The organism is Xenorhabdus japonica, from assembly GCF_900115195.1.
Taxonomy (GTDB): Bacteria; Pseudomonadota; Gammaproteobacteria; order Enterobacterales; family Enterobacteriaceae; genus Xenorhabdus; species Xenorhabdus japonica.
This window is the reverse complement of the sequence record NZ_FOVO01000010.1, coordinates 1-57,671: the sequence shown is the minus strand read 5'-3', so window position 1 is coordinate 57,671 and position 57,671 is coordinate 1. Positions and strand designations below refer to the sequence as shown.

Annotated in this window: 49 protein-coding genes, 3 tRNA genes and 3 pseudogenes (1 of these 55 running past the window's edge); 41 read left to right on the top strand and 14 right to left on the bottom strand. The window is 42.3% G+C overall.

The genetic code is table 11. The annotated features are described in order from the left end of the window. Together cysI and cysJ are read right to left on the bottom strand one after the other, a co-directional pair. A protein-coding gene (gene cysI / locus BM135_RS05970) for an assimilatory sulfite reductase (NADPH) hemoprotein subunit (protein WP_422646131.1) crosses the window boundary here: on the bottom strand, positions 1-1,575 show its 5' portion. It extends 165 nt beyond the left edge of the window; 1,575 of the gene's 1,740 nt are visible here — the first part of the coding sequence; its start codon is at positions 1,573-1,575; its stop codon lies beyond the left edge, outside the window. 14 nt (positions 1,576-1,589) lie between these two features. Continuing rightward, on the bottom strand, positions 1,590-3,410 hold the full coding sequence (gene cysJ / locus BM135_RS05965) for an NADPH-dependent assimilatory sulfite reductase flavoprotein subunit (protein ID WP_092518837.1): 1,821 nt from the start codon (positions 3,408-3,410) through the stop codon (positions 1,590-1,592). A 284-nt stretch (positions 3,411-3,694) separates the two neighbouring features. On the opposite strand from cysJ, the gene queD reads away from it, so the two are divergent. Further along, complete coding sequence (gene queD / locus BM135_RS05960; protein WP_092518792.1) at positions 3,695-4,057, top strand: 6-carboxytetrahydropterin synthase QueD; 363 nt, start codon at positions 3,695-3,697, stop codon at positions 4,055-4,057. Positions 4,058-4,091: 34 nt separating this feature from the next. Here queD and queE read toward each other — a convergent pair whose 3' ends face one another. Further along, a complete protein-coding gene (gene queE / locus BM135_RS05955) occupies positions 4,092-4,763 on the bottom strand; it encodes a 7-carboxy-7-deazaguanine synthase QueE (RefSeq protein ID WP_092518781.1) in 672 nt (223 codons plus the stop codon). Between the two features lie 169 nt (positions 4,764-4,932). On the opposite strand from queE, the gene BM135_RS05950 reads away from it, so the two are divergent. Next, complete coding sequence (locus BM135_RS05950) at positions 4,933-6,318, top strand: amino acid permease (protein ID WP_092518780.1); 1,386 nt, start codon at positions 4,933-4,935, stop codon at positions 6,316-6,318. A gap of 88 nt (positions 6,319-6,406) precedes the next feature. Here the strand turns inward: BM135_RS05950 and BM135_RS05945 are convergent, their stop codons facing one another. Then, positions 6,407-7,201: an endonuclease/exonuclease/phosphatase family protein gene (locus BM135_RS05945; RefSeq protein ID WP_422646132.1), complete on the bottom strand. Its 795-nt coding sequence runs from the start codon at positions 7,199-7,201 to the stop codon at positions 6,407-6,409. A 513-nt stretch (positions 7,202-7,714) separates the two neighbouring features. Here BM135_RS05945 and BM135_RS16905 point away from each other — a divergent pair. The 11 genes from BM135_RS16905 (at position 7,715) to nqrM (ending at position 17,115) form a co-directional block, all read left to right on the top strand. Continuing rightward, positions 7,715-7,888, top strand: a complete 174-nt coding sequence (locus BM135_RS16905) for a hypothetical protein (RefSeq protein WP_175485982.1) — start codon at positions 7,715-7,717, stop codon at positions 7,886-7,888. A gap of 39 nt (positions 7,889-7,927) precedes the next feature. After that, positions 7,928-8,509, top strand: a complete 582-nt coding sequence (gene lpcA / locus BM135_RS05940; RefSeq protein WP_092518778.1) for a D-sedoheptulose 7-phosphate isomerase — start codon at positions 7,928-7,930, stop codon at positions 8,507-8,509. Positions 8,510-8,545: 36 nt separating this feature from the next. Next, entirely contained in the window at positions 8,546-9,313 is a 768-nt protein-coding gene (locus tag BM135_RS05935) for a class II glutamine amidotransferase (protein ID WP_092518777.1), read from the top strand. A 599-nt stretch (positions 9,314-9,912) separates the two neighbouring features. Further along, positions 9,913-11,256: a Na(+)-translocating NADH-quinone reductase subunit A gene (locus BM135_RS05930; RefSeq protein ID WP_092518776.1), complete on the top strand. Its 1,344-nt coding sequence runs from the start codon at positions 9,913-9,915 to the stop codon at positions 11,254-11,256. A gap of 3 nt (positions 11,257-11,259) precedes the next feature. Next, complete coding sequence (locus BM135_RS05925; protein WP_092518766.1) at positions 11,260-12,498, top strand: NADH:ubiquinone reductase (Na(+)-transporting) subunit B; 1,239 nt, start codon at positions 11,260-11,262, stop codon at positions 12,496-12,498. Then, positions 12,491-13,285, top strand: a complete 795-nt coding sequence (locus BM135_RS05920) for a Na(+)-translocating NADH-quinone reductase subunit C (RefSeq protein ID WP_092518764.1) — start codon at positions 12,491-12,493, stop codon at positions 13,283-13,285. The genes BM135_RS05925 and BM135_RS05920 overlap by 8 nt, the downstream gene beginning before the upstream one ends. Beyond that, positions 13,278-13,907 carry an NADH:ubiquinone reductase (Na(+)-transporting) subunit D gene (locus BM135_RS05915; RefSeq protein ID WP_092518762.1) on the top strand — a complete coding sequence of 210 codons (630 nt, stop codon included), beginning with the start codon at positions 13,278-13,280 and terminating at the stop codon, positions 13,905-13,907. The genes BM135_RS05920 and BM135_RS05915 overlap by 8 nt, the downstream gene beginning before the upstream one ends. 8 nt (positions 13,908-13,915) lie before the next feature. After that, complete coding sequence (nqrE, locus tag BM135_RS05910; RefSeq protein WP_086107962.1) at positions 13,916-14,512, top strand: NADH:ubiquinone reductase (Na(+)-transporting) subunit E; 597 nt, start codon at positions 13,916-13,918, stop codon at positions 14,510-14,512. 15 nt (positions 14,513-14,527) lie between these two features. After that, a complete protein-coding gene (gene nqrF / locus BM135_RS05905) occupies positions 14,528-15,754 on the top strand; it encodes an NADH:ubiquinone reductase (Na(+)-transporting) subunit F (RefSeq protein WP_092518760.1) in 1,227 nt (408 codons plus the stop codon). A gap of 91 nt (positions 15,755-15,845) precedes the next feature. After that, a complete protein-coding gene (locus tag BM135_RS05900) occupies positions 15,846-16,874 on the top strand; it encodes an FAD:protein FMN transferase (protein ID WP_092518758.1) in 1,029 nt (342 codons plus the stop codon). A gap of 16 nt (positions 16,875-16,890) precedes the next feature. Next, complete coding sequence (gene nqrM, locus BM135_RS05895; protein ID WP_092518756.1) at positions 16,891-17,115, top strand: (Na+)-NQR maturation NqrM; 225 nt, start codon at positions 16,891-16,893, stop codon at positions 17,113-17,115. A 152-nt stretch (positions 17,116-17,267) separates the two neighbouring features. Here nqrM and BM135_RS05890 read toward each other — a convergent pair whose 3' ends face one another. Together BM135_RS05890 and BM135_RS05885 are read right to left on the bottom strand one after the other, a co-directional pair. Then, on the bottom strand, positions 17,268-17,702 hold the full coding sequence (locus BM135_RS05890; RefSeq protein WP_092518754.1) for a sigma-70 family RNA polymerase sigma factor: 435 nt from the start codon (positions 17,700-17,702) through the stop codon (positions 17,268-17,270). 137 nt (positions 17,703-17,839) lie between these two features. Then, positions 17,840-20,149, bottom strand: a complete 2,310-nt coding sequence (locus BM135_RS05885; protein ID WP_139204076.1) for a TonB-dependent hemoglobin/transferrin/lactoferrin family receptor — start codon at positions 20,147-20,149, stop codon at positions 17,840-17,842. A gap of 260 nt (positions 20,150-20,409) precedes the next feature. Between BM135_RS05885 and BM135_RS05880 the strand changes: the two genes are divergently transcribed. After that, a complete protein-coding gene (locus BM135_RS05880) occupies positions 20,410-20,931 on the top strand; it encodes a hypothetical protein (RefSeq protein ID WP_092518751.1) in 522 nt (173 codons plus the stop codon). 82 nt (positions 20,932-21,013) lie between these two features. Here BM135_RS05880 and betA read toward each other — a convergent pair whose 3' ends face one another. Genes betA through betI form a run of 3 tightly spaced genes read right to left on the bottom strand, consistent with a single transcriptional unit; the run spans position 21,014 to position 24,848 of the window. Beyond that, complete coding sequence (gene betA / locus BM135_RS05875) at positions 21,014-22,666, bottom strand: choline dehydrogenase (RefSeq protein WP_092518749.1); 1,653 nt, start codon at positions 22,664-22,666, stop codon at positions 21,014-21,016. Between the two features lie 27 nt (positions 22,667-22,693). Then, entirely contained in the window at positions 22,694-24,202 is a 1,509-nt protein-coding gene (betB, locus tag BM135_RS05870) for a betaine-aldehyde dehydrogenase (RefSeq protein ID WP_092518746.1), read from the bottom strand. Positions 24,203-24,251: 49 nt separating this feature from the next. Beyond that, on the bottom strand, positions 24,252-24,848 hold the full coding sequence (betI, locus tag BM135_RS05865) for a transcriptional regulator BetI (RefSeq protein ID WP_092518745.1): 597 nt from the start codon (positions 24,846-24,848) through the stop codon (positions 24,252-24,254). Between the two features lie 208 nt (positions 24,849-25,056). Here betI and BM135_RS05860 point away from each other — a divergent pair, with 208 nt between their 5' ends. After that, a complete protein-coding gene (locus tag BM135_RS05860; protein WP_092518743.1) occupies positions 25,057-27,093 on the top strand; it encodes a choline transporter in 2,037 nt (678 codons plus the stop codon). A 156-nt stretch (positions 27,094-27,249) separates the two neighbouring features. Here BM135_RS05860 and BM135_RS05855 read toward each other — a convergent pair whose 3' ends face one another. Beyond that, on the bottom strand, positions 27,250-28,497 hold the full coding sequence (locus tag BM135_RS05855) for an MFS transporter (RefSeq protein ID WP_092518741.1): 1,248 nt from the start codon (positions 28,495-28,497) through the stop codon (positions 27,250-27,252). A 407-nt stretch (positions 28,498-28,904) separates the two neighbouring features. On the opposite strand from BM135_RS05855, the gene BM135_RS16900 reads away from it, so the two are divergent. From BM135_RS16900 to dinB, 4 genes and pseudogenes are all read left to right on the top strand, one after another. After that, positions 28,905-29,123, top strand: coding sequence for a hypothetical protein (locus tag BM135_RS16900; protein WP_175485980.1), 219 nt, complete (start codon positions 28,905-28,907; stop codon positions 29,121-29,123). Then, complete coding sequence (fliB, locus tag BM135_RS05850; RefSeq protein ID WP_217644289.1) at positions 29,084-30,139, top strand: flagellin lysine-N-methylase; 1,056 nt, start codon at positions 29,084-29,086, stop codon at positions 30,137-30,139. The genes BM135_RS16900 and fliB overlap by 40 nt, the downstream gene beginning before the upstream one ends. Before the next feature lie 92 nt (positions 30,140-30,231). Continuing rightward, positions 30,232-30,345: pseudogene (locus tag BM135_RS17295) on the top strand (IS6 family transposase); the annotation flags it as partial. Positions 30,346-30,658: 313 nt separating this feature from the next. Further along, the gene (gene dinB / locus BM135_RS05840; RefSeq protein ID WP_092518739.1) at positions 30,659-31,723 is read left to right on the top strand and encodes a DNA polymerase IV; all 1,065 of its coding nucleotides are present in this window, start codon (positions 30,659-30,661) and stop codon (positions 31,721-31,723) included. Between the two features lie 59 nt (positions 31,724-31,782). On the opposite strand, the gene pepD is transcribed toward dinB, so the two are convergent. Next, positions 31,783-33,243, bottom strand: a complete 1,461-nt coding sequence (gene pepD, locus BM135_RS05835; RefSeq protein WP_092518737.1) for a beta-Ala-His dipeptidase — start codon at positions 33,241-33,243, stop codon at positions 31,783-31,785. Between the two features lie 262 nt (positions 33,244-33,505). On the opposite strand from pepD, the gene gpt reads away from it, so the two are divergent. The 17 genes and pseudogenes from gpt to luxS all read left to right on the top strand — a co-directional run bounded on the left by gpt (position 33,506) and on the right by luxS (position 50,762). Continuing rightward, the gene (gpt, locus tag BM135_RS05830) at positions 33,506-33,967 is read left to right on the top strand and encodes a xanthine phosphoribosyltransferase (protein ID WP_092518735.1); all 462 of its coding nucleotides are present in this window, start codon (positions 33,506-33,508) and stop codon (positions 33,965-33,967) included. 15 nt (positions 33,968-33,982) lie between these two features. Beyond that, positions 33,983-35,230 carry an esterase FrsA gene (gene frsA / locus BM135_RS05825; RefSeq protein ID WP_092518733.1) on the top strand — a complete coding sequence of 416 codons (1,248 nt, stop codon included), beginning with the start codon at positions 33,983-33,985 and terminating at the stop codon, positions 35,228-35,230. Positions 35,231-35,300: 70 nt separating this feature from the next. Next, complete coding sequence (crl, locus tag BM135_RS05820; RefSeq protein ID WP_092518731.1) at positions 35,301-35,702, top strand: sigma factor-binding protein Crl; 402 nt, start codon at positions 35,301-35,303, stop codon at positions 35,700-35,702. Positions 35,703-35,828: 126 nt separating this feature from the next. Continuing rightward, positions 35,829-36,932, top strand: coding sequence for a glutamate 5-kinase (gene proB, locus BM135_RS05815; RefSeq protein WP_092518835.1), 1,104 nt, complete (start codon positions 35,829-35,831; stop codon positions 36,930-36,932). Positions 36,933-36,985: 53 nt separating this feature from the next. Beyond that, positions 36,986-38,239: a glutamate-5-semialdehyde dehydrogenase gene (proA, locus tag BM135_RS05810; RefSeq protein WP_092518729.1), complete on the top strand. Its 1,254-nt coding sequence runs from the start codon at positions 36,986-36,988 to the stop codon at positions 38,237-38,239. 165 nt (positions 38,240-38,404) lie between these two features. Beyond that, positions 38,405-38,935, top strand: coding sequence for a shikimate kinase AroL (gene aroL / locus BM135_RS05805; RefSeq protein WP_092518727.1), 531 nt, complete (start codon positions 38,405-38,407; stop codon positions 38,933-38,935). A gap of 129 nt (positions 38,936-39,064) precedes the next feature. Continuing rightward, positions 39,065-41,213: pseudogene (aas, locus tag BM135_RS05800) on the top strand (bifunctional acyl-ACP--phospholipid O-acyltransferase/long-chain-fatty-acid--ACP ligase). Between the two features lie 16 nt (positions 41,214-41,229). Beyond that, positions 41,230-42,414 carry a lysophospholipid transporter LplT gene (gene lplT / locus BM135_RS05795; RefSeq protein WP_092518725.1) on the top strand — a complete coding sequence of 395 codons (1,185 nt, stop codon included), beginning with the start codon at positions 41,230-41,232 and terminating at the stop codon, positions 42,412-42,414. Positions 42,415-42,439: 25 nt separating this feature from the next. Next, positions 42,440-42,943 (top strand): nicotinamide-nucleotide amidase, encoded by a 504-nt coding sequence (gene pncC, locus BM135_RS05790; protein ID WP_092518722.1) that lies wholly within the window; start codon positions 42,440-42,442, stop codon positions 42,941-42,943. A 103-nt stretch (positions 42,944-43,046) separates the two neighbouring features. After that, positions 43,047-44,123, top strand: coding sequence for a recombinase RecA (gene recA, locus BM135_RS05785; RefSeq protein ID WP_092518720.1), 1,077 nt, complete (start codon positions 43,047-43,049; stop codon positions 44,121-44,123). Between the two features lie 333 nt (positions 44,124-44,456). Further along, positions 44,457-47,084: an alanine--tRNA ligase gene (gene alaS / locus BM135_RS05780; protein ID WP_092518718.1), complete on the top strand. Its 2,628-nt coding sequence runs from the start codon at positions 44,457-44,459 to the stop codon at positions 47,082-47,084. Between the two features lie 244 nt (positions 47,085-47,328). Beyond that, the gene (csrA, locus tag BM135_RS05775) at positions 47,329-47,514 is read left to right on the top strand and encodes a carbon storage regulator CsrA (protein ID WP_010845367.1); all 186 of its coding nucleotides are present in this window, start codon (positions 47,329-47,331) and stop codon (positions 47,512-47,514) included. Between the two features lie 485 nt (positions 47,515-47,999). Further along, a tRNA-Ser gene (locus BM135_RS05770) sits at positions 48,000-48,092 on the top strand. Positions 48,093-48,102: 10 nt separating this feature from the next. Next, positions 48,103-48,179, top strand: a tRNA-Arg gene (locus BM135_RS05765). Between the two features lie 76 nt (positions 48,180-48,255). Next, a tRNA-Arg gene (locus BM135_RS05760) sits at positions 48,256-48,332 on the top strand. Positions 48,333-48,524: 192 nt separating this feature from the next. After that, positions 48,525-50,084, top strand: a complete 1,560-nt coding sequence (gene gshA / locus BM135_RS05755; protein ID WP_092518716.1) for a glutamate--cysteine ligase — start codon at positions 48,525-48,527, stop codon at positions 50,082-50,084. Positions 50,085-50,246: 162 nt separating this feature from the next. Then, positions 50,247-50,762 carry an S-ribosylhomocysteine lyase gene (gene luxS / locus BM135_RS05750; RefSeq protein WP_092518714.1) on the top strand — a complete coding sequence of 172 codons (516 nt, stop codon included), beginning with the start codon at positions 50,247-50,249 and terminating at the stop codon, positions 50,760-50,762. A 450-nt stretch (positions 50,763-51,212) separates the two neighbouring features. On the opposite strand, the gene BM135_RS05745 is transcribed toward luxS, so the two are convergent. Further along, a complete protein-coding gene (locus tag BM135_RS05745) occupies positions 51,213-52,508 on the bottom strand; it encodes an HlyC/CorC family transporter (RefSeq protein WP_139204075.1) in 1,296 nt (431 codons plus the stop codon). Between the two features lie 52 nt (positions 52,509-52,560). Further along, positions 52,561-53,355 carry a cytochrome C assembly family protein gene (locus BM135_RS05740; protein ID WP_092518832.1) on the bottom strand — a complete coding sequence of 265 codons (795 nt, stop codon included), beginning with the start codon at positions 53,353-53,355 and terminating at the stop codon, positions 52,561-52,563. Positions 53,356-53,704: 349 nt separating this feature from the next. Between BM135_RS05740 and ffh the strand changes: the two genes are divergently transcribed. From ffh to rplS, 5 genes are all read left to right on the top strand, one after another. Then, positions 53,705-55,066 (top strand): signal recognition particle protein, encoded by a 1,362-nt coding sequence (gene ffh / locus BM135_RS05735; protein WP_092518712.1) that lies wholly within the window; start codon positions 53,705-53,707, stop codon positions 55,064-55,066. Between the two features lie 137 nt (positions 55,067-55,203). Then, the gene (rpsP, locus tag BM135_RS05730) at positions 55,204-55,452 is read left to right on the top strand and encodes a 30S ribosomal protein S16 (RefSeq protein ID WP_092518710.1); all 249 of its coding nucleotides are present in this window, start codon (positions 55,204-55,206) and stop codon (positions 55,450-55,452) included. Between the two features lie 18 nt (positions 55,453-55,470). Then, positions 55,471-56,019, top strand: coding sequence for a ribosome maturation factor RimM (gene rimM / locus BM135_RS05725; RefSeq protein WP_092518708.1), 549 nt, complete (start codon positions 55,471-55,473; stop codon positions 56,017-56,019). A gap of 37 nt (positions 56,020-56,056) precedes the next feature. Beyond that, positions 56,057-56,809, top strand: a complete 753-nt coding sequence (trmD, locus tag BM135_RS05720; protein WP_092518706.1) for a tRNA (guanosine(37)-N1)-methyltransferase TrmD — start codon at positions 56,057-56,059, stop codon at positions 56,807-56,809. Between the two features lie 64 nt (positions 56,810-56,873). Continuing rightward, entirely contained in the window at positions 56,874-57,227 is a 354-nt protein-coding gene (gene rplS / locus BM135_RS05715) for a 50S ribosomal protein L19 (RefSeq protein WP_010845356.1), read from the top strand. Between the two features lie 64 nt (positions 57,228-57,291). Here rplS and BM135_RS16895 read toward each other — a convergent pair. Further along, positions 57,292-57,519 (bottom strand): annotated as a pseudogene (locus tag BM135_RS16895) (anaerobic C4-dicarboxylate transporter family protein); the annotation flags it as partial. Between the last annotated feature and the right edge of the window lie 152 nt (positions 57,520-57,671).

The following is a 57,671-nucleotide window of genomic DNA, read 5'->3' as shown; positions in this document are numbered from 1 at the left end:
ATTTTCCCTGTGCATACGAGGAATTCGGTCACCAATGCAGTTCCCACCAAGATGCAGGTTGTAACGATCAGGCGCTTTACCCACCAGCCCAATTTCTGCCAGCATCGCCCTGCCACATCCATTCGGGCAGCCTGTAACACGCAATATGATTTCTTCATCACCAACACCATACTTTTCCATCAACGCATCAACGTGATCGACAAAAGTTGGCAAGAAACGCTCTGCTTCGGCCATCGCTAATGGGCAAGTAGGAAATGAAACACAAGCCATAGAGTGGTGACGCAGAGTTGTCACGCTATCATCAATTAAACCATGACCACGGGCAATTTCTTCAATCCGCGATTTTTCACTCTCAGGTATCCCTGCCACAATCAGGTTTTGGTTAGCCGTCAGACGAAAATCTCCTTTGTGTATTTTCGCAATTTCTGCAATACCTGTTTTTGATGGTTTGTTGGGATAATCCAGCAAACGACCATTTTCAATAAATAAGGTCAGATGCCATTGATCATCAACTCCTTTTAACCAACCAATTTGATCCCCCCGACCTGTGAATTTATATGAGCGAATTGCTTCAAATTTCACGCCAGCACGTTTTTCAACCTCTTTTTTAAAGATTTTGATACCCACACGTTCAAGAGTATATTTGGTTTTCGCGTTTTTACGCTCGGTTCGATTGCCCCAATCACGTTGGGTTGTAACTATCGCCTCCGCAATTGCCAGTGTATGCTCCAGTGAGATAAAACCAAATTCACTCGCCAGTCGTGGGAAGGTTTTTTTATCGCCGTGGGTCATGGCTAATCCCCCTCCCACCAGCACGTTAAAACCGATCAATTGATCATTTTCTGCAATAGCGACAAAGTTCATATCGTTGGCATGCAAATCCACATCATTTTGTGGCGGAATAACTACTGATGTTTTGAACTTACGTGGCAGATAAGTAGTACCAAGAATAGGTTCTTCATCGGTTGTCGCAATTTTTTCTTTATCCAACCAGATTTCAGCATACGCATTGGTACGGGGCAGTAAATGTTCCGATATTTTTTTCGCCCACTCATAAGCCTGTTGGTGTAAAGCAGATTGCACCGGATTGGATGTACACAGCACGTTTCGGTTGACGTCATTGGCGGTAGCCAGTGAATCTAACCCTATCTGTGCCAATAATTGGTGTGCTGGCTTGAGGTTATCTTTTAAGATCCCATGAAACTGAAATGTTTGTCGGTTAGTCAATCTAATGCTGCCATACAATGTATTTTCCGTCGCAAACCGATCAATGCCCAACCACTGGTTTGGGGTAATAATTCCCCCCGGCAAGCGACAACGCAACATCATGGCATAGCGCGGTTCGAGCTTTTGTTCTGCGCGTTCTGCCCGGATATCACGATCATCCTGCTGATACATTCCATGAAAACGGATGAGGAGGAAATTATCGCCCTCAAATCCACCTGTCAGCCCATTTTTTAAGTCTTCACGTATTGTCCCTCGCAGATAATTGCTGTCCAACTTCATGCGTTCACTATCTGCAAGTTTGCCTTCAACAATCAAAGGTCCTTGTTTTTCTTTGCTCACATTGCTCATGTTAATTGCTCATGTTAGTAAACATCTCTCTGATAACGGCGCTCAAGGCGCAATTCACTCAAGAATTCATCAGCCTGTTCAGCATCCATGCCACTATGTTGTGAAATGATGTCCAATAGGGCTTGTTCTACATCTTTTGCCATGCGATTCGCATCGCCACATACATACAGATGAGCGCCTTCTTGAATCCAGCGCCAGATTTCTTCTCCCTGTTCATGTATTTTGTCTTGTACATACACTTTGTGTTGCTGATCCCTTGACCATGCCAGATCAATGCGGGTCAATAAGCCATCTTTCATGTAGCGCTGGAATTCAACCTGATAAAGAAAATCTTCGACAAAATGCGGGTTACCAAAAATCAACCAGTTTTTACCTTCAGCCCCCTGACTGTCACGGTGTTGCAAAAATGCCCTGAACGGAGCAACCCCCGTTCCCGGCCCAATCATGATGACTGGTGCATCCGAATCAGCCGGTAAACGAAAATTGTTGTTTTGTTCGATAAAAACCCGGATGTTGTCATCTTCCTGCAAGCGATCCGCCAAATAACCTGACGCTCCGCCTGTATGGGTACGCCCTTCTATGTCATAACGAACCACTCCCACGGTAATATGGACTTCGTTTTCCACTTCAGATTGTGCGGAGGAGATGGAATAGAGCCGAGGTGTCAATGGACGCAATAAGTCAATAAATTGCTGGGCTTCTGGATGTGCAGCAACAGCTCTGACCATATCTACAATCGGTGTTATCTGGGCGTATTGCTGCAATGCTTGTTTGTTCGCGATTAATGCCAACAGTTTTTCATCTTTCGCCAATGCGGCATATTTTTCAACAATCACGCCGGTATTCTGAGTCAGCTCTACATGGCTGATCAGAGCCTCACGCAGTGGAAGTGACTTTCCATGCACATTGATTTGTTCTGAACCCTTCAACCAAAGCAAGGTGATTAATTCATCCACTAAAGCCAGATCATTTTCAAACCAAACGCCAAGGGCATCCCCTGGCTGATAGCTCAATCCTGAATCCCCCAAATCAATTTCAATATGGCGAACATCTTTGTCAGATCCACGTCCCGTAATTTTCTGGTTAGCCGACAGAGTAGCTGTTAGAGGCGTTTCTTTGATGTGCGCTGAAATGACCTGTGAAAAAGCTATTGATGAAGAAGTTACCGATGAAGAAGCTATCGGTGAAATAGTCGGTTTTGCCTGCACTGGCAAACGCTGTTTCAAAATTCCCGTAATTTTCTGGCGCCATTGATCAGCTTGTTCTTGGTATTCCACATCAGCATCAACACGCTCCAGCAAACGCTGTGCCCCAAGCTCATACAGACGATTGTCAAAATCTTTCCCTGACTGACAGAAATTTTCATACGATGTATCCCCAAGACCAAATACGGCATACGCTGTCTCTTTCATTGACGCGGCTTTTTTGGAATGGAGATATTTATGGAGTGCCACAGCTTCCTCAGCAGGATCACCTTCACCTTGTGTCGAAGCAATAATAATCAATACACGTTCTTGGGAAATTTGTTTAAATTTATAGTCACCCGCATTAATCAGATTTACGTTGAGATTTTCAGCCAATAGTGAATCTCTTAGTTGTTCAGCTAAACGACGGGCATTGCCTGTTTGCGATGCAGAAAGCAAAGTCACTGTTTCTTGTTCGGAAACATCAGATGCTTCCATCTCAATTTGTGGTTGGTGATTCACCATTCCCCAAAAATAGCCAGATAACCAAGCTAATTGATGTGGTGAAAAATCATTAATTGCAGATTGCAAGCGTGATAATTGTTCTGGAGAAACAGGTAGTAATGCAATTGAAGGTGGTTTTGTTGTCATTTTCCCAGTGCCCTTTGCTATATAGCCGCGATCCATGTTGTAAAAAACATATGTAAAAAATGTAGGAATCATAAACATGGATTAATTATCAGGTTATCCCAGAATAGGGGAGGTATTTAAAGAAAGGATCGCAATATCTCATAACTAAAACGCCTAACTTTATTTACAGATTTAATATATCGATAAAGTCGTTAAGGATTGTGCTTTTTATCTCCAGAAAAATCACGTTAAGCTTGTAAAGTTCAGGTAGAATAGCCGACCTTTTGAAATCAGGGGAAAGCACAATGAGTACAACTATCTTTAAAGATTTTCAATTTGAAGCAGCACATCATCTTCCAAACGTGCCAGATGGACATAAATGTGGGCGTCTGCATGGGCATTCATTTATGGTACGTCTAGAAGTCACCGGAGAAATCGATCCTCACAGTGGCTGGCTAATGGATTTTGCCGATGTAAAAGTTGCTTTTAAACCGATCTGGGAACAGCTCGATCACCATTATCTCAATGAAATCCCCGGGCTTGAAAATCCGACCAGCGAAGTCTTGGCCAAGTGGATCTGGGAAAAGTTACAACCGACGCTGCCTCAACTCAGTGCTGTGATGGTCAAAGAAACCTGTAGCGCAGGTTGTATCTATCGAGGCGAATAAGGATTCAGCACCAGAATCTGGTGCTGAATGAAATTCAGGCGATATTCAAATACTTATGGGTTTGCATCGAAAAACGCCAATTACGGGCAATGCAGGTTTCGATGCACAGGCGGGTTGCATCTTCTTTCTGACTAATTGGTTGTAACGCAATAAACGGAATAGGATTTCCATCAAGCATAGTCAATAATTCATCCAATGCTTCAATATCTCGCTGTCGTCCGACAGGATGCTTGATTTCATCGGCACGCTTCATGGCCTCAGGCAAAACCTGATACCCCCCGCGCATTTTCACTTTAGGAGAAACCGTTACCCAAGTTTTGTCAGTGCACTGAATCGTATGTGTACCACTTGTCTCTACCTGACATTGATAGCCTTCACTTTCCAGTGTTTCCGTCAAAGGACGCAAGTCATATAAGCACGGTTCTCCCCCGGTAATGACAATATGTTTCGCACTGTAGCCTTGACGAGTGAATATACTCAGCAACTGTCTTGCGGTAGCAACACCCCACAGATCGCTGTCTTGCGATTTCAGTAAAATATTATCCATAGACTGTTGTTTATCAGTCTCTTTTTCCCACGTATGTTTGGTATCGCACCAACTGCACCCTACCGGACATCCCTGTAATCGAATGAAAACCGAAGGCACACCGGTAAACACTCCTTCTCCCTGTAATGTTTGGAAGATTTCATTTATTGGGTAAATCATAAAAAAACTCTGGTTTTAATAAACTGCCCGTTATTATTACAGATATCTATCCCGCGAACATCCATCTTTATGATATCGTACGAGGTTGCTTTTACTGGCATCTCAAGCCAGGCAGAGCATCGTATGCCTAAAATACTCTCAGGCATGAAAGGATAGATGGGAATAACGAATGCAAAATAATGAAAATCAGCTTAAACAGGGTCTGAGCGTGCGGCACATTCGCTTCATGGCTTTAGGCTCTGCAATAGGCACGGGGCTGTTTTATGGCTCAGCAACAGCAATACAGCAAGCTGGCCCCGCTGTATTGCTGGCCTATTTAATCGGCGGTGCTGCCGTATTTATCGTGATGAGAGCACTTGGCGAAATGGCCGTTCACCATCCCGTTTCTGGTTCTTTTTCGCAATATGCCAGCCATTATCTGGGACCTTTGGCCGGTTTTTTAACGGGCTGGATCTATGTTCTTGAAATGCTGTTTGTTTGCCTGGCTGATGTTACCGCATTCGGCGCATATATGAAGCTTTGGTTCCCACATGTCGATCAGTGGATTTGGGTTCTGGGGATTGTATGTTTTATTGGTGCCTTGAATCTGTGTCACGTAAAAATCTTTGGTGAAATGGAGTTCTGGCTTTCGATCGTTAAAGTTACCGCCATCATTGCCATGATTATCGGTGGTCTTGCCATTATGTTTTACGGGTTCGGGCAAGCAACAGAGCATGCAACTGGTCTATCCAATTTATGGGAACATGGCGGCTTTATGCCAAATGGCATCAGTGGAGTGATAGCTTCATTTGCTATTGTTATGTTTGCCTTTGGTGGCATAGAAGTCATTGGCATCACTGCTAGTGAAGCGAAAAATCCAGAAAAAACGATCCCTAAAGCAATCAATGCTGTTCCATTCCGTATCTTGATCTTCTATGTTTTGACCCTGTGTATCCTGATGAGCATCTATCCATGGGATCAAATTACTCCGAATACAAGCCCATTCGTACAGATTTTTTCCAATTTGGGAATTAATTCAGCCGCAAATATTCTGAATATGGTAGTAATTACTGCCGCTATTTCTGCTATTAATAGTGATATTTTTGGTGCAGGCAGGATGATGTATGGTATGGCTCAGGAAGGGCAAGCCCCCAAGTCATTCAAGAAACTAACGCGCAATGGTGTTCCATGGATGACTGTTCTTGTCATGATTGCAATTCTGTTACTTGGTGTGGTTCTGAATTATCTGATCCCAAAAGAAATCTTCATTCTTATCGCTTCTGTCGCCACATTTGCAACCGTCTGGGTATGGCTGATGATTTTAGTTTCACACGTTGCCATGCGCCGCCAAATGAGCCCGGAAGAAGTTAAGACACTGAAATTTCCAATCCCGATGTGGCCAATTGCCCCTGTAATTACGATCGTCTTTATGGTCAGCATCATTGTATTGCTGGGCTATTTTGAGCTAACAAGAAATGCGTTATATGTTGGTATAGGTTGGGTATTGATTCTGACTCTAGCCTATTTTATTGGTGTGAAAAAGAAGCTACCAATAACTCGCTCTGCTAATCGATAATAATCAATCTTTTTTCAAAAAGCGTCGGTGATTTCTGACGCTTTTTTATCTTTTTCCGCTAAAGCAACAAGTTTTTTGTCAGCTATCATCACAAAGAGAAATTCACCATCAAGGGGTTATGATCAGAAGCTCCTGTCATTACAACTTCTGCACTCAAAACTTTTAATTCACGATAAAAAATAAAATCCAACGGCTTACCAAAAACAATCGTTCTATGGTCATCATTAAAATGCACTTCTTTCAATTGCATACGGCGTGCGAAACGTTCCAGTATTTTTAATCTCTGCCGACTCCATGCATTAAAATCTCCAGCAAAAATTACGGGGCCATTATGTAAGCTTATGTGGATACCAATATTATTTAATTGCCGGCTATAAACATCTATACCAAGACTGAAGTTAATGGCATGCACGTTTATCACCATCAACTGACGTTTATCTGGCAACGGATAAACCGTGATTAATGATGATTTAGATAACCTGAGTATCGGTTCTTTCTCACGAAGTGGACAACAATATATCGGTGAAGACGATGCTAATGTCATCACACCTGATGGGTGCTGAGGGATAGCAAATGCAGGAACCTGATCCGCAACCAATCCGCTAGCTGCAATGAATTCCAAGAGAGCCGGGGTCGTTTGCGCCTCTTGCAGTAAGATAAGGTCACTCTTCTCGATTAACGAAGTCAGAACACTTTGCCATAATGGGCGTTGCTGCTTATAGATATTCCAAATAGCGATAGAAAGTTCGTTATTGCTGGCAAGAATCGGTTCCCCACGTGGCAACGCGGCTTCTTCTAATAGTTGTTTAGAAGTAGGAAAAACTTGTTCTACAGGCTGACCCGCGATATATCGCATAGCATAATTTTTTTTCGCATATCTCATCCTCATATTTACAAGCTTTCTTTCATACAGCCTTCTCGCGTAGCTTTTTCTTTCCAAGCTTACCTCCGCTATACGCTCCCCATTCGATAGTGAGAAAAATACACTTTATACAAATGAATTTGATATTTTTGTCATCAATCCGATAAATACGGAAATAATAGTCCCTTGCTATGAATTTTGTTCTGAACAAAATATATTCCAAAAACTAAAATCCATCAAAAGAGTTGAGGATTGTCATTTTAAACTAAATAAGGTTTATTACTTTGAAGCTTATAAATATATCTTAGATTTTGATTTTGGGTTTTCTCCCAATAATTTCGGATCATGTATTCAATCCGTTGAAATCCCTTAAACATAATATTCACACTCAATGAAAGTACCGATGATTTTGTCATGCATCTCAGAGGCTTTCTTGAAATAATGTGAACATCAAGGGAAATTGACGGCTCTATTTAATCTGTGATCCTCTGACTGTTTCAGTGTGCGTATTCAGGGGATCAGGGGACGTGAAGAATGATTATGATGGATGCTAAAGCCCCGCTCACCGTGGATGTGATTGTCAAGGTGGCACAAGGAAAAATCAGTATTATTAAATACTATTGTGGTAAGACACAGCGGGCAATAATTCTACTGCGATGTGATGATATCTTCTTTCAAGGGGGGGAATCCGTTACACTGATCGACTAGTATTATTAATTCCGAAGACCTTTCAGGAGTATAAGTTCCATGTACCAAGAACTGATCCGCAGTGAGTTATCCGAGGCCGCAGATACGTTGGCTAATTTCCTTAACGATGATGCAAATATTGATGCGATTCAAAAAGCTGCTGTTTTGTTAGCTGATTCATTCAAGGCTGGGGGAAAAGTGCTTTCCTGTGGTAATGGTGGCTCGCATTGTGACGCCATGCATTTTGCGGAAGAATTGACAGGCCGTTACCGTGAAAATCGTCCGGGATATCCGGCCATTGCGATTTCCGATCCTAGCCATTTATCCTGCGTGAGCAATGATTTTGGTTATGACTATGTATTTTCTCGCTATGTTGAAGCCGTCGGTCAAAAAGGTGATGTATTACTGGGCATTTCGACTTCGGGAAACTCTGGCAACATCATTAAAGCGGTTGATGCAGCCCGTGCCAAGGGTATGAAAGTTATTACGCTGACTGGCAAGGATGGTGGAAAAATGGCAGGTACGGCAGATGTTGAAATTCGGGCACCTCATTTTGGTTATGCAGACCGTATTCAGGAAATTCATATCAAAGTCATTCATATCTTGATTCAATTAATTGAAAAAGAAATGGTAAAAGCCTGATTGCTGTTTATTAGGAATAGGCGTTAGAGGTAGGCAATGTGTGAATTACTTGGCATGAATGCCAACGTGCCGACAGATATTATTTTCAGTCTGAGTGGCTTAATTCAGCGTGGTGGGCATACCGGCCCTCATAAGGATGGCTGGGGAGTTACCTTCTATGAGGGATTGGGATACAGAACGTTTAAAGATCATCAATCCAGTTGTCATTCACCTGTGGCTCAATTTGTACAAGGCTGTCCGATCAAATCAGAAGTGATTGTGGCGCATATTCGTCAGGCAAACAGAGGTAATGTTTCTCTGGTCAATACCCATCCATTTACCCGTGAGTTGTGGGGAAAATACTGGACTTATGCCCATAATGGTCAACTTAAGGGATACAATAAGTTGAAAACGGGTAGTTACCGATCGGTTGGGGAGACAGACAGTGAATGGGCATTTTGCTGGATATTGCATCAATTATCGTTGAAATATCCTAAGCGGCCTTCCAACTGGCCGGCAGTATTTAAGTTTATTGCCTCTCTGGCCCATCAGCTGAGAAAAAAAGGTGTTTTCAATATGTTGTTGTCGGATGGACAGTTTGTCATGGCTTACTGTTCGACCCAATTATATTGGATTACTCGTCGTGCTCCTTTCGGCAGGGCTAAATTACTTGATCAGGATGTTGAAATTGACTTTCAGCAGCACACCCAATCAGGGGATGTAGTATCAGTGATTGCGACTCAACCTTTAACTGGAAATGAATCTTGGCATCGTATCGAACCAGATAACTACGCACTATTCCATCTTGGAGAGAGGATAGTCTGATTCATTATTCTATTCTATAAGGGGAGCTGATTTTTTGGGTTTACATTAACAACATATTGCCCATGATGAAATGCACTTTCCGCGTACTGATATATTAACCCGGCGTGAAAATAGAGAATATTTACACGCTGGGTTAATAGTAATAGGCTTAATGAAAGCCAAAAAACTATTTTTTCATAACATAATCTGATAGTTAGGTGAAATATCAGGATTGAGATAGCAATTTTTTGATGAAATGATGAGTAAAAGATAGCGGTAATATCCTGTTCTTGTGAGGTTACTTTTCAGTTGAAAATTGCCTTTATGTAGAGAAAGGCGAGTCGATAATTCGTTTTTATCGAGTGGTTGACAGTTCAGCAGAGAAATTATTCTTATTTGCTTGAGCCAAGTCACTTGATTAATCAGACAGTCAGTGGGCGAGATGTTAGAATTGCCGCTGGCGAAAATTAAGAGAAAATTGTAACGATTATTGGAGTGAATAACCTGAGATATATATCGCTCAAGGTGTTTTTTATTATTGAAGTCGCTGCATTACCCTAAGGGAATACCGTAGGGCTATCTGTAGTATATGATTTAACTGATAAACTTGTGCAAATCTTATGATAAAAATTAAAAAAGGACTCAACCTCCCGATAGCAGGAGAGCCTGCCCAAGTTATAGAAGACGGTCCAACAATTCGTCATATCGCTTTACTGGGCGAAGAATATGTTGGAATGCGTCCTTCTATGCTGGTTAAGGAAGGTGAGCATGTTAAAAAAGGGCAAATTCTTTTTGAAGACAAGAAGAACCCAGGGGTTATTTTCACTAGTCCTGCAAGCGGTAAAATTGTAACCATTGGGCGTGGTGAGCGCCGTATTCTGCAATCTGTCGTTATTGAAGTGAATGGTGATGAGAAAGTTACGTTTGATCGCTACGAACGCGCTGAACTTGCTGGCCTGAGCCGTGAACAGGTAGAGAAAAATCTGCTTGCGTCAGGGCTGTGGACAGCATTGCGTACACGTCCTTTCAGTCATTCTCCTGTTCCCGGTTCCATACCAAAGGCAATCTTTGTTACGGCAATGGATACTCAGCCACTGGCTGCTGATCCTTTAGTCGTTATTGCAACTCAGGAAGAGGCTTTTGTTGATGGCCTGAATGTTCTGTCAAAATTGACAGATGGGAAAATCCACGTCTGCCACGGCGCTGGAAATATTCCAACAGCAGGAAATAACGCTCAAATTATATATAACCAGTTTGCTGGCCCGCATCCAGCAGGTTTGGTTGGTACTCATATTCATTTCATTGAACCTGTCAGTGCTCAGAAAATGGTATGGCATCTGGGGTATCAGGATGTCATTGCCATCGGTAAACTGTTTACCACAGGCGAACTTTACACTGATCGTGTAGTATCTCTGGCTGGGCCGCAGGTTAAATCACCACGCTTGGTATGCACCCAACTGGGCGCTGATTTGCTGGAATTGACGCAAAATCAGTTGAAAGAAGGTGACAACCGTATCATTTCTGGTTCCGTATTGTGTGGTACAAAATCAGATGATGCCCGCCATTATCTTGGCCGCTTCCATACATTAGTTTCCGTTCTTGCAGAAGGTCGGGAAAAAGAGCTCTTCGGTTGGATCGCTCCGGGCATTAATAAGTTTTCTATTACCAGCACCACAATTGGTCATTTCCTGAAAAAGAAACGTTTCGCTTTCTCAACCACAACAAATGGTGGGGAACGTTCCATGGTGCCAATTGGCAACTATGAGCGTGTAATGCCACTGGATATCATGGCAACGCACCTATTGCGTGATTTGCTTGCAGGCGATACTGATAGTGCTCAGGCGCTGGGTTGTCTGGAGTTGGATGAAGAAGATTTGGCATTGTGTACCTATGTTTGCCCGGGCAAATATGAGTACGGTCCAGTACTGCGTGACGTGCTGACTAAGATTGAGCTGGAAGGGTAACTCATGGGCCTGAAAAATTTATTTGAAAAAGTAGAGCATCACTTTGAGGCCGGCGGCAAACTGGAAAAATATTATCCTCTCTATGAGGCAGTAAGCACAGTTTTCTACACGCCGGGTACAGTAACAAAAGGGCGTGCCCATGTTCGTGATGCCATTGATCTCAAACGCATGATGATCTTGGTGTGGCTATCCGTTTTCCCTGCGATGTTTTGGGGAATGTATAACGTCGGGAATCAGGCAATACCAGCCCTGACTCATTTATATAATGGAGATGCCTTACAGCAGGTTCTGTCTTCTGATTGGCATTATGTACTTGCTCAGTATCTTGGTGCGTCATTGACACCAGATGCAGGGTGGGGCAGTAAAATGCTGTTGGGAGCGACCTACTTCCTGCCAATTTATGCGGTTGTTTTTGTCGTTGGTGGTTTCTGGGAAGTTTTGTTTGCCATTATCCGTAAACACGAAATCAACGAAGGCTTCTTTGTCAGTTCCATTCTGTTTGCACTGATTGTTCCTCCAACCCTGCCATTGTGGCAGGCTGCTTTGGGGATTACTTTCGGCGTAGTGATTGCGAAAGAAATCTTTGGTGGTACTGGTCGTAACTTCCTTAACCCAGCCTTGGCTGGTCGTGCGTTCCTGTTCTTTGCTTATCCAGCCCAGATTTCTGGCGATTTGGTCTGGACTGCAGCTGATGGTTTCTCTGGTGCAACGCCTTTGTCTCAATGGGCAACTGCGGGTAGCCATGGCTTGATGAATACCATTTCCGGGCAGCCAATCACTTGGATGGACGCTTTCATTGGTAACATTCCCGGTTCAATTGGTGAAGTATCCACTCTGATGATTTTCATCGGTGGTGCCATAATTTTGTTTGCTCGTATCGCTTCATGGCACATCGTTGCTGGTGTAATGATCGGTATGATTGCAATGTCTTACCTGTTTAATGTGATTGGCTCCAGCACTAACCCAATGTTCGCTATGCCTTGGTACTGGCATATGGTTCTGGGAGGCTTCGCTTTCGGTATGATCTTTATGGCTACTGACCCTGTATCCGCTGCGTTTACGGATAAAGGTAAATGGGCATACGGTATTCTGATCGGTGTTATGTGTATTTTGATCAGAGTCGTAAACCCAGCGTATCCAGAAGGAATGATGTTGGCGATTCTGTTCGCTAACCTGTTCGCGCCACTGTTCGATTATCTGGTCGTACAGGCCAATATTAAGCGGAGAAAAGCCCGTGGCTAATGATAAACCAAAAAATAATGACAGCATCGGCAGGACATTTCTCGTTGTTTTTGTGCTGTGCCTTGTATGTTCAATTGTGGTTGCTGGGTCAGCTGTAGGTTTGAAAGCACAGCAGCAGGAACAGAAACTGCTGGATAAACAGCGTAATATTCTGGAAGTGGCTGGTTTGTTAAAATCGGGCATGACGGCTGCAGAAATCAAAGAAATCTATAGCAGCCGTATTCAGCCTGAATTACTTGACTTGAAAACAGCGACATTGGAAAAAAGCAGCGGCGATTTCGACCTGAATAATGCTCTGCGCAGTGACGAAACCAGTATCGCTTTATTACCAGAGCAGGATCTGGCGAAAATTCGCCGCCGTGCCAATATGGCAGAAATTTATCTGGTTAAGGATGAGCAAGGCAAAACGACTGAACTGGTTTTGCCAGTGTACGGTTCTGGCCTGTGGTCAATGATGTATGCCTTCGTTGCCATTGATATAGATGGCATAACCTCTCATGGCATCACTTACTACTCTCAGGGTGAAACACCGGGTTTGGGTGGTGAAGTTGATAACCCACAATGGCGTAAGCAGTGGGTAGGTAAAAAGCTCTATAACCCACAAGGCGAGCCAGCAATTAAAGTTGTTCGTGGTGGTGCTGGTGATAACCCTTATGGTGTAGATGGTCTATCCGGCGCGACCCTGACTTCTAACGGTGTTCAGCATATGTTTGATTTCTGGCTGGGTGATAATGGTTTTGGCCCATTCCTGAAAAAAGTACGCGAGGGAGCCTTGAAAGATGGTTGATAGTAAAGAGATAAAACGCGTCCTTCTTGGGCCGCTGTTTGATAATAACCCAATTGCATTGCAGGTTCTGGGGGTGTGTTCGGCACTGGCTGTGACCACCAAACTGGAAACTGCGTTGGTTATGACTATTGCTGTGACATTAGTGACAGCATTTTCTAGCTTTTTCATTTCATTGATTCGTAACTACATTCCAGGCAGTGTGCGAATCATTGTGCAAATGGCGATCATTGCATCGCTCGTTATCGTGGTAGACCAGATTTTGCAGGCTTATGCCTATGAAATTTCCAAACAACTATCGGTGTTTGTTGGTCTTATCATCACGAACTGTATTGTAATGGGACGTGCTGAAGCCTACGCCATGAAAGCACCACCAGTTGAAAGTTTCATGGATGGTATTGGTAATGGTTTGGGTTATGGCGTCATTCTGCTGCTGGTTGGTTTCTTACGTGAACTGTTTGGTTCAGGGAAATTGTTCGGTATTACGGTGCTGGAATCTGTCAAAAATGGTGGTTGGTATCAACCAAATGGCTTGTTCCTTCTGGCACCGAGTGCATTCTTCATTATTGGTATGCTGATTTGGGGTCTGCGGACTCTGAAACCTGCGCAGGTTGAGAAGGAGTAACAAACAAAATGGAACACTATATTAGTTTGTTCGTCCGCGCAGTCTTTATCGAGAATATGGCGCTATCTTTCTTCCTCGGTATGTGTACGTTTTTGGCGGTATCAAAGAACGTTAAAACGGCTTTTGGCCTGGGTGTAGCTGTAACTGTTGTATTGGGAATTTCCGTTCCTGCCAATAACCTTGTCTACAATCTGGTACTCCGTGATGGGGCTTTGATGGATGGGGTGGATTTGAGCTTCCTGAACTTCATTACCTTTATCGGGGTAATTGCTGCACTGGTACAGATCCTGGAAATGATCTTAGACCGTTATGTTCCGGCACTTTACAACGCGTTGGGTATTTTCCTGCCGTTGATTACAGTGAACTGTGCAATTTTCGGTGGCGTTTCATTCATGGCACAGCGTGACTATAACTTCGGAGAGTCCATCGTATACGGTTTCGGCTCAGGCATGGGTTGGATGCTGGCGATTGTTCTGATGGCTGCGATCCGTGAAAAAATGAAATATGCGGATGTTCCGGCAGGTCTGAAAGGATTGGGAATCACCTTTGTCACCACCGGTTTGATGGCATTGGGCTTTATGTCCTTCTCCGGTGTGCAGCTCTAAAGGCGAGAAGAATTCATGGATATAATCATCTTAGGCGTAGTAATGTTTACCCTGATTGTGTTAGTACTGACGGCATTGATTTTGTTCGCAAAATCTAAGTTAGTGAACACCGGGGATATTAAAGTTGAAGTCAATGGCGATGAGGACAAGAGTTTCTCTGCTCCCGCTGGTGACAAATTGTTGAATATGCTTTCCAACCAAGGGATTTTCGTTTCCTCTGCGTGCGGCGGCGGCGGCTCTTGTGGTCAGTGCCGTGTGAAAATCAGTGAAGGCGGTGGTGATATCCTGCCAACGGAACTTTCCCACATCAATAAGCGTGAAGCAAAAGAAGGCTGCCGATTGGCATGTCAGGTTAATGTTAAACAAGACCTGAAAATCGAGCTGCCAGAGGAGATCTTCGGTGTTAAGAAATGGGAGTGTGAAGTTATCTCCAACGATAACAAAGCAACTTTCATTAAAGAATTGAAGCTGAAAATTCCTGATGGGGAAGTGGTGCCATTCCGGGCAGGTGGTTACATTCAGATTGAATGTCCTCCACACGTTGCCCGTTATGCGGATTATGAAGTACCACAGGAATACCGCGAAGATTGGGATAAATTCAATCTGTTTCGTTATGTCTCTGAAGTGAAAGAGCCGACGGTTCGTGCATATTCAATGGCGAACTATCCAGAAGAACATGGCATTATCATGCTGAATGTGCGTATTGCAACGCCACCACCAAGAAATCCAGATGTTATTCCGGGTATCATGTCTTCATACATTTGGTCACTGAAGGCGGGTGATAAGGTAACGATTTCTGGCCCATTTGGTGAGTTCTTTGCGAAAGATACTGATGCAGAAATGGTTTTCATCGGTGGTGGAGCAGGTATGGCACCAATGCGTTCTCATATCTTCGACCAGCTCAAGCGTTTGAGTTCCAAACGTAAGATCACTTTCTGGTATGGTGCACGTTCTAAGCGTGAAATGTTCTATACCGAAGATTTCGATCAGCTGGCGGCAGAAAATGAGAACTTCACATGGCATGTGGCATTGTCAGATGCTTTGCCGGAAGATAATTGGGATGGTTATACAGGCTTTATTCATAATGTCCTGTATGAAAACTACCTGAAAGATCATCCGGCACCAGAAGACTGTGAATTCTATATGTGTGGGCCTCCGGTCATGAACGCCGCAGTTATTAAGATGCTGAAAGACCTCGGTGTAGAAGATGAAAACATCATGCTGGATGACTTCGGCGGCTGATGTTTGTAACATTCTGATTTAATGATAAGCGCCCACTTTTGTGGGCGCTGACGATTCAGAAAGAACCAAAATGGGTCAGAAAGAGTGAATTATGCTGAGTAAAAAAATTATCCACTGGAGTGTGTTGTTATTTTCGGTTGTGCTGCTGGCAGCGTGTGGCGGCCCAGAGCAGCAAAACCTGAATGGGCAAACAATGGGAACGTATTACTCCGTTAAATATGTTGCTGACTCGTCTGCACCTGCCCCAGAAAACCTGCAAAAAGAGATTGATCGGTTGCTGGAAGAAGTGAACGATCAGATGTCCACTTATCGGCCAAATTCTGAATTAAGTCGTTTTAATCAAAGCAGTGAAGTGAATAAACCGTTTCCAGTATCTGCCGCCACAGCGAAAGTTGTCAAAGAAGCTATTCGAATCAATAAGCTGACAGAAGGTGCACTGGATGTCACTGTTGGCCCATTGGTGAATCTGTGGGGATTTGGGCCGGAAGGGCGAATTACTAAAGCACCGACGGATGAGGAGCTAGCGACTCGCCGAGCGTGGACAGGCATTAATCACTTGTCTGTTGAAGGTAATAATCTGATTAAATCCATCCCTGAACTGTATGTCGATCTCTCTTCCATTGCTAAAGGTTATGGTGTTGATGCGGTAGCTGAATATCTGGAATCTCAGAACATTAAAAACTACATGGTTGATATTGGCGGTGAAGTGCGCACATTGGGCAACAATGGCAAAGGCAATCCATGGCGGATAGCGATAGAAAAACCATCGGATGGTGGCATGGCACAGAGCGCTCAGGAGATCATTGAGCCGGGCAATATGTCTGTGGCAACATCGGGTGATTATCGAAACTATTTTGAACAGAATGGCGTGCGTTACTCTCACACCATTAACCCTAAAACCAGCAGGCCGATAACACATAATTTGGTTTCAATTACTGTGATAGCACCGACTTGCATGAGTGCAGATGGTTTTTCCACAGGCTTAGATGTCTTAGGGCCAGAGAAAGGAATGGAAGTGGCTGAAAAGCTGAATATCCCGGTCTTTATGATTGTCAAAACCAAAGAAGGTTTTGAAGAACATTATAGTACGGCTTTTAAGGCATACTTACAGAAGAAATAGAGAGGGGAAAAAGGTTATGGAAGTCTTTATTGCTGCTTTTATCTTTTTTCTGTTGGCATTTGCAGGAATGGCGCTGGGCTATATTTTTAAGCGTAAGAGTATTCAAGGAAGCTGTGGTGGCTTGGGAAGCATCGGCGTAGAAAAAGTTTGCGATTGTCCTGAACCCTGTGATGCGCGCAAAAAACGTATGGTAAGGGAAGCTACCCGTCAAGCACAGTTGGAAAAGAATCGTATTCTGTAATGTTGTTTTGCAGCCCAACATATTTGTCATCCAATACATGTGCAATTAGAAAAAGTAACCCGCTGCCAGAATAAATAGCGGGTTTTTGTTGCCTATTCAGAGATGCTTGTTCAAGGCATTTTGCTCAAGATATTCAGCTCTAAACATTTTATTCAAGGCATGTCGAAAGGATGGCATTTTCTGTGGACTTGATTTAAGTAATGTTTCACTGAACTTGTTGAGATGCCTAAATCTTCTGCAACTTCTTTGTAACGTAGGCCTTGTAGTTGAGTAAGTAGGAATGCCTGTCGAACTTTTGTCGGAAGTTCATCCAGAGTTTTATCTATCTTTTCTAACTGTTCTAACAGTACGAGTTGATTTTCAGAAGAATGTGATGAAATTGTAGGCATTACCCTAATATATTCCAGATAATTATCTTCTAGTTTTTTCCTGCGCCAGTAATTGGCAAGGGTTCTACGGGCTATCGTCATTAAAAATGCTCTTGGCTGGCGGATATTCTCAAGATCCGAAGATTGCATCAATTTAATAAAAATCTCATGGGAGAGATCTTCGGCATGATTTGGACAAGTACTTTTTTGCACCGCCATGATGATATTGCCTGATAGGATAGGATAAATATGATAATGATTATTATTTGTATTTGTTCGGGAGAAGTCAACGCAGCATTCTAAACCTAACTCCCTTAATTTTTAAGGGGGTTAGGTATTGTGTGGCTAAATGTCAGTTAGAACTGTTGTGAAATACTGAACTTGTAATTACGGCCAATTCCTGAAACCGCTTCTCCCAAGTACGGATAGTAATCACGGTTGAACAGGTTATCGATGGTGATCCGTGCTTCAAAGCCTTTGATAAAAGAAGGACGCCAGCTTGCAAACAGGCCATGTAGGGAATATCCCTTGCTTGCTGGTAATTGCCAAGAATCTGCTTCTAGAGCACCATCTACAGGTGAACGGTCTTGCTTACGGATAAAGTCGCCTTTCCAGCCCATAGCCAATTGCCACTGTGGAATTTTGAAACCTAACATGGCATGTGCAGAAGTTGGTGGTATTTCCGCAATCCAAGTTTTATGCCCTGTCCATGGATCATTCATAGGAGTATCACGCTGACCACGCAGAGTAGAGAAAGACAATTTTCCGAAGAGTGTGCGGCTGTCGTAGAAGGTTTCTATCTCCAGCCCCTTGATAGTATATCCCGGGAGGTTGCGATAGTTTGCCTGTGGTTTTTCACATTCATTGTATGGCACTAAACCATCGGCTTGGGCTTTACAATAAACTCCACGTTTTTTAAAGATCTCATCCTTACCACGGTTACGGAATAAAGTGGTACGAATTTGCAGACTATCATCTTCAAGCATCACATTATTGAAATCGAGAATTGCGCCGAGGCGTACTCCGGTCATTCTTTCAACATTAAGATTACGGCTGGAGCCTTTGAGGCTGCCTAGCCCTTGTACCTCATATTGTTCATCAACTATTGGTGCACGCCATGTACGGCTGATATCTGCAAACAATGAAAGGTTTTTATTTGCTTGCCACATAATGCCTAAATGAGGTGACCAACCAGTATAGGTTACACTGCTATAGTCATGATTTACTTCTGGTGATTTATCGTTATATGTGGATGCATCATTTTCTCTACCCATATTTTTGACATGGTCATAGCGAACACCCGGCGTTATGGTCACGCTGCCTATTTTCAGAGAGTCTTGAATATATAAGCTGTAAGTTAGTTGATCTCCAGCAGGCATATAGCCTGGTTGATAATAACCGTAGTTATAGTTTTTATTCTTTATTTTGCTTTTATCGAACATTAGTACATTGCGTTCGTTTTTATGCCAACGGGTTCCTACCAGTAATTCATGCTCGATTATACTTGTTGAAAATGCGCTTTTATTGTTGATATCAGCCAGATTATCGGTGTAATCAACCCAGCTTTTATTCCCCATTACCCCACTGAGATAGATTGACGCATTTTCCTGGCGGCGATCGCTTTGCTTGGTTTTTGAATAGGCATAAGTCATCGTCAGATTTAGCAGTGGGTTATCTTCCGGCGCGATATTCCATTTGGCAGTGTAGTTCTGATCGACTTGATCACGAAAAACCAGTTTTCTTTTCCAGGCACCATCCCAACCATATTCTTTTATGTCGTAGGCGGAAGGTAAATTCATTTTATCCCGTTTAGCCGCCCAAGGCTGCCAGCCATCTGATTCAGAGCGCATGGCAGATAAACTGATAGTATGTGTGTCACTGGGATAGATATTGGTTTTCAATAAATAGGATGTTTGGTTGTTTTGAGAGTACTCAAAACGGGTGCCATCAGGGCGTTTAATATTGTGCCCGTCGCGCTTACTGACATAGAGTAAGCCATCAACAAAACCGTTGGGATCTCTGCCGTATATTGCGCCACTATTAATCCACTGCCTGTCATTGGTGTGATAACTTTGTTTGACAAAGCCGCCCCAGTCCTCATCTGGGCGCAACAAATCGCCAGCATCTTTTGTCACAACTTTGACAGAACCGCCAAATCCACCGTTACCATTGAGCAAATTGTGTGGTCCTTTATCAACGTCTACACGTTTGATTAATTCAGGTTCAATAAAGACAGAACCCTGACGGTACTTCTCGAATCCTTTTGGTGCATCGTCCAACGTGATTTTGATATCTTCTTGGTCTCCCATTCCCCAAATATTCAGGGTTTGCCCACCGGAACGCGGAGAACCTGACATCGAAACACCGGGAAGTTGGTCGAGTAATTGAGCAATGTTATCTGCCTGAGTCCGATCAATATCCGCTTTTTTGAGTACTGAACTTCCCGCGCTGGTGCTATTGTGTAAACTCTCAACGACAGAAAGTGTAGGTAATTTCATCACCTCATTTTTCTTTTCCGTTTTTTGCTCTGTAGAATTTTCAGTAGCATAAACAGGGCTGGCGAAAGCCGCCCCTAATACGAATGTTCCTGAGAGTGCGCCGCTTAAAATTTTCTGAATCATGGTAGCGATTGGGCGTTTTTCTAATTTTTGACTATTATTTTTCATAAATTCCCTGAAATATGATCAAGTAAATATTATTTAATGTAATAAGTCACTTGAGAAATCAAAGTGGACAAATAAAAATGAGAATTATTTTTATTTTTTGATGGAGCCGCTATTTATACAGATGTTTTAATGGTAACTCATTGAAATTATTTTAATTTTGTTAAACCTGAACAATTGCTAACTATGTTGACGTTGAGATTTTCATTTCCATAGGTGCAAGCTCTTTAAGTTCAAATTCCATAAGTACAAGGGGTTAGTCAATGAAGAAAAAGATTCTTGGTTCTCTGATCTTGGCAGGTATCGTGGCACTGATTGCTGGTTGTGATGATGCATCCAAAAAAGCAGAAGATACGGTACAGCAAGTCAAAGAAAACGCAGCGCAAATGAAAACTGACGCTGAAAAAAAAGTCAAGGATATCACTGATAATACAAAAGAAAAATCACAGGAGATAAAGGAAAACGTTTTGCGTGAAGGCCATAGTGCGATTGATAAATCCAAGGAAATGCAAAATCAAATCACCCATGCAGCTAGTGATATTGCTGAGCAAATGAAATCCAAGGTAGCTGATGTGCAGAATCAGGCGACCAAAACAGCGAGTGATGTGATGGATACTATGAAATCAAAAGCGGATGATATACAGCATCAGGCTAGTGACAAGATCGATCAGTTTTCAGATGCCATGAAGTCAAAGACGGAAGATATAAAAGCTGAAGCTGATAAAAAGACGGATGATTTAATCGATAGTTTTAAAGGTGACAAGGATAAAAAAGAGGAAAAATAATTTATCGTTTTAATCCAGTATGTTGCTGATGTGGAATGGATTGCATCAGAAGGGTGATCTGAAAATGATCACCCTTATTATTTTACTCATCATTGGCGACATAATATTTTGCCTGACTGCGTGGCAGAGGTGAAATTCCTCTGATTTTATCAGCAATTTTTTCGGCTATCATGATCGTAGTGGCATTCAAATTACCGGTAATGATTGTTGGCATAATGGAAGCATCAATAACACGTAAATTCTTAATGCCATGCACACGCCCTTGACCATCTACAACTGCCATTTCGTCTGACCCCATTTTGCAGCTGCAAGATGGGTGAAATGCTGTTTCGGCATGTTCACGAATAAAGGCATCCAGTTGTTCATCAGTCTGGATTTCAACACCCGGGCTGATTTCACGTCCACAATATGGAGCCAGCGCTGGCTGCGCCATAATCTCCCGCGTGATGCGAATAGCAGCGCGGAATTCCTGCCAATCTTGTTCTGTTGACATATAGTTGAATAAAATACTTGGATGCTGACGCGGGTTCCGTGACTTAATTTTCACCCGACCACGGCTTGGGGAACGCATAGAACCTACATGAGCCTGGAAACCATGTTGATTGACGGCGTTGCTGCCGTTGTAATTAATAGCAACAGGCAGGAAGTGAAATTGAATATTTGGCCAAGCAAATTTTTCATGGGTACGAATAAAACCACCAGCTTCAAATTGATTGCTGGAACCAATGCCTGTTCCTTTGAATAACCATTCAGCGCCAATTTGAGGCTGGTTATACCATTTCAATGCTGGGTAGAGGGAAATGGGCTTGAGGCATTCATACTGCAAATACATTTCAAGATGATCTTGTAAGTTTTGCCCAACGCCTGACAATACATGTACCGCAGGAATCCCAAATTCATTCAATACTTCTTCAGGGCCAATGCCTGAACGTTGCAAAATCTGTGGTGATGCGATTGCTCCAGCACAGAGCAAAACTTCCTTACTTGCTTTTGCTTGTACCAAAGCTGAGCTATTGCCTTGATAAAAATTGGCACCGATGGCTGTCTTCCCTGCAAATTCGAGGATATCAGTCAAAGCATGGGTAATGATAGTGAGATTGGCACGTGATCGCGCTTGATCCAGATAGCCACGGGCTGTACTGGCACGGCGTCCTTTGGAGGTAACGGTGCGATCCATTGGCCCGAAGCCTTCTTGCTGATAGCCATTTAGATCATCAGTGCGTGGATAACCAGCTTGGATGCCTGCTTCTACCATCGCGTGAAAAAGTTCATTATTACCTGCTTTGGGGGTTGTGACACTGACCGGCCCATCACTGCCGTGGTAATCATTGTCACCAATATCCCGTGATTCAGCTTTGCGAAAATAGGGAAGGCAATCAAGATAAGTCCAGTCTTCCAACCCCGGTTGTGCTGCCCAATGATCAAAATCCATTGCATTGCCACGGATATAGCACATGCCATTAATCAATGAAGATCCACCAAGCCCTTTGCCGCGTCCGCATTCCATGCGTCGATTATTCATATGGGGTTCAGGATCGGTTTCATATGCCCAGTTATAACGGGTTCCTTGCAAAGGAAATGCCAGCGCCGCTGGCATTTGAGTACGGAAGTCGAACCGGTAATCTGGCCCACCAGCTTCCAGTAGCAGAACAGTCACATTCGGATCTTCCGTCAGACGGGTTGCAAGCACGTTACCCGCTGAACCAGCACCGATAATAATGTAATCAAAAACCATTGTTATCTCCTCTGTTTCAGACATGGATTAAAATAGGGATTCAAAATTGCCCAGTTCCACCTGTATTGATTTGGTTTGAGTGTAATGTTGTAGTGTGATCAGTCCATTTTCCCGACCAACACCAGAATGTTTATACCCGCCGACAGGCATGGCGGCTGGAGATTCCCCCCAGGTGTTGATCCAGCAGATCCCAGCTTCCAGTTGGTGGATAACGCGATGTGCGCGGGAGAGATCTTTCGTTACTAATCCTGCCCCCAGGCCATAATGAGTGTTATTGGCGCGGGCAATCACTTCATCTTCCGTTTCATAAGTCAGGATAGACATCACTGGCCCAAAGATTTCTTCCCGTGCAATCAACATATCATCGGTACAGTCACTGAATACTGTTGGTGCAACAAATGCGCCTTTCGCCAATTCACCTTCCAGCAGGCGCTCACCACCACAAAGCAGGCGGGCATGGCTGTTTTTGCCGCTGTTGATATAGCGTAATACAGACTCCATGTGCGGGAAGCTCACCAGAGGGCCAAAATTAGTATTGGGGTCGAGAGGTGAGCCAATTCGAATGCGTTTCACACGCTCAAGAATTTTTGCTTCAAATTGTGAGAGCAGTGCCTTAGGTACAAAGACGCGTGTTCCATTCGTGCAAACCTGACCTGAACTGAAAAAGTTTGCCATCATGGCAATATCAGCAGCGCGATCCAGATCTGCATCATCAAAAATGATCAGCGGAGATTTGCCACCCAATTCCATCGTGACTTCTTTTAGGGTTGAGCCTGAAGCATTTGCCATGACCTTTTTACCTGTCACAATACCGCCGGTAAAAGACATCTTGGCAATTTTGGGGTGAACGGCCAGATAATGTCCCACTTCATGCCCCGCTCCTGTCAAAACATTGAAAACACCATCAGGCAAACCTGCCTCAGTATAGATTTCAGCCAACTTTAAAGCAGTGAGAGAAGTGACTTCACTTGGTTTGAAAATCATTGCATTACCGGCTGCCAGAGCGGGGGCTGATTTCCAGAGGGCAATTTGAATAGGGTAGTTCCATGCACCAATGCCAGCTACGACACCCAATGGTTCACGGCGTGTATACACGAAAGAAGACTCGCGTAGTGGAATTTGTTGGCCTTCAAGGGCTGGAATTAAACCAGCATAATATTCCAGCACATCAGCGCCAGTAACGATATCAACTTGCTGAGTTTCAGAAAGTGGCTTGCCGGTATCCAGTGTTTCCAATTCAGCAAGCTCATCATTGCGTTCACGCAATATATTGACTGCTTTGTGTAAGATCCGGGAACGTTCCACCGTAGTCATGGCTGCCCAGATTTTTTGCCCCTTGTGGGCACTTTCGACAGCCAAGTCAACATCTTGTTCTGTTGCGGACTGAAATTGAGCAATAACCTTTCCAGTAGCCGGATTAATTGCATCAAAAATTGTGCTATCAGGTCTGGTATTATCGAGCTTGGTGTTATTAAAACTGGTGCTATCAATATAAGCACCGTGGATATAAAGTTTTTGTAATCCAAAATGGGTCATAGATTCTCCTCAAGAGCCTGTCCACAGGTTATAAGCCTTAAGCCAGAACTCAAGCTATATCGGATGTCCCGAGTTTCTGTTCGATGTAATCAATGGTAATTCTGAACGTCCCTTCAATGTCAAACGGCTTGTTACTTAACGCACTTCTCAGCCAAATGCCGTCGATTAATGCCGCAAGGCCTTGTGCAGCCAGCCGTGCTTCTGCTTTTGGCATGGCACGTTTAAATTCAACACAGATATTGGAATACAAACGGCGTTCATTAACCTGTTGTAACCGATACAAGTTTGGTTGGTGCATACTGCTGGCCCAGAATGCCAGCCAGGTTTTCATTGCCGCGCCGCTGATCTGACTGGGATCAAAATTCCCTTCGACAATGGCTTTTAACCTTTGAGTGGGCGTTGCGTTGTCAAGCAGACGTAATCGGCATGTTACTGCCATTCCCAATTGGTGCAAGAGATAGCGCATGGTAGCTTCCAGCAGCCCATTTTTATCTTTGAAATAGTGGCTGATAATTCCGTTGGAAACTCCCGCTTTTCGCGCTATTTGTGCAATGGTTGCTTCTTGCATCCCAACTTCATTCACAACGATTAACGTTGCATCAATGAGTTGTTGTTTTCTTATCGACTGCATTCCAATTTTTGGCATGATTTTATGCTCATAAAATCAATCATTCGGTCGATATTAAACTTTTTTTAATTGAATGTTCAATCAAAATTAAATATGTTTTATCACAATAATTTTACAATGAGGGGCTAAATTTATTTAACATGTCTTAAATTTTATTTTTAATTCAAACGATTATATGAATTATTCTTTTCATGCATTTTAATTTCATTAATTTCAGGAACTGCCTATGAACACACAAGACAGTCCAAAAAACACTCAGAAGGATACTCTGAACTCTGTCGTTTTTTTCGCCTCGGCTGGACTGATTATCGTATTTTCTCTATTCACTATTTTTTTCACAGATGCAACAAGTGGTTGGATAAAAAACACACTGAACTGGGTGTCTAAAACTTTCGGTTGGTACTATTTATTGGCTGCGACGCTTTACATCGTATTTGTTATTTTTGTTGCTACGTCTCGCTTTGGCTCAATCAAATTGGGGCCAGAACAATCCAAGCCGGAATTCAGTCTGCTTAGTTGGGCGGCGATGCTGTTTGCCGCTGGGATAGGCATTGACTTAATGTTTTTCTCGGTAGCTGAGCCTGTTACGCAATATATGCAACCACCAACAGGTCAAGAAGAAACAATTGAAGCAGCCCGTCAGGCGATGGTGTGGACGCTGTTCCACTATGGCCTGACGGGCTGGTCTATGTACGCCTTGATGGGAATTGCTCTAGGATATTTTAGTTATCGTTATAATTTACCTTTAACTATTCGTTCGGCACTTTATCCTATTTTTGGTAACCGCATTAAAGGCTGGATCGGTCATACGGTGGATATTGCGGCAGTAATCGGGACAATTTTTGGCATTGCAACGACTTTGGGAATCGGTGTTGTACAATTGAATTATGGCCTGAACGTACTTTTCGGATTACCGCAAGGATTAGGGGTTCAGGGAGGTTTGATACTATTGTCTGTGGTGATGGTAAGTGTCTCTGTGACTTCCGGCGTAAACAAAGGAATTCGATTTTTGTCCGAATTGAATGTACTGCTGGCTCTTGGTCTGGTTTTGTTTCTTTTGTTTGTGGGTGATACTGAATTCCTGCTCAATGGATTAGTGCAGAACGTCGGGGATTATATTAGCCGTTTCATGGGCATGACGCTGAACAGTTTTGCATTTGAACGCCCGACTGAATGGATGAATAGCTGGACACTATTTTTTTGGGCATGGTGGGTGGCTTGGTCGCCGTTTGTCGGATTATTCTTAGCGCGTATTTCCCGAGGTAGAACCATTCGCCAGTTTGTTATGGGAACATTAGTCATTCCATTTGTTTTTACTCTGCTATGGCTATCAATATTTGGTAACAGTGCGTTGTATGAAATTATTCATGGTAATCGCCAATTGGCTGAAACAGTGTTGCAGCATCCAGAACAAGGTTTTTATAGACTACTGGCGTTTTATCCTGCATTTACGTTCAGTGCTTCTGTTGCCACAATTACGGGACTGCTGTTTTATGTCACATCGGCTGATTCTGGCTCGTTAGTACTGGGAAATTTCACCTCTAATCTCAGTGATATCAATAATGATGCACCGAATTGGTTGCGCGTCTTCTGGTCTATAGCAATCGGTGTATTAACATTAGGTATACTCATGACTGATGGTATTTCAGCTTTGCAAAATACTACAGTCATAATGGGGCTGCCTTTCAGTTTTGTGATCTTCTTTATCATGGCAGGGCTGTATAAATCCTTGCGAGTGGAGGATTTCCGCAAGGCCAGTTCGTTGCACAATACTTCTCCCACGCTTGTACATGACAATGGTTCACTGAACTGGAAGCAGCGTCTAAGCCGTATGATGCATTTTCCTGGTACGAAAAACACTCAACGAATGCTGGATATGGTGTGTCGTCCAGCTATGTTGGAAGTCGCTAAAGAGTTGGTGGTGCGTGGTGCAAAAGTTCAGTTTAATGTGCTGCCCGCAAAAGATGACAGCCGGCTGAATCCACTAGAGCTGATTGTTGATTTAGGTGATGAACAGAATTTTGTCTATCAAATTTGGCCACAACGTTATTCTGTACCCGGATTTACCTATCGGGCGAGATCGGGCAAATCTCACTATTACCGATTGGAAACTTTCCTGATGGAAGGGACGCAAGGTAATGATTTGATGGACTATACGAAAGAGCAAATTATTAGTGATATTCTTGATCACTATGAAAAGCATTTGAACTTTATTCACTTGAACCGAGAAGCACCGGGGCAGACTTTGATTTTTCCCAGTTGATAATAAATAAAAGATAGCAGAGGATAAAAATAAGTAATAAAAAATCGCCTGTATTATATAAAGTTACAGGCGATTTTTTACTAAAATAGAGAATTTATTTTATAATTCAATATTCAATATTCAATATTCAATATTCAATATTCAATATTAATATTTTTATCTATTTTTTGGATGATAAGCCTCAGGATAAATTTTACCATAATAACCCTCCAATTGAGATTCTGTCATTTTTGATATTTCCACATATTTTGGTGAAAATAGGACAAGAAATGACATTAATCCCATTAAGGCAGAGAAAATAAGTAATAAAGCTCTTATATCATAATTTTCTATCATGTAGGTTGCAGATATCATCCCCAATGGTATCGAGACTATACAAATAGCAAGGAATTTAGATTCCATTGCATTACGGTGAGACTCAGGTGTTGCCAGGCATCGAATTGAGGTAGTATTTATATTGTAAATAATTAAACCTATTCCACTAATTAGCATATAACTACATAATCCAATTAATGAGGTTGCTGTGGATATACCAGCTATGCAGACAGCGATCGTTAAGGCTGAAATAAAGGCACCACGGGCTTTACAGAAGAACTTATTCATATATTTAATAATGATGGTACTGCCAATCATCATCCCTACACCAAACGTTGCTTCGGCAATCCCAACTTGTAAAGCACTTAGCTTAAACTCATTGATAATAATAAGAGGTGTAATATAGGTTACTAATGGCACTACAGTGAAATTAAAAAAGGAAGCAACAATAACTAAACTTGCTTCTGTAGGATTTTTAGTAATAATTTTAATACTTCCTATATTGCTTTTATGTTGGTGTGATGGTTTTTCTTTTTGCTGGTTTTTTATAAAGTAAAAGCCAATAATTGATGAAATTGCCATTAAAGAAATAAATATTAAAGCTCCGTCAATATTTAAATAATGGATGACAATGCCCGATATTGCAGGGCCGAGGATAATGTTAACTGAATTAACAATTCCTCTGTATTTAAATGCAGACTCTAATTTGTTTTTATTACTAATTTCTGGAAGGATACTGGTGCCAATAGGTTGAATGAGTATGGCTGAGATAGAAGCGAAAATATATATAATCCCTAATGGAATATAGAGGTTTTTATCTATGATACTAGCAAAAATAAAAAGTAATGAAGTTGGGATTATGCAACATAATACGATACTTTTCTTATTGAATCTGTCTCCAAGGTTACTCATGAAGACTAGAAACAATACTTGTAAAAACCATGATGAAAAGATAAACCATCCAAGTTGAAAATCTAGATTTAGCACTTCAATCATCCACCATGAGAACAACATGCCAAATGCTCTTGTAGAGGACGTGAATAAAATATCAGATATTTGATATAAAAAAAATGAAATATTATTTTTCATTACTACCCTTATATTTATTAATAGCCGTGTTTATTGATAAATTTCGGTAATGGTATATATGAAATGTATTTATGTCACTGCTATATTGAAATTAAATGATAGGTTAAGTTGGTTATTTGTTGGTTTTATAGAATATAACTGACAAGAAAACACGTTGAGTTAACGGAGAAAACTCATCATTCTGCTTCACTCTCTTCGCAGGAGTATATATATTGTAAAGGATATTCGTCGGCGGTTGAATCTGGTGAAATACCATCAGGATTAATGGTAAGTAAAAAGTGGGCACCGTTACAGGGTGAGATGATTTAATGCCGTAATAATTACAATAAATCTCAGTCTTTTCGTCCATTCCTAGATAATCCTACGTGCTACCCTGATGTATACATTCATCACGAGCTCTCGCTATCATGTTCATTCATAAAATCATCACGCCGATGTTTATTAAACGCTTTCAGTGTGTCGGTTCTGATTGCATTTCACATTGCTGCCAAGATTGGTTCATCAGTGTGGATAAAAAAACATATAAAAAATATCACCATGCCGACAGCATTGAAATCAAACAAATCGCGCAGGCACATGTACTGAAATTGGAGAAAAAAGGAAACTATGCCTATATATCCGTTTAAATGAGCAAAAAGCCTGTCCGTTTCTGACAGAAGATCGGCTGTGCAATATTTATTGCAAGCTCGGCCCTTCGGCGATGAGTGATACATGTCGGGAGTATCCGCGTAGTGAAGTTGAGTACAGTAATGTAACATTCAAATGCCTTTCCTTATCTTGTCCTGAAGTTATTCGGCAACTTCTTTTTTCAGCAGATGCAATGCAACTGATAGAAGAAGACCATTACCTGACGAAAGCCCCGAAAAAATCGGATTTGACTGATCCTCAATACCTTGTTTACCTTTGGTGTCTAAATCTCATTCAAGCGTCGTCACCTCAATTTGACGATAATCTTTATGCCGTCATGCAATTACTGATTTTCCTGAATAAAGTCAATTTTGAGATAGAAGAAAATTTCGATCGAATTCAGGGGATATTCGAATTTTTACTGGCTGCTTTACAGAATGGCGAACTAACAGAAGAGCGGCGTAATCTACCGCATCCGGTGGCATTTCAGACTGCAGTATTAGGCGTATACGGTAAATTTATTTATAAGCTATCACGTGGCGGTGACTTCTTGTCATCCACGTATTTGAATACGCTTAATCAACTGGGATTGGATGAAAACCAAACGCAGAAACGAACGGAAAACAATATGGCACGGTTACGGGATACATGGCATTTGCTGACACAGGACTCCTGTATGAAGGAACCGAGTGTGTTACGTAATCTATTTTCTTATCTGCTTTATCACAGCCAGTTCCCGCATGTTTCAAATTTTAATGGGGATGCGAAAGGGCAACGTAATGCATTGACGCACTTTAGTTTATTGGTGATGGATTATTTCTATCTACGCACCAATTTATCGGCGCTCGCAGTTGTGGAAAAACGGATGGTGACGGAAAAAGACGTTCAGTTGATGTTCAGTGCCTATTTTTCCATGAAAATGCATATCCTTGGCATCAATGATGATTTATTGACGTTGATGGAACAGTGTCAGATGAGCGATGCATTGGCGTGTATTTGTTTATTAGATAATTGATAGGCGTTGGATGGCTAAAGTTATATGGCACTGTTACAAAGCTCCGGTAGTTGATACGCTCAGTTGAGTCATCTTGTCCGAGAGACAACATCATGAACCCATTCAAAGGCCATCATTTCACTGGTGTCATCATTTTATGGGTCGTCCGCTGGTACTGCAAATATGACATTAGTTATCGTGAGCTTCAGGAAATGTTGGCCGAACGCCGTAACACTAAATCTCCATACCACTTTCTCGGGAAAATTTTAGACAACGTGAAGTTGTGGCAGATCCCGCGGTTCATCTTTTTAATGCTACGCTCCGAGAAAAAGCGAAAGAACTTGTTTGCCGATTAAATGATAATTTTCAAACCCTGAAACCTGCATTTTCAAGTTAAGCGGGTATACAAAACTGTGTTTATATTCCAAGGAATTAACTCGTTGAAGTTTTGCTGAAAAAGTAACTAGAGTTTCATAATCCATATCTGTATATTTATACAGTATTTTGTATTTATACAGTGCTTTGGCGTGGGGAGATCAGATGCGAAAAATTATTCATATTGATATGGATTGCTTTTTTGCTGCCATTGAAATGCGGGATAATCCATCACTCCGCAATATTCCTATTGCAGTAGGAGGGAGTGCTGATCGAAGGGGGGTAATTAGTACGGCAAATTATCCCGCCCGTCGTTTTGGGGTACATAGTGCGATGTCCACAGCCATGGCATTAAAACTTTGTCCTCAATTGAAAGTGATCCCCGGTAGAATGGCGCTTTATAAAGAAGTCTCTCAACATATCCAGCAAATTTTTTCCCGTTACACTGAGCTAATTGAGCCTCTCTCCTTGGATGAAGCCTATCTGGATGTGACGGATTGCCATTATTGTCATGGTTCTGCCACTTTGATTGCTCAAGAAATTCGTCAGGTAATTTTTGGTGAATTGCAGTTAACGGCTTCCGCCGGTGTAGCGCCAGTCAGATTTTTAGCCAAGATAGCTTCTGATATCAATAAACCCAATGGGCAATATGTTATCTCTCCTGAGCAGATAGAAGCTTTTGTGAAGTCGTTGCCATTACGCAAAATTCCCGGTGTCGGAAAAGTTACAGCTAAGCGTTTGTCTGATATGGGGTTGGAAACCTGCTCTGATGTTCAACATTACGATAAGCTGGCATTAATAAAAAATTTGGGTAAGTTTGGTTTGTCGCTTTGGGAGCGCTGCCACGGCATTGATGAGCGGTTGATTACGCCAGAACGTTTGCGCAAATCTGTTGGGGTGGAAAAAACGTTGGCTCAGAATATTCATGAATGGCATGAATGGCATGAATGTGTTGAACTGATTGAAAAACTTTATCCTGAGTTGGAAAAACGGTTGGAAAAAGTAAAACCCGATCTCCGTATTGCCCGACAGGGTATCAAATTAAAGTTTGACGATTTTCAATTGACGACACAGGAACACGTCCATCCTGTGTTGGATAAATTCGACCTGATTCAGGTCGCAAAACAAGCTTGGGAAACACGCAGAGAAGGGCGAGGGGTCAGGTTGGTTGGGCTACATGTGACATTACAAAATCCACAACTGGAACTCCAGCTTTTATTGAAGTGGTAAAGAAAAGTGTAAATGGAATCTCTCCCGCAAGCAGATGGCAGGGGAGAGACAATATAGGCTTATTCTTTAGCCGGAATAGCTTTTAGAATTGCAGTGAGTAACTGCCAATATTGACCAACACTTTTAATGTGAACTTTTTCATCAGGTGAGTGAGCGCCTCGAATGGTTGGGCCGATAGAAACCATGTCCATATCAGGATACGGTTTTTTGAATAGACCACACTCCAAACCTGCGTGGATCACCATGATATTCGGAGTTTTATCGAACAATTGATGATAAGTCTCACGCACTAAATGCATGATTGGAGAATTGGCATCAGGCTGCCAGCCCGGATAGCCGCCACTCGCTACTGTTTCTGCTCCGGACAGTGTTGCCAGAGAATTCAGTATTTCAACAACATAAGCCTTGCCACTTTCGATCAGTGAACGAATCAGGCAAATAACTTCAACTTTTTCTTCATCCATGGTTACAACGCCTACGTTTAGCGAAGTTTCTACAACACCTTTGGCGACATCACTCATACGAATAACGCCATTAGGCATACTATTGAGCATGGATACGAAACGAGTTTGACACTCCGCTGTTAGTGCTTGTGATGATGCTTCGGTTTCATCCAACAAGAGAGTGAGATTGTTTTCAATGACAGCATATTCGTTTTTCAATGTTTCCAGATAGTTGTCCTTCAATTGATACAATTTTTCGATTTTATCGGCAGGAACAGCAATCACGGTAGAGCCTTCCCGAGGAATGGCATTGCGTAGGGTTCCACCTTGCAGGTTAATTAATTTCAGTTCCAACTTATTGGCATGCGCGGCCAGGAAACGGGCCAGTAATTTGTTGGCGTTGCCCAATCCCAGATGAATATCACCACCAGAGTGACCTCCTTTTAATCCTTTAAGAGTCAGTTGCAGAGTCTTATAGTTAGCCGGCAGAGTTTCGCGGGACAGTTGCAAGGTTGTGACGAAATCAACGCCACCAGCACAACCCATGTAGATTTCGCCTTCTTCTTCTGAATCGGTATTGATCAGAATATCAGCTTGCAACCAGCCAGATTTTAGACCGAATGCACCATCCATACCCGCTTCTTCGGTCATGGTCAGTAAAACTTCCAACGGGCCATGTTTGACGGATTCGTCCGCCAATATTGCCAGCGCTGAAGCCATGCCGATACCGTTATCAGAACCCAGAGTTGTACCATCAGCCGTAACCCACTCGCCATCAATATAAGGGCGGATAGGGTCTTGTGTGAAATCGTGTTGGGTATCGTTATTTTTCTGCGGAACCATATCAAGGTGTGCTTGAAGCACGACAGCCTTGCGATTTTCCATGCCTTTTGAAGCCGGTTTTCTGATCAAAATATTGCCGACTTCATCCCGTTCTACATGGAAATTTTTGCTTTTTGCCCACTCAATGATATGGGATGCCAGCGCTTCTTCATGGTAGGAAGGATGGGGAATGGAACAGATTTGGGCAAAAATATCCCATAATGGTTGAGGGGATAATGTTGATAATTCGGACACGGCGAATCTCCTGTAACTGCATTTTGGTGAGATAAAAATGATAATGTTTGACACATTAGGGCGCTTATTGTCATCTGCGTTGTCCTAATGTCTATGTTATGCCTGAGAATATCATTTTATTGCTTTCAATGTGCTGTGAGAATGTGGGCTTACCTTGTTTTTACTGGTTTTTGTCTGTTCAAATCACTATAATCTCGCGCAACCTTTTTTCCGCAAAAAAACACTTTTCTGAAATATTCTTTAGTTTCCAGGATCAAATTTTATGAGTGAAAAATATGTTGTAACGTGGGATATGTTGCAAATACACGCCCGTCAATTGGCACAACGTTTACTTCCTGTAGAGCAATGGAAAGGTATTATCGCCGTCAGCCGTGGCGGTCTTGTGCCGGGGGCTTTACTGGCTCGTGAATTAGGAATTCGCCATGTTGATACTGTCTGTATTTCCAGCTACGATCACGATAATCAGCGTGAGTTGAATATATTGAAAAAAGCGGAAGGTGACGGCGAAGGTTTCATCATTGTTGATGATCTGGTTGACACTGGAGGCACAGCTCAGGCAATCCGTGAAATGTATCCGAAAGCCCATTTTGTAACGATTTTTGCAAAACCCGCCGGTCGTCCTCTTGTAGATGATTATGTCGTTGATATTCCCCAAAATACATGGATTGAACAGCCATGGGATATGGGAGTAATGTTCGTTCCACCTATTTGTGATAAGCAGTAAGATTTTTCTTTTGTCATGACTAAACAAAACCTTTCAGAATCGTTGTTTAAGCCTCGATTTAAACATCGTGAGACCTCTACACTGGTAAAATATACTCGTCCACAGTCTATCACTGACAGTAATAGTATGCTTGGTGGGGAGCACCACGAGCGTTGGTATCGAATGATTAATTGGCTCGCTTGGATCTGGAGGGGAGTAAATCCACTGGAGATTCAAGATGTCCTCAGTCGGATTGCCGTGACGGATGCCGAGCGCAGTACTGAATACTTGTTGGATACTGTGATCGGCTATCGTAAAGGAAACTGGGCATTTGAGTGGTCTCAGAAGGCAATGTATTATCAACAGGAAGCATTGCAGACTGAGGATGCAGAAAAAGCCGGAGTATGTTGGTTAAAGGCTGCAACGCTATACAGTATTGCTGCTTATCCTCATTTGCGTGGTGATGAATTGGCCGATCAGGCAACTGCGCTGGCGAATAAAGCCTATGAAAACGCAGCGCATTTTTCTGGGCATAAATTGCAAAAATTGGAATTCCGGCTGGAAGGGGGCAAAAGTGTTACTGGGTTGTTGCATCTTCCTTCCCATGTACAGGAGCCTTGTCCGACGATATTAGTTTGTGCCAGCCTTGATAATGTACAGAGTGATTATTGGCGGTTATTCCGAGAACACTTCTCGCCTCTTGGATTTGCAATGTTAACGGTCGATATGCCTTCCGTTGGTTACTCTGCTAAATTCACATTGACGCAGGATACTTGTTCCCTTCATCAACAAATTCTGCAACAACTGCATAGCGTGCCGTGGATTGATCATACCCGTGTCGGTGTATTTGGTTTTCGTTTTGGTGCAAATATCGCTGTTCGCCTTGCCTATCTGGAGCCGAAACTTATTAAAGGGGTATCGGTGATAGGACCGATTGTTCATGAATTACTGCATGATGAAAAATTACAGCAGAAAATTCCGTCAATGTATATTGACGTATTGGCCAGTCGCTTGGGTATTTATCACATTGATGAAGAAAGATTGCGTTCAGAACTGAGTTGCTTTTCATTGAAAAACCAAGGGCTGTTGGGACGTCGTTGTACTGTGCCCATGCTTTCGGTGTATTGGGAAGGTGATATTTTTAGCCCAAGGAAAGACTCGAAGTTAATTGCCATGTCATCAATAGATGGTTCATTGAGGGCTATTCCTGCTACATCAGTTTATAGTGGTTTCAATAAGGCATTACACGAAATAAGTGTATGGTTGAGAGATAAAGTTCTATAAAACTAAATTTATTACTTGATATTTTTTAATCATTTGATACAAAGGTGCTCTGTAATAAGGAGACCTTTGTATGACTTTACCTACAAGTTATTCTAAAAATAGGTTGTTGAAGAGTTTTTCTGCACTAGGGCCGTATTTACGTGAATTAAAGTGCAAAAATGGTTATTTTTTCTTTGACTGTTTAGCGGTTTGTGTCAGCGCAAAAGCGGTGCCAGAAAAACGTGAATTTTGGGGATGGTGGTTAGAGTTAGAAGAGCAGGATCAAGGTTTTGTTTATAACTATCAGCTAGGCTTATTTGATAAAAATGGTGAATGGCATGCCATGAGTATCAAAAAAAAGGCCGATCTTGAGCACCTTGAATCAACTTTGCAGGCATTCCACAAACGTCTGGCCGATTCTTTTGATACTCTCAAACTTACGTTGATCCCATCAGAAAGTACCGTCGCTCTTCAAACACAAGTTATGGCATAATTTTGCTTTTAACCTGCTTTTTTAAATTTTGCGTTATGTCAGTTGGCATAACGCTTCTCTCCTGTTAAAACTGAACACTGTTTTTTCAAATTTGTTTTTCAAATTAATTATAATGGCAGAAATATGATGAATGGCAGCCAAACATTGGTTGTGAAACTGGGGACGAGTGTATTGACTGGTGGCTCTCGTCGTTTGAATCGTGCCCACATTGTGGAGCTGGTTCGTCAATGTGCTCAACAATATGAAAAAGGCCACCGTATTATTATCGTGACTTCTGGTGCGATTGCCGCTGGACGCGAGCATTTGGGGTACCCTGACCTTCCGGCAACTATTGCATCAAAACAATTGCTGGCAGCCGTTGGGCAAAGCCGCCTGATTCAATTGTGGGAACAGCTTTTCTCGATTTATGGTATTCATGTCGGGCAAATGCTTCTGACCCGTGCGGATTTGGAAGACCGTGAGCGCTTCCTGAATGCAAGAGATACCCTTCAGGCGTTGCTTGATAATCACATTGTTCCCATTATTAATGAAAATGATGCTGTTGCGACAGCAGAGATTAAAGTCGGCGATAATGATAATCTTTCTGCTCTGGCAGCGATTTTGGGCAGTGCAGATAAATTATTGCTCCTGACCGATATCGAAGGACTTTATACCGCAGATCCTCGCAATAACCCTGATGCAAAATTGATCTCTGAAGTGCATGACATCAGTGATGAGCTGAAAATGATGGCAGGGGACAGTGTATCGGGTTTAGGCACGGGGGGAATGGCGACAAAACTTCAGGCCGCAGGTGTGGCTGGACGTGCTGGAATTGATGTTATTATCGCTGCGGGAAACAGGTCGGATGTTATTGCTGATGTTATTAAAGGAAAATCGGTTGGAACACGTTTTCATGGGCTGACTAGCCCAATGGAAAACCGCAAACGTTGGATCTTTGGTGCGCCTCCGGCGGGGGAAATCATCGTCGATCATGGTGCAGAAGCGGCGATTACCGGAAAAGGCAGCTCGTTGCTGCCAAAAGGGATCAAAAACGTTAAAGGTGATTTTTCCCGAGGTGAAGTCATTTGCATCCGCAGTTTATCGGGCAAAGATTTGGCTCATGGTGTGTGCCGTTACAACAGTGATGCTTTACGTTTGATTGCAGGCCATCATTCACAACAAATTAGCCAGATATTGGGTTATGAATATGGCGCTGTTGCGGTTCACCGTGACGATTTGATCGTAATTTAATGAATTAATCGTAATTGAGAGATCATAATTGATCGTGAGTTAAGGATTTCACCATGCTAGAGCAGATGGGAAAAGCAGCCAAAGCAGCATCATGGCAATTGGCACAATTAAGTACCAACCAGAAAAACCAAGCGTTGAATCATATTGCTGATTTGTTGGAAGCAGAAATTGAAGTTCTCCTTGCTGCCAATCAGCAAGATATGGAGCAAGCCCGTGAACAGGGAATGAGTGAAGCGCTGCTCGATCGGTTATTACTGACGCCTGAACGACTGAATGCGATTGCCTATGATGTACGTCAAGTCTGCCGTCTGACTGATCCTGTAGGGCAAGTCATTGATGGGCAATTATTGGATAGTGGATTGCAATTGAGCCGTCGCCGAGTTCCTTTGGGGGTGATTGGCGTGATTTATGAAGCTCGCCCCAATGTTACTATTGATGTGGCATCTTTGTGCCTGAAAACAGGTAATGCTGTGATACTTCGTGGTGGCAAAGAAACCCATCATACTAATCAGGCGATGGTTAAAGTCATACAACAGGCATTGGAACAAAGTGGCTTACCGACTGCAGGGGTTCAGGCTATCAATAAGCCAGATCGTGAATTAGTAGCTGAATTACTGAAAATGGATCGCTATGTCGATATGTTGATCCCTCGAGGTGGGGCTGGATTACATAAATTGTGCCGGGAACAATCAACTATTCCTGTGATTACTGGTGGCATTGGGGTTTGTCACACGTTTGTGGATGAAACCATCAATGTTGAAAAAGCATTAGAAATAATTATTAATGCGAAAGTTCAGCGTCCAAGTGCCTGTAATTCACTGGAAACGTTATTGGTTCATGAAAAGATAGCGGCTGACTTCCTGCCCATTTTGAGTACCAAAATGAAAGAGCAGGGAGTGACATTGCACGCAAGCGAATCAGCAATAGCATGGTTGAGAGATGGCCCTGCAACCGTCGTCGAAGTGACAGAAGATGATTACTGTGATGAATGGTTATCTTTGGATATGAATGTGGAAGTTGTTAGTAATATCGAGCAGGCTATTGAGCACATTCGTACTTATGGCACTGCCCACTCTGATGCGATCCTGACAGATTCTTTGCAGCTGGCTGATCACTTTGTGCGTCATGTGGATTCAGCAGCAGTATATGTGAATGCAAGTACTCGTTTTACCGATGGGGGACAATTTGGTTTGGGAGCTGAAGTAGCTGTCAGTACTCAGAAATTACACTCCAGAGGCCCAATGGGGCTTGATGCACTGACAACGTATAAGTGGATTGGTTATGGTAATTATTTGCCTCGCAGTTAACCGTATTTTACTTTAATTGGAATTTGTCGAACTATGTTGAGTCACACTTAATTGTAAGTGTGACTTTTTGCTCCATCAAAAATATCTTTTTACACGAGTGTAAATATTTAGTTACTATACTTTATATTAGGCTTAATTTTGTAAACTCTTCAGGAATACAATGAAATGAAACAAACTCTATTTATCGTAGGTGCACGTGGTGCAGGGAAGACGACAATAGGTAAGTTGTTGTCTGAAGTATTGTCGTATAAATTTATTGACACTGATGAGAGTGTTCAGGCTGTTAGTGAAATGACGATTGCCGAGCTTGTTCAACAACATGGCTGGGAATATTTCAGAAAATTGGAAAGCCAAACATTACAAGCGGTTAGCCAGAGTGAAAGTGTCATTTCAACAGGTGGGGGAATTGTATTGTTGCCTGAGAATCGCCAATATATGCAACAAAATGGTATTGTGATTTATTTGCAGGCACCCGCAGAAGTTTTGAGTAAACGGTTATTACTCAATCCAGAGAATTCACAGCGTCCTAGCCTAACAGGAAAGTCCATTATAGAAGAAATCGAAGAAATATTGATTGAAAGAGAATCATTATATCAAGAGTGTGCTGATTTCATTGTTGATGCCAATCTTGCAACAGAAGATATTGTATCTTGTGTTAAATCTTATATTTTAAACCAGCAAAATAAGCTAATTTGATATATCAAGAACTTTTAAGTTTATTTTTTATTTAGCAGGGAAATCCTATATATCAGATTGCTTATACAAATTATAGTATCATTCTATTGACTCACTTTAATTTTATTTAATTATATTTGAGATATGGATATGCTCTTAAATTTTATTCGGTTACTTGTTCGTGTTCTCTTTAGGGTGACAGTTGAAGGGGATGATAAACAGCTAAAACACCCTAAATGTATTATTACTCCCAATCATATTTCGTTTCTGGATGGCCTGTTAATTGGGCTATTCTTGCCGGTAAAACCTGTATTCGCTATCTATTCTAATATTGCGAGCCGCAGCTTCTTCAAATTTATTAAGTCCTATGCGGGTGTTGTACCTTTAGATCCTACCAATCCAATGGCTGTCAGAACATTGGTTAAAGAAGTGGATAAAGGGCGCCCGATTGTGATTTTTCCCGAAGGAAGGATCACTGTGACTGGTTCCCTCATGAAAATTTATGAGGGTGCCGCTTTTATTGCCGCGAAATCAGAAGCAAAAGTAGTCCCAATCCGAATTGATGGTGCAGAACAAACGGTTTTTGGTCGGTTAAAAGGAATTATGAAGTTACATTGGTTCCCGAAAGTCACCATCAAGATCTTACCTGCCGTCGATTTGCCAATGCCGGATGCACCTGATTCAACAACACGCCGCCGTTTAGCAGGAGAACATCTCCATGCCATTATGATGGAAGTAAGAATGCAAACGCGTCCAAAGGAGACATTGTTCAGTGCTTACCTTACTGCGCAAAAACGCTTTGGTCGCTTTAAGCCCTGCATTGAGGATGTGAATTTTAAAGAAGATAGCTATCACTCATTATTGAAAAAAATATTGGGTGTCAGCCGAATCTTAGAGCGTTTTACACAAGAAGGTGAACGAATTGGTCTGCTGTTGCCGAATGCAACTGTGACGGCGGCTGTCATCTATGGCGCTTCGTTAAAAGGGCGAGTACCGGCCCTTCTTAACTATACAGCAGGAAGTAACGGCATTAAGAATGCCATGCAGGCGGCAACCATCAAAACCATCGTAACATCCCGCCAATTTCTGGAAAAAGGGCAATTAACCCATCTGCCAGAACAGGTGACAGAGGCTAATTGGGTCTATCTCGAAGATTTAAAAGATACGATCACTCGGGAAGATAAACTTTGGGTATTGTGGCATTTGATTTTCCCTTCCAAAGCTATTTTGGCCTCACAAAAACCAGATGATGATGCATTGATCCTGTTTACGTCAGGATCAGAAGGTGCACCAAAAGGCGTTGCCCACAGCCATGTCAGCCTACTGGCGAACGTTGAGCAGATAAAAACGATTGCTGATTTTACTCCTCTAGACCGCTTTATGTCCTCTTTGCTATTGTTTCATGCGTTTGGCTTGACAGTTGGTTTATTTACTCCGTTAATGACAGGCAGCCGCGTGTTCCTTTATCCAAGCCCGTTACATTATCGTGTTGTGCCTGAATTGGTCTATGACCGTAACTGTACCGTGCTGTTCGGAACTTCGACTTTCTTGGGTAATTACGCTCGTTTTGCCCATCCTTATGATTTTGCCCGTCTACGTTATGTGGTGGCCGGAGCAGAAAAATTGTCAGAAAACACCAAACGTGTTTGGCAGGATAAATTTGGTATCCGTATTCTGGAAGGTTATGGGGTGACGGAATGTGCTCCTGTAGTAGCAATCAATGTGCCGATGGTGGCAAAACCGGGAACAGTTGGGCGGATTTTACCAGGTATGGACGCTCGTTTTTTTGCCAGTACAAGGCATTGAAGAAGGCGGCCGTTTACAGCTACGTGGGCCGAATATTATGAAGGGCTATCTGCGGGTTGAAGCACCTGATCGCCTAGAGCCGCCATCTGCAGAAGACGCAGAAGGGAATAATCAAACTGGCTGGTACGATACCGGGGATATTGTTTCTATTGATGACGAGGGCTTTTGTACGATTAAGGGGCGTGTGAAGCGATTTGCCAAACTTGCGGGAGAAATGGTTTCTCTCGAAGCGGTGGAACAAATAGCTTCTCGCGTTTCTAATGATGCGCTGCATGCGGCTACAGCCAAGAGTGATCAAAACAAAGGCGAAGCGCTGGTATTGTTCACAACAGATGCAAATTTAAATAGAAATGCAATGTTGGGAGTCGCTCGCGAAATGGGAATGCCTGAGTTGTCGGTTCCACGAAATATTCGTTATGTGAAGCAACTTCCTTTGCTTGGCAGTGGCAAACCGGATTTTGTCACATTGAGAAAAATGGCTGAACAGGAGTAGGGAAAAGAATGACACTATGGAGACACAACCGCTGTTAAATCGGGGAATGAAAGCGGTATTGGTGTCGCAATTTCTCTCTGCTTTTGCTGACAATGCGCTGTTCTTTACCATTTTAGCTCAATTGAAGGCGGAGTCTTATCCCGAATGGAGCTGGCCAGCCCTGCAAATTGTTTTTGTCCTGACTTATATTGTACTTGCTCCCTTTGTAGGGCAAATTGCAGATCGATTTTCAAAAGGGCGTGTCATGCTCTTTTCTAATGGCATCAAATTACTTGGAGCTATCAGCATTTGTATCGATATGAATCCTTTTCTGGGATATACCTTAGTGGGAATTGGGGCTGCAGCCTATTCTCCCGCCAAATACGGAATTTTGGGTGAATTGATAGATGGCGGACGTTTGGTAAAAGCCAATGGCATGATGGAAGCTTCGACCATTGCAGCCATCCTGATTGGTTCAGTTGCTGGTGGTTTCCTTTCTGATGTGAGTCTGGTATCGGCATTGGGGCTTTGTGCCTTGTTGTATAGTGTTGCGGTCGTGTCCAATTTCTATACACCTTGTCTGGCTGTAGCTCGTGAAAGCGAGGGGTGGAATCCCAAAAAAATATTGGTGGATTTCATCGCGGTTTGTGTTTCACTCTGGCGTAATCAGGAAACACGATTTTCATTGGTGGGCACGAGTTTATTTTGGGGGGCAGGTATCACGCTGCGCTTCTTGTTGGTTGCATGGGTTCCTGTTGTTCTGGGGATTGACGGCAATACGACTCCAACATTGATGAATGCTGTAGTTGCTATTGGTATTATTGTTGGAGCAGGTTTGGCTGCGCGGTTTATTACATTGAAAACTGTTCGTCGCTGTATGCCAGCGGGGATCTTAATTGGATTCATGGTCATTCTTTTTGCTACTCAGCAATCAATAGTATTTTCCTACTTAATTCTGATTGTCCTCGGGGTGTTTGGTGGACTTTTTGTCGTTCCATTAAATGCATTGCTGCAAGAGCATGGAAAGCGTGCGATGGGAGCAGGTAAAGCCGTTGCCGTACAAAATCTTGGCGAAAACAGTGCCATGCTGGTAATGCTGGGGCTGTATTCAATTTCCGTCATGTTGGGAGCGTCGGTTGTTGCTGTCGGTATTAGTTTTGGTATTTTGCTTTCTTTGGCAATTGGAGGGCTATGGATTTGGGATCTGCTTCGGAAAAATTAATTTCTTATAGAATTGAAGGCCTGTTATGGATGAAAAAATCCTGAATCAGCTTAGTATTGAACTCGGAAAGAGATTAAAACAGAGAAAATTATCCGTGACTTGTGTAGAGTCGTGCACAGGAGGCTGGATAGCCAAAGTGCTCACAGATATTGCGGGAAGTTCGGCCTATTTTAATCGTAGTTTCGTGACTTACAGTAATGATGCTAAACATGAAATGTTGGGTGTTTCCCCAGAATCATTGGCACGATTTGGTGCGGTAAGTGAACAGGTTGTAAAAGAAATGGCCGCAGGGGCATTAATAGCTGCCAAAGCTGATGTGTCTGTTGCTGTCAGTGGCATTGCCGGGCCGGATGGTGGAAGTGAAGAAAAACCAACTGGCACAGTTTGGTTTGGATTTGCCTTTCATGTTGATGAAGATATACAGACGGTGACATATCGCCAGCATTTTTCAGGTGATCGCGATACCGTGCGTCTACAAGCCGTCATTTTTTCTTTAAAAACTTTGTTGGAAGAAATCATAAAAAATTAGCTTGATGCTGTATGATTATACAGTATAATCATGCAGCACTTTGGTATCAGAAACAGTTTATCAGCAGTGGGGCAGCCCCTTCATTGCTTGCGAAGGAGTAAACATGGCTAACGATGAAAACAAACAAAAAGCACTAGCAGCAGCGCTGGGCCAAATTGAGAAACAATTTGGTAAAGGTTCCATCATGCGTTTGGGTGAAAACCGCTCAATGGATGTTGAAACGATCTCTACCGGTTCCCTGTCACTGGATATTGCATTGGGTGCAGGTGGTTTGCCAATGGGTCGTATTGTTGAAATATATGGGCCAGAATCTTCCGGTAAGACAACGCTGACATTGCAAGTTATTGCTGCTGCTCAGCGCGAAGGCAGAACTTGTGCTTTTATTGATGCCGAACATGCCCTTGATCCGGTTTATGCGAAAAAACTGGGTGTAGATATTGATAATTTGTTGTGTTCTCAGCCTGATACTGGTGAACAAGCACTGGAAATCTGTGATGCTTTATCACGCTCTGGTGCTGTTGATGTCATTATTGTTGACTCTGTTGCAGCATTAACACCAAAAGCAGAAATTGAAGGCGAAATTGGCGACTCTCACATGGGTCTGGCTGCACGTATGATGAGTCAAGCTATGCGTAAGCTGGCGGGGAATTTGAAAAACTCGAACACCCTGCTGATCTTCATCAACCAGATTCGCATGAAAATTGGCGTGATGTTTGGTAACCCTGAAACGACCACTGGTGGTAATGCGCTGAAGTTCTATGCATCTGTCCGTTTGGATATTCGTCGTACTGGCTCGGTGAAAAATGGTGACGAAGTTGTTGGTAGCGAAACACGTGTGAAAGTAGTCAAAAACAAGGTTGCTGCACCATTTAAACAGGCTGAATTCCAAATTCTTTATGGTGAAGGCATTAACACTTTTGGTGAACTAATCGATCTCGGTGTTAAACACAAAATGGTGGAAAAAGCGGGTGCATGGTATAGCTACAATGGCGATAAAATTGGGCAAGGTAAAGCGAATGCCACTACCTATCTGAAAGAACATCCAGAAACTGCATCTGAATTGGATAAGAAACTACGTGACTTGCTGTTGAACAATACAGGCGGCTTCAGTAGTGCCGCTGCGGATTACGTGACAGATTTTGAAGACAACGGCGAAGAAGTGAATAACGAAGAGTTTTAATTACTTTTCATTCATTTTCCATATTCAGTTGCAATACAGGGCCAAATAGGCTTTTAAAAACCACATTCATATCGGATGTGGTTTTTGTTTTTATAAGAGAAATAAACATCCTTGCAATAAGCGTATCGAAACAGGTGTAACGAACAGACTTTCAGAAAATCCCTAGACGAATTACAATGCTGAAAAGCGAATGGATTTATATGGGATTTTACTTCTTATGGAAGACACTCTATCTTAACCCTATTTTAATTTATTCGTGAGTTGAAATGGTGATGCAATATACCACCTCAACCATTCAAAAATCTGTATTTTCAGCTTGATTTCGGGACAATTATGAGCAAAAGCACCGCTGAGATCCGTCAAGCGTTTCTTGACTTTTTTCATACTAAAGGGCACCAGATAGTACCAAGCAGTTCGTTGGTGCCAACCAATGATCCAACATTGTTGTTCACCAATGCAGGGATGAACCAGTTCAAAGATGTCTTTCTTGGATTGGATAATAGACCTTATTCTAGAGCAACAACGGCTCAGCGCTGTGTTCGTGCTGGCGGTAAGCATAACGATTTAGAAAATGTGGGCTATACGGCCCGTCACCACACTTTCTTTGAAATGTTGGGTAACTTCAGTTTCGGCGATTATTTTAAACAAGATGCAATTAAATACGCATGGGAGTTGCTGACCAGCGAAGAGTGGTTTAATCTGCCAAAAGAAAAACTGTGGGTTACTGTCTATGAGACCGACGATGAAGCTTATGACATTTGGCATAAAGAAGTTGGCGTTCCGGCAGAAAAAATCATTCGTATAGGCGATAACAAAGGCGCTCCATATGCGTCAGATAATTTCTGGCAAATGGGAGATACTGGGCCATGTGGTCCTTGTACGGAAATTTTTTACGACCACGGTGAGCATATTTGGGGAGGCCCTCCAGGCAGCCCAGAAGAAGATGGTGATCGATATATTGAAATTTGGAACACTGTTTTCATGCAATTCAATCGCCATGCTGACGGCACGATGGAGCCATTGCCAAAACCCTCTGTTGATACTGGCATGGGTTTGGAACGTATCACTGCAGTTTTGCAGCACGTTAACTCCAACTACGAGATTGACCTATTCCAAAATCTGATTGCGTCAGTTGCAAAAGTAACAGGAGCAACAGATTTTACCAATAAATCTTTGCGAGTTATTGCGGATCATATCCGAGCATGTGCATTCTTGATTTGTGATGGTGTTATTCCATCCAATGAAAACCGTGGATATGTACTTCGTCGTATCATCCGGCGTGCTGTTCGTCACGGAAATATGCTGGGAGCAAAGGATGTTTTCTTCTATAAATTGGTTGCTCCACTGATTGAAATCATGGGTGCGGCTGGTGAAGAGTTGAGACAGCAGCAAGCCTTGGTTGAGCAGGTATTGAAAACAGAAGAAGAACAGTTTGCTCGTACTTTGGAACGTGGCTTACAACTTCTGGATGAAGAATTGGCCAAATTATCAGGTGCTATTCTTGATGGTGAAACAGCTTTCCGTTTGTATGATACTTATGGCTTCCCTGTTGACTTAACTGCAGATGTTTGTCGCGAACGTAATATCAAAGTTGATGAAGCCGGTTTTGAGGCAGCGATGGAAAACCAGCGTCGCCGCGCTCGTGAATCCAGTGGCTTTAGTACAGATTACAATGAATTGATTAAAGTTGATGGACGCAGTGATTTCTGTGGTTATGAACATAATTCACAGCAAGCTGCAGTTATCGCTATTTTCCGCAATGGTCAAGCTGTTGATCAAATTCATACTGGTGAAGAAGCGATTGTTATCCTTGATAAAACCGCTTTCTATGCTGAATCTGGTGGACAGGTTGGTGATACAGGGAAATTGTCCCATGACAATGGTGTATTTGAAGTCCTCGATACACAAAAATATGCTCAGGCAATTGGACACATTGGCAAATTGACAAGTGGTAGCTTGAGCGTTAATCATACAGTTAATGCTGAAATTAATGTGGTACGCAGAGACACGATCCGTTTGAACCACTCGGCAACTCATCTGTTACATTCGGCATTACGCCAAATTTTGGGAGAACACGTTGCCCAGAAAGGTTCTTTAGTAAATGATAAGTACCTGCGCTTTGATTTCTCTCACTTTGAGGCCATGAAGCCAGAACAGATCCGTCAAGTCGAAAACTTGGTGAATGGAGAAATTCGCAAAAATTCACCAATTGTTACAGAATTAATGGAGCTGGAAGAAGCAAAAGCCAATGGTGCCATGGCACTGTTTGGCGAGAAGTATGACGAAAAGGTGCGTGTACTTAGCATGGGAGGCTTTTCTACCGAGCTATGCGGTGGTACTCATGCGAGTCGCACAGGTGATATCGGGTTGTTCCGTATATCCAGTGAATCAGGTACAGCAGCAGGAATCCGCCGTATTGAAGCTATTACGGGGCAAACTGCATTAAACTCTATCTATCAGCAGGCTGATTTACTGCAAGACATTGCTCATCTGGTGAAAGGTGATATCAATAGCCTGAATGAGAAAGTGAAAACGACACTGGACAGAACGAAGCAATTGGAAAAAGAGTTGCAACAGTTAAAATCTCAGCAAGCAGCTCAGGAAAGCTCCTCTTTGGCGAATCAAGCCAAGGAAATCCAAGGTGTTCGTTTACTGGTAACACAGTTAGGTGATATAGAACCGAAAGTGCTCAGAACGATGGTTGATGATCTAAAAAATCAATTGGGATCAGCAATTATTGTGCTTTCTACCGTGACTGGTGATAAAGTCAGCCTAATTGTTGGTATAACAAAGGATTTGACTGCTAGAATAAAAGCAGGAGATTTAATCTCTTTTGTTGCCCAACAAGTTGGAGGTAAAGGAGGAGGGCGCCTTGATCTGGCTCAGGCTGGCGGGACTGATGTAGCAGCTCTTCCTTCCGCATTAGCTAGTGTAGAAGAGTGGGTAACATTGCGGTTATAGTTGGTATTGCCGTGAAGCTGCGGCACCATAAAAAAGCTTTTATGGTGCCGAATGTTTTTTGTTGTGAAATTGTTGAAATGTTGGGCACATACTTATATTTTAGCTATCCTATAGATATAGGAAAGGTGTTCAAAACTACTTATACTTTAAGTAGATATCATTGCTTTACGTTTTCACGGTGTTTGATGGATAATAGCGGGGAAACCTAGAGACCCGACTCTTTTAAATTTTCAAGGAGCAAAGAATGCTTATTCTGACTCGTCGAGTTGGTGAAACACTCATGATAGGCGATGAGGTAACAGTCACAGTACTGGGAGTTAAAGGCAACCAAGTTCGCATTGGTGTAAATGCGCCCAAGGAAGTTTCTGTTCACCGTGAAGAAATTTATCAACGGATTCAGGCAGAGAAATCTCAGCCTACAACTTTTTAATTCAAGAATGGCGTCCATGCTTTTTTAACACTTGGGCGCTACTCTGCTTTTTTCTTTCTGCTTTCTTTTTTACTTCCCTGTCCTGTAAATCTATTGCGTTTATCTCTTTTTGATATCTTGATTCTATTCTCTCACGTCTTTTTATTTTCTATCTGTTGAAAAGGCATCGTTCATGAGGCCATAGTGTTGAATAATCATTTTCGTAAACTTTATGGTTTTTAGATGATTTCACTGTTGATAAAACAGCCCTTTAGATGCTAAACCAAGCATTTCGCGTGTTAAGTACGCAAAAGAAAAAAAGTTGCGAAAAAATGTTTGACTTATCAGACAGGGAAAGTAATATGTGCGCCATCGCAGCGACGAAGGGCTTGAAGAAAAGCTTCTGGGTAAGTTTCAGAGGTAAAGCTTCTAAAAGCTAAGAAGTGAAAATTTCTAAGTCGCAAGTTTTAAAGCGTGAATATATAGTTTACGCTTTTAAAGCAAAAGGTGAGGTGGCCGAGAGGCTGAAGGCGCTCCCCTGCTAAGGGAGTATGTGGTTAAGAGCTGCATCGAGGGTTCGAATCCCTCCCTCACCGCCATTTAAAAAATGCATCCATAGCTCAGCTGGATAGAGTACTCGGCTACGAACCGAGCGGTCGGAGGTTCGAATCCTCCTGGATGCACCATATTCAACACTGTGATCACATCATAATGTTTAAGTTCTGGAAATCAGACGATGGCCAGAAATGGAAAATCGACAATGCATCCATAGCTCAGCTGGATAGAGTACTCGGCTACGAACCGAGCGGTCGGAGGTTCGAATCCTCCTGGATGCACCAGCTTAAACCCCTGCCTTAATAAAGCAGGGGTTTTTCTTTATTTCCGCTTAAGAATAATACTTGCTTTATTATTTTTGTTTTCAATTTAATCATTAGTGTGTTGCTACCTCTATGTAATCAGCGACAACTTGGCTTCTTTCATATAAAGTAAACTTTTAGTAAATATCTTTTTAAACTCCACGGGAGGACAAATTGATCCCGGACGTATCAAAAGCATTGTCATGGTTAGAGGCAAACCCTACCGTATTAAATGGCATTTGCCGTGGCATTGAACGTGAAACTTTGCGTGTTACTCCAGACGGTCATTTAGCTAAGACAGAGCATCCAAAATCACTTGGTGCTTCTTTAACGCATAAATGGATTACAACTGATTTTGCTGAATCTCTATTGGAGTTTATTACCCCTGTTGATAGCAATATAGATAGAACAATTTCTTTCCTTAAAGATTTGCATACTTATACAACACGGCATCTGGATAATGAAAAAATGTGGCCTTTAAGCATGCCATGTTTTATTGATGAAGAAGAGAATATCACTCTGGCTCAATATGGTACGTCCAACGTGGGTCGCTTTAAGACCCTGTATCGTGAAGGACTAAAGAACCGTTATGGCGCACTGATGCAAACGATCTCTGGTGTGCATTATAACTTTTCTCTACCAATGAGTTTCTGGCAGGCATGGTTAGGTATTAAAGATGCCGAAACGGGAAAAGAGCAGATTTCAGATGGCTACTTCCGTTTGATTCGCAATTATTACCGCTTTGGATGGGTGATCCCTTATTTATTTGGTGCATCACCTGCAATTTGTTCTTCATTCTTACGCGGACGAAATTCAACACTGTCTTTTGAGGAAACAGAAAAAGGGACTTGTTACCTGCCTTACGCGACTTCTTTGAGGATGAGTGATTTAGGATATACTAATAAATCGCAAAGCGATCTGAATATTACTTTTAATCATCTCCATACATATGTAGAAGGACTTAAGAAAGCCATTCATAAACCATCGGAAGACTTTGCAGCAATAGGTATTAAAAAAGAAGATAAATACCTACAGCTCAACACTAATGTCCTTCAAATTGAAAATGAGTTGTATGCACCGATACGTCCAAAACGAGTCACGAAAGAAGGGGAATCACCTTCAGATGCCTTGTTGAGAGGTGGCATAGAGTATATTGAAGTGCGTTCTTTGGATATTAACCCTTTTTCTCCTATTGGGGTTGATGAAACTCAAATTCGTTTTCTTGACTTATTCTTGATATGGTGTGTTCTGGCTGAAGCTCCTGAAATGGGGAGTGAGGAGCTTGAATGTTGCCGTGGAAACTGGAATAAAGTTATTTTAGAAGGACGCAAGCCTGGATTATCTATTGGTCTTGGTTACGGGGTTGAACAACAGCCGCTTAAGATTGTGGGACAAGAATTATTCAGGGACTTAGAGCGGGTAGCAGAAGTCTTGGACACTTGTTCAGGAACTCAATATCAATCAGTTTGTAAAGAACTGGTGAACATGTTTGAAGATCCATCACTGACGTTTTCCGCACGTGTCTTAGATAAGATGAAATCTCAGGGGATAGCGGGGTTTGGATTAGAACTAGCAAACCAATATCACAACGAATTGATTGAAGAACATTATTCAATTTTGAATGATGAAAATTTTTCAGTTGAACGTGAGACTTCTATAGCACGTCAACATGACCTTGAGCAGCAAGATAAAATGAGTTTTGAAGAGTACTTAAAACTTCATGCTGGGTGTTAAAAAAGAAAATGGCCACCAGTGGTGGCCGAATAAAATATCGTAGAGAATAGGGATGATAACAATTTTGCGCGTCTTCATATCTTAAGACCAGCCGTAAATGAAAAGGTTTCATTTATCTGAAAAAGTTTTCGTAAAAAATCTGATTTCTTAGGAGGTAGAGTAATGCCTTTATTGGATAGTTTTACAGTTGACCATACTCGCATGGCTGCACCTGCTGTTAGGGTGGCTAAAACAATGACAACACCTCATGGTGATACCATCACGGTATTTGATCTACGCTTTTGTGTTCCCAACAAAGCAGTGATGCCAGAAAGAGGTATTCACACACTTGAGCATTTGTTTGCGGGTTTTATGCGTAATCATTTGAATAGTGATGGTGTTGAAATTATTGATATTTCTCCAATGGGATGTCGTACTGGTTTTTATATGAGTCTGATCGGTGCTCCAAAAGAATTGAGAGTGGCTGAAGCTTGGAAAGCTGCTATGGCTGATGTGCTAAAAGTTCAAGATCAGAGCCAGATCCCAGAATTAAATATTTATCAGTGCGGTACGTATGAGATGCACTCATTAAAAGAAGCTCAAGATATCGCTCAGAGTATTCTTGATGCTGATGTTCGTGTCAATCAGAACGATGAGCTAGCATTGCCAGAAGAAAAACTCGTAGAGCTACAGGTATAACTGCCTGTAAGCGAGGAGCTGAATTATGTATTAATGATACGCCAGATTCTCGCTATCTATTTTATTTTGGTTATAAATTTTTTTGTTAGTCAACAACCAGAATTAACTGATATTTTCGGGGGCTGGCTTGTTTTGCTGGCCCTCTATAGATTAATGTTTGGTTAATGTCATTTTTTATTTAATAGTTCCCATAAGGCACTAGTTGGGATTATTCGCTTGCTTTTATAAAATAAAATAAATGAAATTTTTTCATGAATATTAAACAGTTGAAATTATCTCGATTTTATGCAAGGAACAGATATGATAATATATATTGTTCTTGACTCTCTAAATAATACTTTAAAATTAGCACCTACATTTTCTAAAAATAAAAATATTCTGAATTTTTAAACTACTCATAGAATATGCAGGTAGTTAAACTTTGAATATTGTCATTGAACAATTATTAAATTATTCAGTAGGTTTTATATTTTGCTTTGTATCTTTATTCATTGGTGTCACACGAACCTGCTTGATAACATTATCTTGCACAGCAAGAACCTCAAAATTATATTCATTAATCTGCACTTGAGCGTTCAATTCAGGAATTTCGCCTAGTTCTTCCAGAATCATTCCATTCATTGTTCTTGGGCCATCTTCGGGTAGCGCCCAATTGAAAACTTTATTCAATTCACGGATGTTGGCTGTACCACCAACTAGAACAGCACCGTCACTTTGCGGAAAAACCTCTTCTGCCAGAGTTGGAGACATGGAGGTGGTAAAATCGCCGACAATTTCTTCCAAAATATCTTCAACAGTGATTAGCCCTTGAATATCTCCATATTCATCAACGATTAAGCCTGCTTTTTGTTTATTACGTTGGAAGTTAACAAGCTGGATGTTCAATGGAGTACTAACAGGAATAAAGTAGATTTTATCTGCGGCTTTGATCAAATTTCTTTTTGTGAATTCTTTTTTCTCCATCATCAGCCGATATGCTTCACGTACTCGGAGCATACCGATAGCATCATCAAGGGAGTCTCGATATAGCACAATGCGTCCATGTGGGGAGTGTGTCAGTTGTCTGATAACGGATTTCCAATCATTATTAATATCAATACCAACAATTTCGTTACGCGGGATCATAATGTCACCAACAGTGACTTTCTCAAGATCTAATATTGAGATCAGCATGTCCTGATTGCGGCGTGATAGGTTATTGTTTGATTCATTTACGATCGTACGTAGCTCGTCTTTGCTGACTGTATCATTGTGGATATTAGGGGTTTTGATCCCCAAACAATGCATAAACAGTAAACTAATTTTATTAAAGGACCAAACAAGGGGCAGCATAATTTTTTCTAGCGGACGCAGCAAGAAGCTACTTGGGAATGCTACCTTTTCAGGATAAAGCGCGGCGATAGTTTTTGGCATCACTTCAGAAAAAATGAGAATGATGAATGTGAGTAAACCAGTAGCAATGGCAACACCTGCATCGCCATAGAGCCTCATACCAACGATAGTAGCAAGAGCAGACGCCAGAATGTTAACGAGATTATTACCAATAAGGATCAGGCTAATGAGTTTATCTGGATGACGCAGCAGAGATTCAACCCTGCAAGCGGGTCTGCTCCCCTGTTTAGCTAAATGTCGCAAGCGATATCGGTTAATTGTCATCATGCTAGTTTCTGAGGCAGAAAAATAGGCTGAAATGATAACCATGACAACAAGAATTATAATCAGTGTGCTTGTTGAGACGTGATCCAAAACAAAATTCCTTCCTAATATTTATACAAATCTATTGCGGTGATAATTTGAGCTATTGATAAACCATCATTTCCTGTAACAATCTGCTGCCGAAAAAAGCAAGTGTCAGAATAAATGCGCCAATCAGATTGAACCAAATAACGCGTTTGCCACGCCACCCTTCATGATAATGCCCCCAAAGCAAAAGAACGTAGACGAACCATGCAATAATAGATAAAACGGACTTATGAATATTTTCTTTACTGAAAACATCATCCATGTACATGATGCCAGTGCATAGCGTTAATGTTAGTAAAATTACACCGACCTGCGTAATGTGAAACATTTTCCGCTCAATTGTCATCAAGGGAGGGATACCAGAGGTAAAAGTGAGCTTTTTCTTTTTAAGTTGATAATCCAGCCAACCAAGTTGCAATGCATAAAGAGCTGCAATGAGTAAGGTAGCATAGCCGAGTAATGCCAACCCAATATGAATGAATAATTCGACACTATCTTCAAGATGGGTAATGAATTCTCCCGGCATCATACTGGCCAGTATCAAATTGATCATAGCGAAACTATAAACAACGGGTAGTAAAAACCATGCACGTCCACGGAAAGCGACGATTGTCATGATAAGGCACACAAGCAAGCTGACAATTGAGCCTAGATTTAATAATGTCAAATTTTGTCCACTGCTGACATGAAAAATTTGATATTTCAATGCAATGGCGTGACTTACTAACGCTATAACTGCGAAAGAAAGTGCCAGTTTTTGATAACTGTTTTGTTGGCGCAATAAACCTGGCACGATGAGCGTCAGGCTAATGAGATAAGCTAGTAAAGCAATAATTGAAAATATCAGCATAACGTTTATCGTTTTCGCAATAGTGTTGAATGTTAACTCTTTACCTTTCAAGCCACCGTTTTGTTGGCTGTACTTAACCCTTCTGACTACATGTCCTTTAGATTGCATATTCTTTGTTTATACAATCAGTTATGTAATTATGGGTGAGTACTCTTGCCATTATAGTGTAACTTGAAATGCATTGGATATGGATCGAATACCGAATTAAAGTATACCGTTAGCAGGAGTAGCCTCCAACCGTTGTTAATCATACTTGGGGATCTCTTTGCAGAGATCACATAATCATCGTGTTATAATTCGTGAAATTTGCCTTACAAGTAACCAACTTGTAGATATCTGAGCTGAGACAATGTTTGATAATTTAACTGACAGACTATCGCGCACATTGCGCAATATCAGCGGTCGCGGACGGCTGACGGAAGATAATATTAAAGATACGCTGCGCGAAGTTCGTATGGCTTTGCTTGAAGCGGATGTTGCATTACCTGTCGTGCGTGATTTTATTGCACGAATCAAAGAGAGCGCAGTGGGGCATGAGGTTAACAAAAGCCTTACCCCAGGTCAGGAATTCGTCAAAATCGTTCAGAATGAATTGGTTAAGGCGATGGGGGAAGTTAATAGTGAACTGAACCTTTCCACACAGCCTCCCGCTGTGGTTCTTATGGCTGGTTTGCAAGGTGCAGGTAAAACTACTAGCGTTGCCAAATTAGGTAAGTTGCTAAAAGAAAAAAACAAGAAAAAAGTCTTGGTTGTTTCTGCTGACGTATACCGACCAGCAGCGATCAAACAGCTTGAAACCTTATCTGAAACAGTTGGAATTGACTTTTTCCCTTCAGATGCACAGGAAAAGCCCGTTGATATTGTCAATAAAGCGATCCAATATGCTAAGTTGAAATTCTATGATGTGTTGTTAGTCGATACAGCAGGTCGTCTGCATGTTGATGAAGCTATGATGGATGAAATCAAAGCAGTTCATGCAGCTATCAATCCTGTCGAAACCCTGTTTGTTGTTGATGCAATGACAGGTCAAGATGCGGCGAATACAGCAAAAGCATTCAATGAAGCATTACCACTAACCGGAGTTGTTCTGACTAAAGTAGATGGTGATGCGCGTGGTGGTGGTGCACTCTCCATCCGCCACATCACGGGTAAGCCCATTAAATTCCTCGGTGTTGGTGAAAAGACGGATGCGTTGGAACCTTTCCATCCAGATCGTATTGCATCCCGCATTTTGGGTATGGGAGACATGCTTTCATTGATCGAAGAAATTGAAAGCAAAGTTGACCGTAATCAAGCAGAAAAACTGGCGTCTAAGCTGAAAAAAGGTGACGGTTTTGATTTAAGCGATTTTCTTGAACAGCTTAAACAGATGCGTAATATGGGCGGAATGACCAGCATGTTGAGCAAAATGCCGGGAATGACGCAGATCCCTGATGCTGTTAAATCCCAAATGGATGATAAAGTTTTGGTTAAAATGGAAGCCATTATTAATTCCATGACTCGTAGAGAGCGTGAAAAACCAGAAATCATCAAAGGTTCTCGTAAGCGTCGTATTGCGATGGGGTCGGGTACACAAGTGCAGGATGTCAATCGTTTGTTGAAACAGTTTGATGAAATGCAGCGCATGATGAAAAAGATGAAGAAAGGTGGTTTGGCAAAAATGATGCGAGGCATGAAAGGCATGCTGCCACCTGGATTTATAGGGCGATAATCGACAAAGTTACGAAAGAAAATGTTCTTTGGATTGCTTTTTGCGCCAAAGTGAGTAAAATTTTCGGGCTTTTAAATGGACAGCTGGACTCCATTCCTCGATGGAGTCAAGTTGTTTTGCTAACTAATGAGGATGTTATGGTAACAATTCGTTTAGCTCGTGGCGGCGCAAAAAAGCGTCCGTTCTATCAAGTAGTCGTGACCGATAGCCGCAATGCGCGTGATGGTCGTTTTATTGAGCGTGTTGGTTTCTTCAACCCAATCGCTTCAGGGAAGGCAGAAGCTCTGCGTTTAGATCTGGACCGTATTGAACACTGGGTTGGTCTGGGTGCATCTGTGTCTGATCGTGTTGCTGCACTGATCAAAGACGCTAAGAAAACAGCTTAATCTGTCACGGTGGTAACAATGAGCAGGCAATCTGGCCTAAAGCCCCCTGTTGAGCCAATCGTATTGGGGAAATTGGGTTCTTCGTATGGCATTCGTGGTTGGCTCAGAGTTTTTTCTTCCACCGAACACACCGAAGACATTTTTGAATATCAACCGTGGTTTATTCAACGCTCAGGTCAGTGGCAACATGTTGAGCTGGAAGCGTGGAAATATCACAATCAGGATATTATCGTCAAAATTAAAGATATTGACGATCGGGATGCAGCGAATTTACTGACTAACTGTGAAGTTGTAGTTGATTCTAGCCAATTACCAGAACTGGGAGCGGATGATTATTACTGGAGAGACCTTATGGGGTGCCAAGTAATAAACACAGCTGGTTATAATCTTGGAACCATCCATGACATGATGGAAACGGGTTCTAACGATGTAATGGTAATAAAAGCAAACCTGAAAGATGCATTCGGTATCAAGGAGCGGCTGATTCCGTTTCTTGATGGGCAGGTTATCAAGAAAGTCGATCTCGCTACCAAAACTATTGAGGTAGATTGGGATCCTGGTTTTTAATCTCCGGTAAACACGGTTTAAATGAGTGGGACGCAGTATGTGGATTGGGGTTATTAGCCTGTTTCCTGAAATGTTCCGCGCAATAACCGATTACGGGGTAACTAGTCGGGCAGTAAAGAATGGCCTGCTGAGTATAGAATGTTGGAGTCCACGGGATTTTACCTACGACCGGCATCGTACTGTTGATGACCGTCCCTATGGCGGTGGTCCAGGTATGCTTATGATGGTACAACCATTACGGGAAGCCATTCATGCAGCCAAAGTTTCGGCGGGTGATGGTGCAAAGGTGATTTATCTTTCACCTCAGGGGCGCAAACTCGATCAACAGGGAGTTTGTGAACTGGCGGCAAATGAGAAATTAATTCTGGTTTGCGGTCGTTACGAAGGTATTGATGAGCGCGTTATCCAAACCGAAATTGACGAAGAATGGTCTATCGGTGATTACGTTCTTAGTGGAGGAGAGCTTCCTGCAATGACGATGATTGACTCTATATCTCGGTTTATTCCGGGAGTATTAGGGCGTCAAGCATCGGCAGAAGAAGACTCATTCGCTGATGGATTGTTGGATTGCCCACATTATACTCGCCCTGAAGTGTTAGACGGTATGGAAGTCCCTCCAGTTTTACTGTCGGGAAATCATGCTGAAATTAGTCGCTGGCGAATGAAACAATCGCTTGGCCGAACTTGGTTAAGAAGGCCCGAACTTCTAGAAAGCCTAGCTCTGACTGACGAGCAAAGGATGTTGCTGTCTGAATTCCTACGGGAATATCAAGATCAGGCAACGAATTAATCCAGACATGTCCCGTGAAGGAATGTCTTTGATATATCAGTTTACCTAGGGTAAGAGAGTTATTATGAGCAACATTATTAAACAACTTGAACAAGAGCAGATGAAGCAAGACGTACCTTCATTCCGTCCGGGTGACACCGTGGAAGTTAAGGTATGGGTCGTTGAAGGTTCTAAAAAGCGTCTGCAGACATTCGAGGGCGTGGTTATTGCAATTCGTAACCGCGGTCTGCACTCTGCATTTACTGTTCGTAAGATTTCTAACGGCGAAGGCGTTGAGCGCGTATTCCAGACTCACTCCCCAGTCGTAGACAGCATCAACGTTAAACGTCGTGGTGCTGTTCGCAGAGCTAAACTGTACTACCTGCGTGAGCGTTCTGGTAAGGCAGCTCGTATTAAAGAGCGTCTGAACGCAAAATAATACGCTTTCGCTACATCCGAAAGTTATCGCTAAAGGCCAGCAAGTTGCTGGCCTTTTTACATTCTAAAATTTGCTTTAGTTGTAAAATAGCGGTTAAAGCTGCGGCTTGGTTGTTAACCAGTTTTGAGACCAAAAAAAGTACTAGAGCATAAGTCTATCGTTGTGCTTGAACAACATCTTCTAGAATTAACTTTAATCCACCTAAATGTGAGTGGAAGAATGTATCGCTCATCCATGCCACACCAAAGACAGAAAAGATCGCAACCACACCCGCTTTGAACACGGCACCATTTAAAAATAGGATTAAAATCTTATTATTATAGTGAATGATTTATAAATGGTTAATGGATAGGGCAAACGGGTCTAATTTATACAGATGAAAATCCCACTGTCAGGATTTTCATCATATAGCCATTATCCCAGCCAGCCTTCTGGCGCTTAGTC

What these genes read in the sequence shown, in the direction of transcription:
- lpcA (WP_092518778.1), top strand. Translation starts at nt 7,928, where the DNA reads ATGTACCAAGAACTGATCCGCAGTGAGTTATCCGAGGCCGCAGATACG.
- luxS (WP_092518714.1), top strand. Translation starts at nt 50,247, where the DNA reads ATGCCTTTATTGGATAGTTTTACAGTTGACCATACTCGCATGGCTGCA.
- rplS (WP_010845356.1), top strand. Translation starts at nt 56,874, where the DNA reads ATGAGCAACATTATTAAACAACTTGAACAAGAGCAGATGAAGCAAGAC.
- BM135_RS05930 (WP_092518776.1), top strand. Translation starts at nt 9,913, where the DNA reads ATGATAAAAATTAAAAAAGGACTCAACCTCCCGATAGCAGGAGAGCCT.
- rpsP (WP_092518710.1), top strand. Translation starts at nt 55,204, where the DNA reads ATGGTAACAATTCGTTTAGCTCGTGGCGGCGCAAAAAAGCGTCCGTTC.
- BM135_RS05925 (WP_092518766.1), top strand. Translation starts at nt 11,260, where the DNA reads ATGGGCCTGAAAAATTTATTTGAAAAAGTAGAGCATCACTTTGAGGCC.
- BM135_RS16900 (WP_175485980.1), top strand. Translation starts at nt 28,905, where the DNA reads ATGTTCATTCATAAAATCATCACGCCGATGTTTATTAAACGCTTTCAG.
- recA (WP_092518720.1), top strand. Translation starts at nt 43,047, where the DNA reads ATGGCTAACGATGAAAACAAACAAAAAGCACTAGCAGCAGCGCTGGGC.
- trmD (WP_092518706.1), top strand. Translation starts at nt 56,057, where the DNA reads ATGTGGATTGGGGTTATTAGCCTGTTTCCTGAAATGTTCCGCGCAATA.
- betA (WP_092518749.1), bottom strand. Translation starts at nt 22,666, where the DNA reads ATGGTTTTTGATTACATTATTATCGGTGCTGGTTCAGCGGGTAACGTG.
- BM135_RS05880 (WP_092518751.1), top strand. Translation starts at nt 20,410, where the DNA reads ATGAAGAAAAAGATTCTTGGTTCTCTGATCTTGGCAGGTATCGTGGCA.
- alaS (WP_092518718.1), top strand. Translation starts at nt 44,457, where the DNA reads ATGAGCAAAAGCACCGCTGAGATCCGTCAAGCGTTTCTTGACTTTTTT.
- betI (WP_092518745.1), bottom strand. Translation starts at nt 24,848, where the DNA reads ATGCCAAAAATTGGAATGCAGTCGATAAGAAAACAACAACTCATTGAT.
- cysJ (WP_092518837.1), bottom strand. Translation starts at nt 3,410, where the DNA reads ATGACAACAAAACCACCTTCAATTGCATTACTACCTGTTTCTCCAGAA.
- BM135_RS05900 (WP_092518758.1), top strand. Translation starts at nt 15,846, where the DNA reads ATGCTGAGTAAAAAAATTATCCACTGGAGTGTGTTGTTATTTTCGGTT.
- BM135_RS05945 (WP_422646132.1), bottom strand. Translation starts at nt 7,201, where the DNA reads ATGAGATATGCGAAAAAAAATTATGCTATGCGATATATCGCGGGTCAG.
- BM135_RS05860 (WP_092518743.1), top strand. Translation starts at nt 25,057, where the DNA reads ATGAACACACAAGACAGTCCAAAAAACACTCAGAAGGATACTCTGAAC.
- BM135_RS05890 (WP_092518754.1), bottom strand. Translation starts at nt 17,702, where the DNA reads ATGGCGGTGCAAAAAAGTACTTGTCCAAATCATGCCGAAGATCTCTCC.
- dinB (WP_092518739.1), top strand. Translation starts at nt 30,659, where the DNA reads ATGCGAAAAATTATTCATATTGATATGGATTGCTTTTTTGCTGCCATT.
- crl (WP_092518731.1), top strand. Translation starts at nt 35,301, where the DNA reads ATGACTTTACCTACAAGTTATTCTAAAAATAGGTTGTTGAAGAGTTTT.
- proB (WP_092518835.1), top strand. Translation starts at nt 35,829, where the DNA reads ATGAATGGCAGCCAAACATTGGTTGTGAAACTGGGGACGAGTGTATTG.
- aroL (WP_092518727.1), top strand. Translation starts at nt 38,405, where the DNA reads ATGAAACAAACTCTATTTATCGTAGGTGCACGTGGTGCAGGGAAGACG.
- BM135_RS05855 (WP_092518741.1), bottom strand. Translation starts at nt 28,497, where the DNA reads ATGAAAAATAATATTTCATTTTTTTTATATCAAATATCTGATATTTTA.
- BM135_RS05885 (WP_139204076.1), bottom strand. Translation starts at nt 20,149, where the DNA reads ATGAAAAATAATAGTCAAAAATTAGAAAAACGCCCAATCGCTACCATG.
- queE (WP_092518781.1), bottom strand. Translation starts at nt 4,763, where the DNA reads ATGATTTACCCAATAAATGAAATCTTCCAAACATTACAGGGAGAAGGA.
- betB (WP_092518746.1), bottom strand. Translation starts at nt 24,202, where the DNA reads ATGACCCATTTTGGATTACAAAAACTTTATATCCACGGTGCTTATATT.
- frsA (WP_092518733.1), top strand. Translation starts at nt 33,983, where the DNA reads ATGACTAAACAAAACCTTTCAGAATCGTTGTTTAAGCCTCGATTTAAA.
- rimM (WP_092518708.1), top strand. Translation starts at nt 55,471, where the DNA reads ATGAGCAGGCAATCTGGCCTAAAGCCCCCTGTTGAGCCAATCGTATTG.
- gpt (WP_092518735.1), top strand. Translation starts at nt 33,506, where the DNA reads ATGAGTGAAAAATATGTTGTAACGTGGGATATGTTGCAAATACACGCC.
- nqrF (WP_092518760.1), top strand. Translation starts at nt 14,528, where the DNA reads ATGGATATAATCATCTTAGGCGTAGTAATGTTTACCCTGATTGTGTTA.
- queD (WP_092518792.1), top strand. Translation starts at nt 3,695, where the DNA reads ATGAGTACAACTATCTTTAAAGATTTTCAATTTGAAGCAGCACATCAT.
- BM135_RS05740 (WP_092518832.1), bottom strand. Translation starts at nt 53,355, where the DNA reads ATGCTGATATTTTCAATTATTGCTTTACTAGCTTATCTCATTAGCCTG.
- csrA (WP_010845367.1), top strand. Translation starts at nt 47,329, where the DNA reads ATGCTTATTCTGACTCGTCGAGTTGGTGAAACACTCATGATAGGCGAT.
- proA (WP_092518729.1), top strand. Translation starts at nt 36,986, where the DNA reads ATGCTAGAGCAGATGGGAAAAGCAGCCAAAGCAGCATCATGGCAATTG.
- BM135_RS05950 (WP_092518780.1), top strand. Translation starts at nt 4,933, where the DNA reads ATGCAAAATAATGAAAATCAGCTTAAACAGGGTCTGAGCGTGCGGCAC.
- ffh (WP_092518712.1), top strand. Translation starts at nt 53,705, where the DNA reads ATGTTTGATAATTTAACTGACAGACTATCGCGCACATTGCGCAATATC.
- nqrM (WP_092518756.1), top strand. Translation starts at nt 16,891, where the DNA reads ATGGAAGTCTTTATTGCTGCTTTTATCTTTTTTCTGTTGGCATTTGCA.
- BM135_RS16905 (WP_175485982.1), top strand. Translation starts at nt 7,715, where the DNA reads ATGATTATGATGGATGCTAAAGCCCCGCTCACCGTGGATGTGATTGTC.
- nqrE (WP_086107962.1), top strand. Translation starts at nt 13,916, where the DNA reads ATGGAACACTATATTAGTTTGTTCGTCCGCGCAGTCTTTATCGAGAAT.
- lplT (WP_092518725.1), top strand. Translation starts at nt 41,230, where the DNA reads ATGGAGACACAACCGCTGTTAAATCGGGGAATGAAAGCGGTATTGGTG.
- BM135_RS05935 (WP_092518777.1), top strand. Translation starts at nt 8,546, where the DNA reads ATGTGTGAATTACTTGGCATGAATGCCAACGTGCCGACAGATATTATT.
- pncC (WP_092518722.1), top strand. Translation starts at nt 42,440, where the DNA reads ATGGATGAAAAAATCCTGAATCAGCTTAGTATTGAACTCGGAAAGAGA.
- BM135_RS05915 (WP_092518762.1), top strand. Translation starts at nt 13,278, where the DNA reads ATGGTTGATAGTAAAGAGATAAAACGCGTCCTTCTTGGGCCGCTGTTT.